This is a genomic window from Vogesella sp. LIG4, assembly GCF_900090205.1.
Lineage (GTDB): Bacteria > Pseudomonadota > Gammaproteobacteria > Burkholderiales > Chromobacteriaceae > Vogesella.
On sequence record NZ_LT607802.1, the window covers coordinates 98,722 to 156,087 of the forward strand.

Annotated in this window: 52 protein-coding genes, 2 tRNA genes and 2 riboswitches (1 of these 56 only partly in view); of the genes, 28 read left to right on the forward strand and 26 right to left on the reverse strand. The window is 64.1% G+C overall.

Features of this window, described 5'->3' with window-relative positions; all coding sequences use genetic code 11:
* Positions 1-3,407, forward strand: a 3,407-nt coding sequence (locus PSELUDRAFT_RS19555) for a DUF5801 repeats-in-toxin domain-containing protein (protein ID WP_162291234.1), incomplete at its 5' end; no start/stop codon positions are given.
* A 93-nt stretch (positions 3,408-3,500) separates the two neighbouring features.
* Here the strand turns inward: PSELUDRAFT_RS19555 and PSELUDRAFT_RS00450 are convergent.
* Positions 3,501-4,487 carry a LacI family DNA-binding transcriptional regulator gene (locus PSELUDRAFT_RS00450; RefSeq protein WP_088964990.1) on the reverse strand — a complete coding sequence of 329 codons (987 nt, stop codon included), beginning with the start codon at positions 4,485-4,487 and terminating at the stop codon, positions 3,501-3,503.
* A gap of 150 nt (positions 4,488-4,637) precedes the next feature.
* On the opposite strand from PSELUDRAFT_RS00450, the gene ptsP reads away from it, so the two are divergent.
* From ptsP to pqqE, 11 genes are all read left to right on the forward strand, one after another.
* Positions 4,638-7,163 carry a phosphoenolpyruvate--protein phosphotransferase gene (ptsP, locus tag PSELUDRAFT_RS00455; RefSeq protein ID WP_088964991.1) on the forward strand — a complete coding sequence of 842 codons (2,526 nt, stop codon included), beginning with the start codon at positions 4,638-4,640 and terminating at the stop codon, positions 7,161-7,163.
* Positions 7,160-8,110: a 1-phosphofructokinase gene (pfkB, locus tag PSELUDRAFT_RS00460; RefSeq protein ID WP_088964992.1), complete on the forward strand. Its 951-nt coding sequence runs from the start codon at positions 7,160-7,162 to the stop codon at positions 8,108-8,110. Before ptsP ends, pfkB begins: the two co-directional genes overlap by 4 nt.
* A gap of 219 nt (positions 8,111-8,329) precedes the next feature.
* The gene (locus tag PSELUDRAFT_RS00465) at positions 8,330-10,048 is read left to right on the forward strand and encodes a PTS fructose transporter subunit EIIBC (protein WP_088964993.1); all 1,719 of its coding nucleotides are present in this window, start codon (positions 8,330-8,332) and stop codon (positions 10,046-10,048) included.
* A gap of 178 nt (positions 10,049-10,226) precedes the next feature.
* Positions 10,227-10,532 (forward strand): STAS domain-containing protein, encoded by a 306-nt coding sequence (locus tag PSELUDRAFT_RS00470; protein ID WP_088964994.1) that lies wholly within the window; start codon positions 10,227-10,229, stop codon positions 10,530-10,532.
* A 144-nt stretch (positions 10,533-10,676) separates the two neighbouring features.
* On the forward strand, positions 10,677-12,332 hold the full coding sequence (locus PSELUDRAFT_RS00475; protein ID WP_162291235.1) for a fused response regulator/phosphatase: 1,656 nt from the start codon (positions 10,677-10,679) through the stop codon (positions 12,330-12,332).
* A gap of 47 nt (positions 12,333-12,379) precedes the next feature.
* Positions 12,380-12,970: a YigZ family protein gene (locus tag PSELUDRAFT_RS00480; RefSeq protein WP_088964996.1), complete on the forward strand. Its 591-nt coding sequence runs from the start codon at positions 12,380-12,382 to the stop codon at positions 12,968-12,970.
* A 663-nt stretch (positions 12,971-13,633) separates the two neighbouring features.
* On the forward strand, positions 13,634-13,714 hold the full coding sequence (pqqA, locus tag PSELUDRAFT_RS20060; RefSeq protein WP_088964997.1) for a pyrroloquinoline quinone precursor peptide PqqA: 81 nt from the start codon (positions 13,634-13,636) through the stop codon (positions 13,712-13,714).
* Positions 13,715-13,724: 10 nt separating this feature from the next.
* Positions 13,725-14,651: a pyrroloquinoline quinone biosynthesis protein PqqB gene (pqqB, locus tag PSELUDRAFT_RS00490; protein ID WP_088964998.1), complete on the forward strand. Its 927-nt coding sequence runs from the start codon at positions 13,725-13,727 to the stop codon at positions 14,649-14,651.
* Positions 14,644-15,396 carry a pyrroloquinoline-quinone synthase PqqC gene (gene pqqC / locus PSELUDRAFT_RS00495; protein WP_088964999.1) on the forward strand — a complete coding sequence of 251 codons (753 nt, stop codon included), beginning with the start codon at positions 14,644-14,646 and terminating at the stop codon, positions 15,394-15,396. The genes pqqB and pqqC overlap by 8 nt, the downstream gene beginning before the upstream one ends.
* Complete coding sequence (gene pqqD / locus PSELUDRAFT_RS00500; protein ID WP_088965000.1) at positions 15,390-15,662, forward strand: pyrroloquinoline quinone biosynthesis peptide chaperone PqqD; 273 nt, start codon at positions 15,390-15,392, stop codon at positions 15,660-15,662. Before pqqC ends, pqqD begins: the two co-directional genes overlap by 7 nt.
* Entirely contained in the window at positions 15,655-16,782 is a 1,128-nt protein-coding gene (gene pqqE, locus PSELUDRAFT_RS00505) for a pyrroloquinoline quinone biosynthesis protein PqqE (RefSeq protein WP_088965001.1), read from the forward strand. The genes pqqD and pqqE overlap by 8 nt, the downstream gene beginning before the upstream one ends.
* A 99-nt stretch (positions 16,783-16,881) precedes the next feature.
* Here pqqE and PSELUDRAFT_RS00510 read toward each other — a convergent pair whose 3' ends face one another.
* From PSELUDRAFT_RS00510 to PSELUDRAFT_RS00560, 11 genes are all read right to left on the reverse strand, one after another.
* Positions 16,882-17,349, reverse strand: coding sequence for a CreA family protein (locus tag PSELUDRAFT_RS00510; protein WP_157724976.1), 468 nt, complete (start codon positions 17,347-17,349; stop codon positions 16,882-16,884).
* Positions 17,350-17,542: 193 nt separating this feature from the next.
* Positions 17,543-17,619: transfer RNA gene (locus PSELUDRAFT_RS00515), tRNA-Pro, on the reverse strand.
* Positions 17,620-17,649: 30 nt separating this feature from the next.
* Positions 17,650-17,997, reverse strand: a complete 348-nt coding sequence (locus tag PSELUDRAFT_RS00520; protein WP_088965003.1) for a MerR family transcriptional regulator — start codon at positions 17,995-17,997, stop codon at positions 17,650-17,652.
* Complete coding sequence (locus PSELUDRAFT_RS00525; RefSeq protein WP_088965004.1) at positions 17,978-18,280, reverse strand: integration host factor subunit alpha; 303 nt, start codon at positions 18,278-18,280, stop codon at positions 17,978-17,980. Before PSELUDRAFT_RS00525 ends, PSELUDRAFT_RS00520 begins: the two co-directional genes overlap by 20 nt.
* Positions 18,281-18,357: 77 nt before the next feature.
* Entirely contained in the window at positions 18,358-20,718 is a 2,361-nt protein-coding gene (pheT, locus tag PSELUDRAFT_RS00530; RefSeq protein WP_088965005.1) for a phenylalanine--tRNA ligase subunit beta, read from the reverse strand.
* A gap of 18 nt (positions 20,719-20,736) precedes the next feature.
* Positions 20,737-21,720 (reverse strand): phenylalanine--tRNA ligase subunit alpha, encoded by a 984-nt coding sequence (gene pheS, locus PSELUDRAFT_RS00535; protein ID WP_088965006.1) that lies wholly within the window; start codon positions 21,718-21,720, stop codon positions 20,737-20,739.
* A 115-nt stretch (positions 21,721-21,835) separates the two neighbouring features.
* A complete protein-coding gene (gene rplT / locus PSELUDRAFT_RS00540) occupies positions 21,836-22,192 on the reverse strand; it encodes a 50S ribosomal protein L20 (RefSeq protein ID WP_017507005.1) in 357 nt (118 codons plus the stop codon).
* A 13-nt stretch (positions 22,193-22,205) separates the two neighbouring features.
* On the reverse strand, positions 22,206-22,403 hold the full coding sequence (rpmI, locus tag PSELUDRAFT_RS00545; protein WP_054287050.1) for a 50S ribosomal protein L35: 198 nt from the start codon (positions 22,401-22,403) through the stop codon (positions 22,206-22,208).
* A 150-nt stretch (positions 22,404-22,553) separates the two neighbouring features.
* Entirely contained in the window at positions 22,554-23,078 is a 525-nt protein-coding gene (infC, locus tag PSELUDRAFT_RS00550; RefSeq protein WP_088965007.1) for a translation initiation factor IF-3, read from the reverse strand.
* A 36-nt stretch (positions 23,079-23,114) separates the two neighbouring features.
* Positions 23,115-25,016 (reverse strand): threonine--tRNA ligase, encoded by a 1,902-nt coding sequence (gene thrS, locus PSELUDRAFT_RS00555; protein WP_088965008.1) that lies wholly within the window; start codon positions 25,014-25,016, stop codon positions 23,115-23,117.
* A gap of 180 nt (positions 25,017-25,196) precedes the next feature.
* A tRNA-Val gene (locus tag PSELUDRAFT_RS00560) sits at positions 25,197-25,273 on the reverse strand.
* Between the two features lie 124 nt (positions 25,274-25,397).
* On the opposite strand from PSELUDRAFT_RS00560, the gene tgt reads away from it, so the two are divergent.
* The 9 genes from tgt to PSELUDRAFT_RS00600 all read left to right on the forward strand — a co-directional run bounded on the left by tgt (position 25,398) and on the right by PSELUDRAFT_RS00600 (position 34,706).
* Positions 25,398-26,513: a tRNA guanosine(34) transglycosylase Tgt gene (gene tgt, locus PSELUDRAFT_RS00565; protein ID WP_088965009.1), complete on the forward strand. Its 1,116-nt coding sequence runs from the start codon at positions 25,398-25,400 to the stop codon at positions 26,511-26,513.
* A gap of 126 nt (positions 26,514-26,639) precedes the next feature.
* A complete protein-coding gene (gene yajC / locus PSELUDRAFT_RS00570; RefSeq protein WP_088965010.1) occupies positions 26,640-26,927 on the forward strand; it encodes a preprotein translocase subunit YajC in 288 nt (95 codons plus the stop codon).
* A 183-nt stretch (positions 26,928-27,110) separates the two neighbouring features.
* Entirely contained in the window at positions 27,111-28,958 is a 1,848-nt protein-coding gene (gene secD / locus PSELUDRAFT_RS00575; RefSeq protein ID WP_088965011.1) for a protein translocase subunit SecD, read from the forward strand.
* A 12-nt stretch (positions 28,959-28,970) separates the two neighbouring features.
* Positions 28,971-29,906 (forward strand): protein translocase subunit SecF, encoded by a 936-nt coding sequence (gene secF / locus PSELUDRAFT_RS00580; RefSeq protein ID WP_088965012.1) that lies wholly within the window; start codon positions 28,971-28,973, stop codon positions 29,904-29,906.
* Positions 29,907-30,032: 126 nt separating this feature from the next.
* Positions 30,033-30,680, forward strand: a complete 648-nt coding sequence (locus PSELUDRAFT_RS00585) for a DedA family protein (RefSeq protein ID WP_231895355.1) — start codon at positions 30,033-30,035, stop codon at positions 30,678-30,680.
* Positions 30,677-32,581, forward strand: coding sequence for a DNA mismatch repair endonuclease MutL (gene mutL / locus PSELUDRAFT_RS00590; RefSeq protein ID WP_088965014.1), 1,905 nt, complete (start codon positions 30,677-30,679; stop codon positions 32,579-32,581). The genes PSELUDRAFT_RS00585 and mutL overlap by 4 nt, the downstream gene beginning before the upstream one ends.
* Positions 32,582-32,640: 59 nt before the next feature.
* Positions 32,641-33,393, forward strand: a complete 753-nt coding sequence (locus PSELUDRAFT_RS00595) for a tRNA (guanosine(46)-N(7))-methyltransferase TrmB (protein ID WP_197693914.1) — start codon at positions 32,641-32,643, stop codon at positions 33,391-33,393.
* A 324-nt stretch (positions 33,394-33,717) separates the two neighbouring features.
* Complete coding sequence (locus PSELUDRAFT_RS19120) at positions 33,718-34,104, forward strand: hypothetical protein (protein WP_157724977.1); 387 nt, start codon at positions 33,718-33,720, stop codon at positions 34,102-34,104.
* A gap of 101 nt (positions 34,105-34,205) precedes the next feature.
* Positions 34,206-34,706, forward strand: coding sequence for a DinB family protein (locus PSELUDRAFT_RS00600; protein WP_197693915.1), 501 nt, complete (start codon positions 34,206-34,208; stop codon positions 34,704-34,706).
* 59 nt (positions 34,707-34,765) lie between these two features.
* Here the strand turns inward: PSELUDRAFT_RS00600 and PSELUDRAFT_RS00605 are convergent, their stop codons facing one another.
* Entirely contained in the window at positions 34,766-35,635 is an 870-nt protein-coding gene (locus tag PSELUDRAFT_RS00605; RefSeq protein WP_088965016.1) for a LysR family transcriptional regulator, read from the reverse strand.
* Between the two features lie 85 nt (positions 35,636-35,720).
* Here PSELUDRAFT_RS00605 and PSELUDRAFT_RS00610 point away from each other — a divergent pair, with 85 nt between their 5' ends.
* Positions 35,721-36,635 carry a DMT family transporter gene (locus PSELUDRAFT_RS00610; protein ID WP_157724978.1) on the forward strand — a complete coding sequence of 305 codons (915 nt, stop codon included), beginning with the start codon at positions 35,721-35,723 and terminating at the stop codon, positions 36,633-36,635.
* 92 nt (positions 36,636-36,727) lie between these two features.
* On the opposite strand, the gene gcvP is transcribed toward PSELUDRAFT_RS00610, so the two are convergent.
* The 4 genes from gcvP to gluQRS form a co-directional block, all read right to left on the reverse strand.
* Entirely contained in the window at positions 36,728-39,583 is a 2,856-nt protein-coding gene (gene gcvP / locus PSELUDRAFT_RS00615; protein ID WP_088965017.1) for an aminomethyl-transferring glycine dehydrogenase, read from the reverse strand.
* Positions 39,584-39,715: 132 nt separating this feature from the next.
* A complete protein-coding gene (gcvH, locus tag PSELUDRAFT_RS00620; protein ID WP_088965018.1) occupies positions 39,716-40,102 on the reverse strand; it encodes a glycine cleavage system protein GcvH in 387 nt (128 codons plus the stop codon).
* Between the two features lie 81 nt (positions 40,103-40,183).
* On the reverse strand, positions 40,184-41,269 hold the full coding sequence (gene gcvT / locus PSELUDRAFT_RS00625) for a glycine cleavage system aminomethyltransferase GcvT (RefSeq protein ID WP_088965019.1): 1,086 nt from the start codon (positions 41,267-41,269) through the stop codon (positions 40,184-40,186).
* Between the two features lie 33 nt (positions 41,270-41,302).
* Positions 41,303-41,397, reverse strand: a riboswitch (glycine riboswitch).
* A gap of 9 nt (positions 41,398-41,406) precedes the next feature.
* A riboswitch (glycine riboswitch) is annotated at positions 41,407-41,505 on the reverse strand.
* A 163-nt stretch (positions 41,506-41,668) separates the two neighbouring features.
* Positions 41,669-42,565: a tRNA glutamyl-Q(34) synthetase GluQRS gene (gluQRS, locus tag PSELUDRAFT_RS00630; protein ID WP_088965020.1), complete on the reverse strand. Its 897-nt coding sequence runs from the start codon at positions 42,563-42,565 to the stop codon at positions 41,669-41,671.
* 69 nt (positions 42,566-42,634) lie between these two features.
* Between gluQRS and fdxA the strand changes: the two genes are divergently transcribed.
* Positions 42,635-42,958 (forward strand): ferredoxin FdxA, encoded by a 324-nt coding sequence (gene fdxA / locus PSELUDRAFT_RS00635; RefSeq protein WP_088965021.1) that lies wholly within the window; start codon positions 42,635-42,637, stop codon positions 42,956-42,958.
* A gap of 42 nt (positions 42,959-43,000) precedes the next feature.
* Here the strand turns inward: fdxA and cheD are convergent, their stop codons facing one another.
* The 9 genes from cheD to PSELUDRAFT_RS00680 all read right to left on the reverse strand — a co-directional run bounded on the left by cheD (position 43,001) and on the right by PSELUDRAFT_RS00680 (position 53,505).
* The gene (gene cheD / locus PSELUDRAFT_RS00640; RefSeq protein WP_088965022.1) at positions 43,001-43,603 is read right to left on the reverse strand and encodes a chemoreceptor glutamine deamidase CheD; all 603 of its coding nucleotides are present in this window, start codon (positions 43,601-43,603) and stop codon (positions 43,001-43,003) included.
* The gene (locus PSELUDRAFT_RS00645) at positions 43,600-44,673 is read right to left on the reverse strand and encodes a chemotaxis response regulator protein-glutamate methylesterase (protein WP_088965023.1); all 1,074 of its coding nucleotides are present in this window, start codon (positions 44,671-44,673) and stop codon (positions 43,600-43,602) included. The genes cheD and PSELUDRAFT_RS00645 overlap by 4 nt, the downstream gene beginning before the upstream one ends.
* A 3-nt stretch (positions 44,674-44,676) precedes the next feature.
* Complete coding sequence (locus PSELUDRAFT_RS00650; RefSeq protein ID WP_231895271.1) at positions 44,677-45,537, reverse strand: CheR family methyltransferase; 861 nt, start codon at positions 45,535-45,537, stop codon at positions 44,677-44,679.
* Entirely contained in the window at positions 45,522-48,710 is a 3,189-nt protein-coding gene (locus PSELUDRAFT_RS19980; RefSeq protein ID WP_088965024.1) for a methyl-accepting chemotaxis protein, read from the reverse strand. The genes PSELUDRAFT_RS00650 and PSELUDRAFT_RS19980 overlap by 16 nt, the downstream gene beginning before the upstream one ends.
* 12 nt (positions 48,711-48,722) lie before the next feature.
* Positions 48,723-49,220: a chemotaxis protein CheW gene (locus PSELUDRAFT_RS00660; RefSeq protein ID WP_088965025.1), complete on the reverse strand. Its 498-nt coding sequence runs from the start codon at positions 49,218-49,220 to the stop codon at positions 48,723-48,725.
* Positions 49,221-49,245: 25 nt separating this feature from the next.
* Positions 49,246-51,396, reverse strand: a complete 2,151-nt coding sequence (locus PSELUDRAFT_RS00665) for a chemotaxis protein CheW (RefSeq protein WP_088965026.1) — start codon at positions 51,394-51,396, stop codon at positions 49,246-49,248.
* A gap of 34 nt (positions 51,397-51,430) precedes the next feature.
* Complete coding sequence (locus tag PSELUDRAFT_RS00670; RefSeq protein WP_088965027.1) at positions 51,431-51,796, reverse strand: response regulator; 366 nt, start codon at positions 51,794-51,796, stop codon at positions 51,431-51,433.
* A gap of 148 nt (positions 51,797-51,944) precedes the next feature.
* A complete protein-coding gene (locus tag PSELUDRAFT_RS00675) occupies positions 51,945-52,250 on the reverse strand; it encodes an STAS domain-containing protein (protein WP_088965028.1) in 306 nt (101 codons plus the stop codon).
* Positions 52,251-52,275: 25 nt separating this feature from the next.
* A complete protein-coding gene (locus PSELUDRAFT_RS00680; RefSeq protein ID WP_162291236.1) occupies positions 52,276-53,505 on the reverse strand; it encodes a PAS domain-containing sensor histidine kinase in 1,230 nt (409 codons plus the stop codon).
* A 91-nt stretch (positions 53,506-53,596) separates the two neighbouring features.
* Here PSELUDRAFT_RS00680 and PSELUDRAFT_RS00685 point away from each other — a divergent pair, with 91 nt between their 5' ends.
* The 5 genes in view from PSELUDRAFT_RS00685 to PSELUDRAFT_RS00705 are tightly spaced (at most 52 nt apart) and all read left to right on the forward strand, a layout consistent with a single transcriptional unit that may run on beyond the window.
* The gene (locus tag PSELUDRAFT_RS00685) at positions 53,597-54,538 is read left to right on the forward strand and encodes a chemotaxis protein (RefSeq protein ID WP_088965030.1); all 942 of its coding nucleotides are present in this window, start codon (positions 53,597-53,599) and stop codon (positions 54,536-54,538) included.
* A gap of 31 nt (positions 54,539-54,569) precedes the next feature.
* A complete protein-coding gene (locus PSELUDRAFT_RS00690) occupies positions 54,570-55,505 on the forward strand; it encodes a chemotaxis protein (RefSeq protein WP_088965031.1) in 936 nt (311 codons plus the stop codon).
* A 39-nt stretch (positions 55,506-55,544) separates the two neighbouring features.
* Positions 55,545-55,934: a chemotaxis response regulator CheY gene (cheY, locus tag PSELUDRAFT_RS00695; protein ID WP_088965032.1), complete on the forward strand. Its 390-nt coding sequence runs from the start codon at positions 55,545-55,547 to the stop codon at positions 55,932-55,934.
* Between the two features lie 44 nt (positions 55,935-55,978).
* Entirely contained in the window at positions 55,979-56,710 is a 732-nt protein-coding gene (gene cheZ / locus PSELUDRAFT_RS00700) for a protein phosphatase CheZ (RefSeq protein WP_088965033.1), read from the forward strand.
* A 52-nt stretch (positions 56,711-56,762) separates the two neighbouring features.
* Positions 56,763-57,366, forward strand: partial view of a chemotaxis protein CheA gene (locus tag PSELUDRAFT_RS00705; protein WP_088965034.1) — the beginning only. The gene runs 1,307 nt beyond the window's last position; only the first 604 of its 1,911 coding nucleotides appear in the window; its start codon is at positions 56,763-56,765; its stop codon lies beyond the right edge, outside the window.

Genomic DNA, 57,366 nt, shown 5'->3' on the forward strand with positions numbered 1-57,366 from the left:
GCGTGGTCGCCGGCCCGAGCGGGCTGGTGGATACCGCTACTGGTCAGAACGTGATCCTGAGTGTCAACGGTAGTGGCGTGGTGGAAGGCCGTGCCACCGGCGGTGCCCTGGTGTTCACCGTGGCGGTTGATGGCAGCGGCAATGTCACCCTCGACCTGCTGCGTGCCGTTACCCACAGTGATACCAGCAACCCGAATGACGTCACCTCGCTGGCCAACAACCTGGTGACCCTCACTGCCACCATCACCGATGCCGATGGCGACCACAGCGCCGCCACCGCCAGCATCGGCTCGTCGCTGCACTTCTACGATGACGGCCCGACGGTAGACCTGACCAACGCTTCGGTCGCCCTCAACGTGGACGAAACCGCGCTGCCTACCGGCAACCCGGATCTCACCCCGTCCTACGGCACCTCGGCAATGGCCAGCTTCGCCGGTCTGTTCACCCCGCACTACGGTGCCGACGGTGCCGGCAGCCTGGTCTACAGCCTGGGCGTGGTCGCCGGCCCGAGCGGGCTGGTGGATACGGCCACCGGTCAGAACGTGATCCTGAGTGTCAACGGTAGTGGCGTGGTGGAAGGCCGTGCCACCGGCGGTGCCCTGGTGTTCACCGTGGCGGTCGATGGCAGCGGCAATGTCACCCTCAGCCTGCTGCGTGCCATCGCCCATAGCGACACCAGCAACCCGAATGACGTCACCTCGCTGACCAATAACCTGGTGACCCTCACCGCCACCATCACCGACAAGGATGGCGACCATAACAGCGCCACCGCCAGCATCGGCTCGTCGCTGCACTTCTACGACGACGGCCCGACGGTAGACCTGACCAACGCTTCGGTCGCCCTCAACGTGGACGAAACCGCGCTGCCTACCGGCAACCCGGATCTCACCCCGTCCTACGGCACCTCGGCAATGGCCAGCTTCGCTGGTCTGTTCACCCCGCACTACGGTGCCGACGGTGCCGGCAGCCTGGTCTACAGCCTGGGCGTGGTCGCCGGCCCGAGCGGGCTGGTGGATACGGCCACCGGTCAGAACGTGATCCTGAGTGTCAACGGCAGTGGCGTGGTGGAAGGTCGTGCCACCGGCGGTGCCCTGGTATTCACCGTGGCGGTCGATGGCAGCGGCAATGTCACCCTCAGCCTGCTGCGTGCCATCGCCCATAGCGACACCAGCAACCCGAATGACGTCACCTCGCTGACCAATAACCTGGTGACCCTTACCGCCACCATTACCGACAAGGATGGCGACCATAACAGCGCCACCGCCAGCATCGGCTCGTCGCTGCACTTCTACGACGATGGCCCGACGGTAGACCTGACCAATGCTTCGGTCGCCCTCAACGTGGACGAAACCGCGCTGCCCACCGGCAACCCGAATAACAGCCATGTCTACGGCGCCACGGATACCGAAAGCTTCTCCGGCCTGTTCACCCCGCACTACGGTGCCGACGGTGCCGGCAGCCTGGTCTACAGCCTGGGCGTGGTCGCCGGCCCGAGCGGGCTGGTGGATACCGCTACCCATCAGAACGTGATCCTGAGCGTCAACGGCAGTGGCGTGGTGGAAGGTCGTACTACCGGCGGTGCCCTGGTGTTCACCGTGGCGGTCGATGGCAGCGGCAATGTCACCCTCAGCCTGCTGCGTGCCGTCACCCATGCCGACACCAGCAACCCGAATGACATCACCTCGCTGGCCAACAACCTGGTGACCCTTACCGCCACCATTACCGACAAGGATGGCGACCACAACACCGCCACCGCCAGCATCGGCGCGGCCTTGCACTTCTACGACGATGGCCCGAGTGTCTTCACGCCGGACCAGATCCTGATCGTCGATCAGTCCAGCACCGTCCACACTGTGACTGCAGACCTGAACTTTGCGGCCAACGCAGGTGCCGATGGTGTCGGCAACGTGGTGTTCAACATCACTGACGGGGCCAAAGCAACCGATGCCCAAGGCAACCTGCTTACCCTCAACGGTCAGCAATTGTTCCTGCACTACGGCACCGATCACTCTCATCTGGTTGCCCAGACGGCAGGTGGAACAACCGGTTTCACCGTTACGCTGAACCCGGGCTCCGACCAGTACACCCTTGAAATCGACGGGCCGATCTCGAATGGTACCGAAGTCACGGCCACCAACCTGACCGGTGTCAGCGCCGGTAACGTCAACTACAAGGGCCTGGTCGATATTGGTGGCACCCCCCAGGACGTGCTGATTTCCAGCACCACGGGTACGGTGAACACTTCCAGTACCGACATCGGTATCGGCAACCAGTGGATCAGCACCGGTGAGAATGTCCGCTTCGACTTCGTGAATAGCCTGGCTGTCAATAACGCCAGCAGTACCGGCTTTAACTACACCACCCATAACCTGGCGTTCGACTACACCCAGCTGATCCACCAGGTACAAGGCAATGGCGGGGTGGCAGACATCAACGTCACCCTGGTCGTCGCCAACAACGACAATGTGTTCGGCAACACCGACCCGAACGAAACCCGGCTGCACCTGGGGCTCAATACCAGCAGCATCCAGGTAACGGTACTGGACGGAACCGGCCACACGGTCACCTCCGGCATCACGGTGCACTTCGGCGCCACCGCCAGTGACCCGACGGTGACCATCGATGGCATCCAGGAAGGCTGGTCGTACCACATCACCTCCAGCACGGCCTTCAGCGCGGTGTTTGTGCAGGGGGCAACCGGTAGTTCCGACTTTGCCCTGGGTACATTCGGTTATGGCACCACCAACCAGGGTTTGCCTATCGACCTGAACTACGGCATTACCGGTACAGATGGTGATGGCGACCCGGTCAACAGTGCAGTAACTGCCACCCTGTACCCGGCCGACTCCAGCGTCGAAGGCACCAGTGCTGCCGACAGCCTGACCGGCACCTCGGGCAACGACCACCTGTTCGGCTACGCCGGCAACGACACGCTGAATGGTGGCGCCGGCAATGACGTACTGTCCGGCGGCGATGGCAACGACACGCTGACCGGCGGCCCCGGCAATGACCTGATGTCCGGTGGCTTTGGTTCCGATACCTTCGTGTGGCACCTTGGCGATCAGGGCACCACGGCTGCACCGGCGGCGGACCGCATCACCGACTTCCACACCGCGGAAGGCGATGTACTCGATCTGCACGACCTGCTGCAAGGAGAAAGCAGTGCCACCACGCTGACCCAGATCCTGAACCACCAGGCACCTACGGCCGGCAACCTGCTCAACTACCTGCACTTCACGCAGGATGGCTCGGGCAATACCGTGGTACAGGTCAGCTCCACCGGTAACGTAGCCACCAGCCACGATCAGACCATCACCCTGCAGGGTGTGGCACTGAATACCCTGGGCGCCAACGATTCGGAAATCATCAAGAACCTGCTGCAGCACAACAACCTGAAGACCGACTAAGGCGGTCGCTGCATGACAAAGAGCCGGCATCTGCCGGCTCTTTTTTTGCCCGTGGCGCGCCGCAAATGCTTGCGGCCAACCTTGCCGTAACGGCTACTGCCGCAGCGGCGCGCTGCTGCCGCGCGGCACCAGCCTGCCCTGCAGCACCACGTGGCGGTGGCTGCGCGCCGGGTCTTCCAGCCGCGCCAGCAGCATGGCCATGGCGCTGCGGCCGATTTCGTCCACCGGCTGCTCAATCACCGTCAGGCCGGGGTCGATCAGCCCGGTCCAGACTTCATTATCAAACCCGGCCAGCGCCAGATCGTGCGGCAGGCTCAGCCCGGCAGCCTTGATGGCGCGCACCGCGCCCAGCAGGAAGATGCCGTTGCTGATCAGCAGCGCGCGCGGGCGGTCCGGCTCCGCCAGCCAGGTGCTTACCGCCGCCTCGGCCGCCTCCACGCTGGGCGGCACGAAGCGCGCCGGCGCCGGCAGGCCGGCACTGCCCAGCGCGTCCACGAAGCCGGCGTGGCGCTCGGCGCCGGTGCTGCTGGTATTGCCGAACAGGCCGCCGATATCACGGTAGCCGGCGGCCAGCAGGTGCTCCACCAGCTGCGCGGCGGCGCGGCGGTTGTCCAGTACCACCGCATCGCCGTCGCCCTGCGCCGGGGTGCGGTCGATCATCACCACCGGAAAGCCCAGCGACTCGGTATCCAGCGCCGCGGCGCTGTGGCGGGTGGGCGCCAGGATCACCCCGGTGACGCGCTCCTCGCGCATCAGCTTCAGGTACATGGCCTCTTTTTCCGGGTTCTCGTCGGTATTGCACAGGATGACGCGCATCCCGTTTCGATAGGCTTCGTCCTCAACCGCGCGGCTAACGGCGGTAAAAAACGGGTTGCGGATATCCGACACGATCAATCCTATAGTGTCGGTGTGCTGCGAACGCAGGCGCCGCGCCGCCAGGTTGGGGCGGTAGTCCAGCTTGGCCATCGCCGCTTCCACCCGCTTGCGCACCTTGTCGCTCACCGGGCCGTTGCACAGCACGCGGGATACCGTGGAAACCGACACACCAGCCAGTTCCGCCACATCCTTGATTTTTGCCATCCGCTTTCTCCGGTATCGATTGCAACGCCCATGAGCGTGGTCCGTTGCGTTATTGGCCAAGATGTTACACCGAAAATGAAATCCTTATTGACACAAAAATTGGTATCGATTTCAATGCACGCAAACAAATCAGACACAGGAGACCTCACCATGTCCAGCACGCTGATCCGCCCCGAACTGGTGCGCCTGGGCGCAGCCCCGGCCAGCAAAGCCCAAGCCATCAGGGAAGCCGGCCAATTGCTGGCTGCCGCCGGCCATATCGACCCGGCCTATGTAGACAGCCTGCTGGCGCGTGAGAACGTTGCCAACACCTACCTGGGGCATGGCGTGGCCATTCCCCACGGCATGATCGAACACCGCCACCTGATCCGCAGCACCGCCATTGCCGTGCTGCAGGTGCCGGGCGGCATCGAATGGAACCCGGGTCAGACCGTGCACCTGGTATTCGCCATTGCCGCCCAGTCCGACGAACACCTGGCACTGCTGCGCCGCCTCACCCGCCTGCTGCAGGATGAAGCCGCGCTGGGCCGCCTGTTCGACACCCCGCACCCGGCCGACCTGCTGGCCGCGCTGGAACAGCAGGCACCAGCCGCCGAACCGGCGGAAGCGATCGCCGACTTCGCCCACGGTTTCGACTGGGTGATGGACTACCCCAACGGCCTGCACGCCCGCCCGGCGCAACAGTGGGTGGAAACCGCCCGCCGCTTTGCGGCCAACGTACGGGTGCGCAAGGGAGAAGAAAGCGGCGACGGCAAGAACCTGATCGCCCTGCTGCAGCTGGGCATCGCCCACGGCGAAACCCTGCACGTGTCCGCCGAGGGCCCGGACGCCGAGGCACTGCTGTCCGCGCTGCAGGCCGTGATGAGCGGCCTCACCGCCGGCGAGCAGGAACAGGCCGACAAGGCCGCCAAACAACAACAGGCGCAGGCCGGCCGCGCGCAGTGGCAGCCGGCCGGCAAGCCGCTGGCGCTGGACGGCATTGCCGCCAGCCCGGGCCTGGCCATCGGCCAGCTGCGCGTGCTCAAGCCGGCGGTGCTGGAGGTGCCGGATCACCCGGTACTGCTGGGCAGCGGCGGTGACCAGCTGGATGCCGCGCTGGCCGCCACCCGGCTGGAACTGCAGGACCTGGCCGCCGCCACCGGCAAGCGCATGGGCGCTACCGAGGCCGGCATCTTCCGCGCCCAGGCCGAGCTGCTGAACGACACCGACCTGATCACCCTCACCTGCCAGCTGATGGTGGAAGGCCACGGCGTGGCCTGGGCCTGGCACCAGGCAGTGAGCCGCCTGGCCGAGCGCCTGGCCGCGCTGGGCAACCCGCTGCTGGCGGCGCGCGCCGCCGACCTGCGCGACGTGGGCCTGCGCGTGCTGGACCAGCTGGCGCCGGAACTGGGCGCACGCCGCAAGCCGCTGGACGAAGGCAGCAACCTGATCATCGCCGCCGCCGACCTCACCCCGTCCGACACCGCCGCGCTGGACCCGCAGCGCATCATCGGCCTGTGCACCGCGCAGGGCGGCCCGTCCTCGCACACCGCCATCATCGCCCGCACCGTGGGCCTGCCGGCGCTGGTGGCGCTGGGCAGCTCGCTGCTGGATCTGCCGGATGGCGCCACCGCCATCATCGACGGCGACAGCGGCCGCCTGTACCTGAACGCCGACGAAGCCGACCTCGCCAGCGCCCGCCAGTGGATGGCCCGCCAGCAGGAAGCCGCGCGCAAGGCCGCCGCCGCTGCCATGGCGCCGGCTGCCACCCAGGACGGCAAGCGCATCGAGGTAGCCGCCAACGCCAACCACCCGGATCAGGCCGCCGCCGCAGTGAAGGCCGGCGCCGAAGGCGTGGGCCTGATGCGCACCGAATTCCTGTTCCTGGAGCGCGACAGTGCGCCCAGCGAAGACGAGCAGTACCAGAGCTACCGCGGCATGCTGGACGCGCTGCAGGGCAAGCCGCTGATCGTGCGCACCCTGGACATCGGCGGCGACAAGCAGGTGCCCTACCTGAACCTGCCGCACGAGGAAAACCCCTTCCTCGGCGTGCGCGGCGTGCGCCTGCTGCTGCGCCGCCCGGACCTGCTGGAGCCGCAGCTGCGCGCCATCTACCGCGCCGCCAGCCACGGCCCGCTGTCCATCATGTTCCCGATGATCACCAGCCTGGAGGAGGTAAAGGCGCTGCGTGCGGTGTGCGAGCGCATCCGCCAGGAGCTGGGCGCACCGGAAGTGGCGCTGGGCATCATGGTGGAAGTGCCGGCGGCAGTGGCCATGGCCGACCAGCTGGCCGAGCACGTCGATTTCTTCTCCATCGGCACCAATGACCTCACCCAGTACGTGCTGGCCATCGACCGCCAGCACCCGGAGCTGGCGCGCGAAGCCGATGCGCTGCACCCGGCGGTGCTGCGCATGATCCGCCAGACGGTGGAAGGTGCCAGCCGCCACAACCGCTGGGTGGGCGTGTGCGGTGGCATCGCCGGCGACCCGCTGGGCGCCGCCATCCTGGCAGGCCTCGGCGTGCAGGAGCTGTCGATGAGCCAGCGCGACATCGCCAATGTGAAAGCCATGCTGCGCCGCTGCTCCAGCGGCCACCTGGCCCGCCTGGCCGCCGACGCACTGCGCTGCGCCGACGTAGGCGCGGTGCGTGCACTGGCCGCGCGCCTGGAATCGCTACCGGAAGAGGTGGAAGCATGAGCCGCCAGGTGCTGACCATCACGCTGAACCCGGCGCTGGATCACACCATCACCCTGCCTGCGCTGGGCGTTGGCCGCGTCAACGTGGCGCTGGATGCAGCGCAGACCCCGGGCGGCAAGGGCGTGAACGTGGCCAGCTGCCTGGCCGACTGGGGCGTGCCGGTGATGGTGAGCGGCCTCTTGGGCCGCGACAACGCCGGCGCCTTTGTCAGCCTGTTCGAGGACAAGGGCATCGCCGACCGCTTCCTGCGCCTGCCGGGCAGCACGCGCACCAATATCAAGCTGGTGGCGCAGGACACGCGGGATACCACCGACGTGAACCTGCCCGGCGTGGCCGTGCCGGACAACGCGCTGCCGCTGCTGGTGGAGCAGCTGCAACACCTGGTGGAAGACGGCCAGATCGTGGTGGTGGCCGGCAGCCTGCCGCCGGCACTGCAACAGGCCGGCTACCTGCCACTGCTGCGCGAACTCAAGGCACTGGGCGCCGAAGTGGTGCTGGACACCAGCGGCGATGCGCTGGAGCAGGTGCTGCTGCAGCGCGACATACTGCCGGCAATGATCAAGCCCAACCGCCACGAGCTGGAAGACTGGGTTGGCCGCGAGCTGCCTACGGTGGCCGAGGTGGCCGCCGAGGCGCGCCGCCTCAACCAGCATGGCATCGCCACCGTGGTGGTATCGCTGGGCAGCGACGGCGCGCTGCTGTCCACCCGCCAGGACGGCTGCTGGCTGGCCAGCCCGCTGCCTGTCACCCCGCTGAGCACCGTGGGTGCCGGCGACGCGCTGGTGGCCGGCATGGTGGCCGCGCGTCACGCCGACCAGAGCTGGCCGCAGGCACTGCGCCTGGGTACCGCCTTTGCCGCCGCCAAGCTGCAGCGGCTGGGGCCGCACCTGCCGCCGCGGGCGGAAGTAAAGGCATTACTGGAGCAAGTACAGCTGCAGGCCTTGTAGCAGGCTTGCGGCCAACCTTACAGATTCATCCGGCCCGTACCGCCCCCTACTACAACAGCTCGGACGGGCCGGACACGTCAGGGCGCCTCGAAAAACCTCGGTAGCGAGACAAGGTGCGAACAGAACTGCAGAAAGCATGTTTTGCAAGCAACGCAGTATCGCGACGAAAGCGGGCGTTTTTCGAGCTGCCCTTCAGCAGCACAACGAGAGGAGACAACGATGTCAACACTGCTGGCCGTACTCACCTGCCCCGAGCGCAGCACCCAGAGCCTGCTGGCCGCCGAAGCGCTGCGCAAGGCCGCCAAACAGCTCGGGCAGGCCATCCGCATCGAAACCCATACCGCGCAAGGCGTGCAGGACCCGCTAAGCGAGTCGGAACTCGCCGCCGCGCAGCAGGTGATCCGCGTCGGCGCCAGCGGCAGCGATGCCCGCTTCTCCGGCAAACGCGAGCACCTGGCCGCGCTGGAAGCGGTGCTGGCCGACCCGTCCGCCGTGCTGAACGCCGCATTGCAGGCAACGCCGGTGGCCGCGGCCGCCAGCCAGCCGCTGTCCATCGTCGCCATCACCTCCTGCCCCACCGGCATCGCCCACACCTTCATGGCCGCAGAAGGCCTGAGCGGCGCCGCCGAGGCGCTGGGCCACCGCATCAAGGTGGAAACCCAGGGCTCGGTGGGCTCGCAGAACGCGCTGACCGCCGCCGACATCGCCGGCGCCGACCTGGTGATCATCGCCGCCGATACCCAGGTGGACACCAGCCGCTTTGCCGGCAAGCGCGTGTTCATGAGCGGTACCAAGGCAGCCATCAACGACGGCAAGGCGCTGATCGGCAATGCCCAGGCCAATGCCAAACTGCAGGCGGCTGCAGCCGGCGGCCAGGGCGCGGCAGCCGGTGCCGCCAGTGCCAGCAAGGAGCGCAGCGGCGCCTACAAGCACCTGATGACCGGCGTGTCCTTCATGCTGCCCTTCGTGGTGACCGGCGGCCTGCTGATTGCACTGGGCTTCGCACTGGGCGGCATCTATGTGTTCGATGACGCGCACAAGGGCACGCTGGGCTGGACACTGTTCAATATCGGCGCCAAGGCTTCGTTCGCGCTGATGGTGCCGGTGCTGGCCGGCTACATCGCCTACTCCATCGCCGACCGCCCCGGCATCGCCCCGGGCATGGCCGGCGGCATGATTGCCGGCGCCATCGGCTCCGGCTTCCTCGGCGGCATCGTCGCCGGTTTCATTGCCGGCTACTCGGTGAAGTACCTCAACGAGAAGATCCAGCTTGGGCGCAACTTCGATGGCCTCAAGCCGGTGCTGATCCTGCCCTTGCTGGGCACCACCATCGTCGGCCTGCTGATGTACTTCGTGCTGGGCCAGCCGGTGGCGGCGGCGCTGGGCGCGGTAACCGAATGGCTGAAGGGCCTGCAGGGCAGCAGCGCGCTGGTGCTGGGCATGATCCTGGGCGGCATGATGGCCTTCGACATGGGCGGCCCGATCAACAAGGCGGCCTACACCTTCGCCACCGGCCTGATCGCCAGCCAGGTGTACGCACCGATGGCCGCGGTGATGGCCGCCGGCATGACCCCGCCGCTGGGCATCGCCCTGGCCGCGCTGCTGTTCAAGAACCGCTTCACTGCCGATGAGCGCGAAGGCGCCAAGGCCGCCGGCGTGCTGGGCATTTCCTTCATTACCGAAGGCGCCATCCCGTTTGCCGCCAAGGACCCGCTGCGGGTGATCCCGTCGCTGGTGGCCGGCTCGGCACTGGCCGGCGCCATCTCCATGGCCTCCGGCTGCCAGCTGCGCGTGCCGCACGGCGGCGTGTTCGTGCTGCCGATTCCGAATGCGGTAAGCAACCTCGGCATGTATATCGTGGCGCTGCTGGCCGGCACCGCGCTCACCGCCGTGCTGCTGGGCGTGCTGAAGAAAAGCCCGGATGCGGCCAACGCCTAAACAGGCACCAGCTTTCTCTCCCTCCTGCCCCTCGCAGGTCCGGTCCGTGCGCCCTCGGTGGCGCCGGGCCGTTTTTTTTATGTGCGCCAGTCCGTGACCTTGCTGAAACGTTTACTTACAATGTGCTGAAAGATTCGCGCTTGCCAGCAGGCGCGCAGCCATTGCAAGGAGCGCCCGCATGCCGCTCAGCTACCAGTTGCATGACACGGAAGCCAGCATCCACATCCGTGGCCATTTCAACTTTTCGCTGCACACCGATTTTCACGCCGCCTGCCGCGCCATTCTGGCCAGCAGCAAGGTGCACTGCCTGGAAATCAACCTGCAGGATGCCGACTACCTGGACAGCTCGGCGCTGGGCATGCTGCTGGTACTGCGCGAGCAGGCGCTGCCGCGCGACATCAGGCTGCTGATCACCAACGCCCGCCCGGCCTTGCGCCAGGTGCTGGCAATTGCCCATTTTGAAAAATTCTTCCATATCGACTAATAAGCTGTTTACGGTCTGCTGCGCTTCGGCGTTGAATGCGATTGCGGGATGCGCATATATGCTGTGCAGCTTCCGCTTCCTCCGCCGCTTCTGCCTTGCCTCGCGCTGGCCCGCGAGATCGTAAACAGGTTCCAAGGTATCCACATGCGTCAGCTGAATGTGCTGGTTGTTGATGACAGCAAGGTAAACCGCCTGGTAATCGCCCGCCTGATCAACAACCTGGGCCACCTGGTGACCGAGGCCAACAACGGCGTGGAGGCGCTGGCCTATTGCGAGCGGCAGCTGCCGGACCTGATCCTGATGGATGTGATCATGCCGGAGATGGACGGCCTCTCCACCACGCGCAAGCTGCGCGCGCGCTACACCAAGCAATGGATTCCCATCATCTTCCTTACCGGCAAGAGCGATCAGGAAGACGTGCTGGCCGGGCTGGAAGCCGGTGGCGACGACTACCTCACCAAGCCGGTGGACACCAAGCTGTTGGCCGCAAAGATCCGCGTGATGGTGCGCATCGCCGAGATGCAGCAGCGCATCACCCAGGATGCCAAGCGGCTGGAAGCCTACTACCACGCCAACCAGATGGAGCAGCAGCTGGCCGAACACGTGCTGGACAACCTGTACGGCGACCGCCAGGAAGGCGCGCTGGAGCAGTGGATCAAGCCGACGGTGCAGTTCAGCGGCGACATCATCACCGTGGCCAAGTCACCGGCCGGCACCCTGCATTTCATGCTGGCCGACAGCACCGGCCACGGCCTGGCGGCGGCCATTGCCTGCCTGCCGGCGGCCACGGTGTTCTACGCCATGACGCAAAAGGGCTTCGGCATCCATGCCATTGCCCGCGAGATCAACAAGAAACTTAAGCAGCAGCTGCCGGTGGGCCGCTTCGTGGCCGCCACGCTGGTGGCGATCTCGCCGCTGGAGCGCACCGTCACGGTGTGGAACGGCGGCATCCCCTACGCCGCCTTCATCAACGAAGCCGGCGAGGTGGAGCGACGCTTCGACTCCACCCACCCGCCGCTGGGCATTCTGCCCAATGCCGACTTCGACCCCAGCGTGGAGGTGTTCCGCTGGAGCCGCCCGGGGCGCATCCTGGTGTGCTCCGACGGCCTCACCGAGGCACTGGACGGCGACGGCCAGCCGCTGGACATGGCTGATATCACCGCACTGCTGGCCCACAAGCTTGCAGACAAGGTCATCGACACGGTAGCGGCCAAAGTGGGCAGCCACCTGGGCCGCAGCGAGAACGTGGACGATATCTCGGTGGTGATCGCCCCGTGCAGCAACAGCCACGCCCCGCAGCCCAACCAGGTACAGCCGGCCAGCTTCACCCAGCTGGCCAACTGGGAAATCCGCCTCACCTTCGGCCCCAGGGAACTGCGCGACGACCTGGGCATGCCCACGCTGCTGGGCTGGCTCAACCAGATCGGCCTCAACGAGCAGCAGTTCAGCGACATGCTGCTGGTGGTCACCGAGCTGTTCACCAACGCACTGGATCACGGCCTGCTGGCGCTGGATTCCAGTGACAAGGACAGCAGCAACGGCTTCACCCACTACCTGACACTGCGCCAGCAACGCCTGGCCGCCCTGCAGGAAGGCCGTATCCAGGTGGCAATGCGCCGCGACGGCGACCTGCTGCGGCTGTCGGTACAGGACAGCGGCCAGGGCTTCGACCTGAACAAGCTCCACAGCCAGCCGGACAACGCCAAGCACGGCCGCGGCATCGCGCTGATCCACCGCCTGTGCCGCCAGGTGAGCTACCACGATGGCGGCACCCGCGCAGAAGTGGCCTATCAACTGTAAACTGGCGCGCCTCACCCCGACCACCCGCCTTGCGGCCAACCCTGCCCATGTCGTTTACCCTGCAGCACGCCGGCCACGCCGAACTGGAAATCAAGAAAAGCCGCTTTCTGGGCTGCGTGGAGCCGATGGCCGACCGCGCCGGTGCGCAGGCACGGGTGGCCGAGCTGAAAGCAGCCCACCCCGGCGCCGCCCACGTGTGCTGGGCGCTGCTGGCCGGTGGCCATAGTGCCGCCAACGACGACGGAGAACCTTCCGGCACTGCCGGCCGGCCGATGCTGGAAGTGCTGCGCCACCAGCAGCTGGATGGCGTACTGGCCACCGTGGTGCGCTACTACGGCGGCGTGAAACTGGGCGCCGGCGGCCTGGTGCGTGCCTACACCGACAGCGTGGCGCGCGCACTGGACGGCGTGCCGCGCCAGCAGCGCCAGACTCTGAGCCAGCTGCATTGCCGCTTCCCCTACCCGCAGGAAGGCACCGTACGCCGCCTGCTCGCCCGCCACGGCGCGCAGCTGGAAGAAGTGACACATCAGGATGCGGTGCACTGCCGCTTCAGCATCGTGGCCGCCGAGGCGGAGGCGCTGCGCCAGGCGCTGAACGACGCCTGCCACGGCCAGCTAGCCTGGCTGGATGAGGCGTAGGCCCCTTCTTGCCAGTCAAGCCGGTAAAGACACGCGGTAAACGTTGGGCTTCGCTACGCTCAACCCAAGCTACACGGCTGGGCGAGGTGTAGCCATGTAGGGCGGAAGCCCGTCAGGGCGTTCCGCCACACACCGCCAACTTGCGGCCAACCTTACACCCGCCCTACCCACCACGTAGGTTACGGTCGAGCGTAGCAAGGCCCAACGTTTAGCGTGTCTGGTTCTGCATCCGCTGCGCGGATGATGTTTGAAGTTGCCGGTTCCGCCCGGCGTACGGGGAGGGGGGCGTGCCGCCGCCCCCTCCACCCCCGCTCGCCGGATGGTTATAGAGCTGGTGGTCCGCGAAACCCCGCCCAACAAGGCATTCGCCAGGCGTCGGCAATTCGCCGTTTGCTAACGTCAAACGGCTCAAGTGCCGCCTTAAAACCTGGCGAACACCATTTTGGCCGGCGCTCCCCGTGGGGCAGTTTGGGCGCCTCACAACGTTGGCTGCATGTGCATAGAGAGTGGACATTGCCCCTGTGACCCATCAGGCCCACCACGCCACACCGCCAACACCAGCACGCATGCCCCGCTGCGACTAAAGTCGCATTTCCCCCCACCCATGGGCTTCTTATAGTGGTCTGGCCAATCCGGCATTCCCTCTATCGTCAGGAGACTCCCATGCGTACCTGGACAACCCCGCAAGTAATCGAAGTGTCCCTCGGCTGCGAAATCAACTGCTATATGTGCGCCGAGCGCTGAGGCCGCCACCATGTTGCGCGTCATTGTGCTGGGAGCAGCGGCGGGCGGTGGTCTGCCGCAGTGGAACTGCGCCTGTGAAGCCTGCCATGCCGCCCGCGAGGGTGGGCTGCTGCCGCAGACGCAATCCTCCATCGCCGTCTCGGCCGATGGCGCGCACTGGGTGCTGATCAACGCTTCGCCCGACATCCGCCAGCAGTTGGCGGCCACGCCGGCGCTGCAGCCGCGGCAGTTTCCCCGTTCCACCCCGCTACAGGCGGTACTGCTCACCAATGCCGACGTGGATCATATCGCCGGCCTGCTGTCGCTGCGCGAAGGGCAGCCGTTCGCGCTGTACGCCACCCGCCGCGTGCAGGGCGTGCTGGCTGCCAACGCGGTATTCAATGTGTTGGATCGCCAACTGGTTCCGCGCCACGCGCTGGCGCTGGATGAGCTGCAGCCGGTACTGACAGCCGACGGCGCCGACAGCGGCGTGCGGGTGGAAGCCTTCACCATTCCCGGCAAGGTGGCACTGTGGCTGGAAGACCCGGCTGCGGCCAACTTTGGCAGCGTGGCGGAAGACACCATAGGTCTGGCGATTTCCACTGCCGACAGCGTGGGGCGGCTGATCTACCTGCCAGGCTGTGCCGCCCTGCCGGACGCCATCAAGGCACGGCTGCGCCCCGGCGACAGCCTGCTGTTCGACGGCACTACCTACACCGACGACGAGATGATCCGCGCCGGCCTCGGCAGCAAGACCGCCGCGCGCATGGGCCACCTGCCGATGAGCGGCGAGGCCGGCAGCATCGCGCTGTGGCGTGACGTGCCGCTGGCCGGCAAGCGCTTCATCCACATCAACAACAGCAACCCCGTCCTGTTGCCGCACAGCCCCGAGCGCGCCGCCATTGCCGCCGCCGGCTGGCAGCTGGCGCACGACGGCATGGAGTTCAGCGTTGAATAAGCCACTCACTGCCCCGCTGTCGCCGGCGGAACTGGAAGACGCGCTGCGGACCATCGGCCACGCGCGCTATCACAACCTGCATCCCTTCCACCACCTGCTGCACGGTGGCAAGCTGAACTTCGGCCAGGTACAGGCCTGGGCGTTGAACCGCTACTGCTACCAGGCGGCGATTCCGCGCAAGGACGCGGCGCTGATCAGCCGCATCCACGACCGCGAACTGCGCCGCGAATGGGTGCAACGCATCCTCGACCACGACGGCTACGGCGACGAGGAAGGCGGCATCGAGCGCTGGCTGGTGCTCACCGACGGCCTGGGCCTGCCGCGCGATTACGTGATCTCGCGCCAGGGCGCGCTGCCGGCCACGGCGTATGCGGTGGAAGCCTACGTGGACTTCGTCGCCCGCCAGCCGCCGGTGGTGGCGGTGGCCTCCTGCCTCACCGAACTGTTCGCCCCGGCCATCCACCGCGAGCGCATCGTCGGGCTGCTAGAAAACTACGACTTCATCGACGACAAGGTGCTGGCCTACTTCCGCCGCCGCCTGACGCAGGCGCCGCGCGATGCCGACTTCGCGCTGGACTACATCAAGCGCCATGCGCTGACCGTCGCCGAGCAGCAGGGCGTGCTGGACGCGCTGACCTTCAAGTGCAATGTGCTGTGGGCACAGCTGGACGCGCTGTACAGCGCCTACGTGGCCCCCGGCATGATCCCGCCCGGCGCCTTCGACCCGGCACAGCCGCCATGCTGAGCCTCACCGACAGCGTGCGGCTGGCGCCCGGCACCCGGCTGCAGCACGACAAGGTACGCCAGCGCTGGGTGCTGCTGGGGCCGGAACGCATGCTGATCATCGACGAGCTGGCGCGGCTGTGCCTGGAGCGCAGCGCCGGCGTCAACATCGGCCAGCTGTGCGACAGCCTGGCCGCGGAATTCGCCGCACCGCTGGCCACCGTGCAGCAGGACGTGCTGGCGCTGTTCACCACCATGAGCGAGAAAGGTTTTCTGCGCCATGACTGATACCACCGCGACTGATTCGACCGCCACAGGCCAGCTGGAACCGCCACTGGCCATCCTGCTGGAACTCACTCACCGCTGCCCGCTGCGCTGCGCCTACTGTTCCAACCCGCTGGCGCTCACCCCGGCCAGCCACGAGCTGGACACCGCCGGCTGGCGCGAGGTGCTGCGCCAGGCCGCCGACATGGGCATGCTGCAGGTGCATTTTTCCGGCGGCGAGCCGATGGCGCGCAGCGACCTCACCGAGCTGGTGGCCTACGCCAGCGAGCTGGGGCTGTACAGCAACCTGATCACCTCCGGCGTGCTGCTGGATGCGCCAAGGTTGGCCGCATTGCAGGCCGCCGGCCTCAATCACGTACAGCTGAGCTTCCAGGGACTGGAGGACGCGCAGGCGGACCGGCTGTCCGGCTTTCGCGGCGGCGTGGCAAAAAAACAGGCGGCGCTGGCCCTGGTGCAGCAGCACGGCCTGGCGCTGACGCTGAACTTCGTCATCACCCGCAGCAACGCCCACGAGCTGGACGCCATGCTGCACTACGCCGACCAGCACGGCATCGCCCGCGTGGAAGTGGCCAACACCCAGTACTACGGCTGGGGGCTGCAGAACCGCGCGGCGCTGATTCCCAGCGAGGCGCAGCTGGACGCGATGACCGCCACCGTGACGCAGTGGCGCGAGCAAACCCGCGGCCGCATGGTGATCGACTACGTGATCCCCGACTACTACGCGCGCCGCCCCAAGGCCTGCATGGGCGGCTGGGCGCAGCGCTTCCTCAACGTGATGCCCGACGGCACCCTGCTGCCCTGCCACGCGGCGCAAACGCTGGCGCACCTGCAGTTTCCGCGCGTGCCAGACAGCACCCTGCACGCCGCCTGGTATGAGTCACCCGCCTTTGCCGCCTACCGCGGCACCAGCTGGATGCCGGAACCCTGCGGCGGCTGCGAGCACAAGGAGCGCGACTTCGGCGGCTGCCGCTGCCAGGCGCTGGCGCTGGCCGGCAGCGCCGACACGCTGGACCCGGTGTGCGAACGCTCACCACAGCACGAACAGGTGGTCACCCTGGCGCGGCGCGAAGCGCAGCTGGGCGAGCAGCCCTACACCCTGCGCAGCTTCTCCTTCAACGCCTGAAACAGCATGCGGCCAAGCTTGCGCCGGCCATAAAACGAAACCGCCCTGCCGCAATAAGCGCCAGGGCGGTTTTTGATCGGCCAGGGTTGGCCGCAAGCCTTACTTGAGCGGAATCTTCATTGCCGCCGGCACCGGCACCGCGGTCACACTGTTCTTCGGGCTGCCATCGATCAGCCGGTCGGAATACACCAGGTACACCAGCGTGTTGCGGCGGGCATCCACCATGCGCACCACGCGCACATGCTTGAACAGGATGGAAGCACGCTCGGTGAACACCTCGTCCTCCTGCCGCAGCGGCCCCTTGAAGGCGATGTCGCCCACCTGGCGGCAGGCCACCGACGCCTCGGCCTTGTCCTCGGCCAGCCCCAGCGCGCCGGACACACCGCCGGTCTTGGCGCGTGACAGGTAGCAGCTCACCCCGCTCACCAGCGGGTCATCGAACACCTCCACCACGATCTTGTGATTGGGTCCGATCAGCTTGAAAGCGGTGGAAACATCGCCCACTTTCTCCGCCTGCGCCAGCAGCGGCAGCGCCGCCAGCGTTACTGCACACAACCAGTGCTTCATATTGGCCTCCGATTCAAGCATTACCCTCAGACGGGAAAGTATGCAGCATGCCGGATATAAATGAGCAGCCCGTGACATTGATTGGCAAAAAGACGGCAAGCAGCCGGCCGTAATCATCCGCCGACAGCAATAAAACGCGCGAATGCAAAAAAGCCATCCGTGTGGATGGCTTTTTTGTCTGAAACGGGTTCTTTGGTCGGGGCGAGAAGATTCGAACTTCCGACCCCCTGCACCCCATGCAGGTGCGCTACCAGGCTGCGCTACGCCCCGACGAAAGAGGGAACAATTATAGGCAATGAATCAATTCTTGCCAAGTGAGATATCCAGCCAATCCACCAGCGACTGCAATTCCGCGCGAACCTGCTGCGCGGTCATCGGTGCCGGCGCATCGCTGCTCAGGCGCTGGCGCGCACCGTGCAGGGTAAAGCCGTCGTCGTACAGCAGCTCGCGAATGCGCCGCACCAGCAACACTTCCGCGTGCTGGTAGTAGCGGCGGTTGCCGCGGCGCGTGACATTGCGCAACTCGGAGAACTCCTGCTCCCAGTAGCGCAACACGTGCTGTTTTACACCGGTCAGCTCGCTGACCTCACCAATGGAAAAGTAGCGCTTGGCCGGGATCGGCGGCAGCTCAGCCTTGTTTGTCGGCATGATAGAGTTCAACCATTCCCTTGAGTTTCTGGCTAGCGTGGAAAGTTACCACGCGACGGGCAGTGATGGGAATCTCTTCGCCGGTTTTCGGGTTGCGGCCCGGGCGCTGCGGTTTATCGCGCAGCTGGAAGTTGCCGAAACCGGACAATTTCACGCTGGTACCGGTTTCCAGCGTGGAGCGGATCTCTTCAAAAAACGATTCCACCATGTCTTTGGCTTCGCGCTTGTTCAGGCCCACTTTATCGAACAAGAGATCGGCCAACTCGGCCTTGGTCAAAGTCATGACTATTCCTCACTACTGCTGTATTGCTTGAACAAGCCGCCCGCAGCGGCGGGCGGCCAACGGTTATTAATGCAGATTCAGGCGCGCAGTTCCGCGCCGCAGGCCTGGGCGGCAGCCAGCATGGCGGCCACGCCCTGCTCCACTTCCTCGTCCACCAGAGTGCGATCCGGCGCCTGCATGATGATGCGCAGCGCCAGGCTCTTCTTGCCTTCTTCCACGCCCTTGCCACGGTACACGTCGAACAGCGCCAGTTCGCGCACGGACTCCGGCGCGGCAGCCTGCATGGCCTGCTGCAGGCTGGCCAGGGTCACCTCTTCGGCCACCACCAGCGCCAGGTCGCGGCGTACCGGCTGGAACTTGCTCACCGGCTGCAGCGCCACGCGGCGGCTCTGCTCCACCACCTCGGCGGCCAGTTCGAACAGCACCGGCGCGGTACTCAGGCCGTAGGCCTGCACCCAGCGCGGATGCAGTTCGCCTACGTGGCCCACCACGGCGCCGTCCAGAACCACCTCGGCGCAACGGCCAGGGTGGAAGGCCGGGTGTTCGCCCTTGCGGTACTCGGCCACGCGCGGCTGCAGCAATGCCTCCACATCGGCCTTGGCATCGTAGAAGTCCACGCGCTCGGCCTTGCTGGCCCACTGCTCGGCCACACGGCTGCCATAGGCGAGGCCGGCCACGCGTTCCGGCTGCTGCAAGCTACCATCGGCCTGTTTCAGGAATACGCGGGCGATCTCGAACACGCGCACACGGTTGTGCTTGCGGTTGAGGTTGCCGGCCAGCACGTCCACCAGGCCACCGATCAGGCTGGAGCGCATCACGCTCATCTGGCTGGCGATGGGGTTCTGCAGACGCACCGGGTTGTTGTTGCCGGCGAAATCACGCTCCCACTTTTCTTCCACGAAGGCGTAGCTGACGATTTCCTGGAAATCGCGGCCAGCCAGCAGGCGGCGCACTTCGCTGCGCGGGCGCAGGGTTTCCGGCTGCGGCAGCATGGCCAGGCGCGAACGCGGCGCGTCGGACGGAATCGTGTCGTAGCCGTATACGCGGGCAATTTCCTCGATCAGGTCTTCTTCGATGGCGATGTCGTAGCGGAAGCTCGGCGCCTCCACCACGAAGCCGTCCTCCACCGCGTCGAAGACAAAGCCCAGGCGGGTGAAGATGGCGGCGATCTGCTCTGCGGCCAACGTTACGCCCAGTACCTTGGCCACGCGTGCGGTACGTACCTTCACGCGGTTGCGCGCCGGCAGCTCGGCCACGGTTTCCACCAGCGGGCCGGCGGCGCCGCCGCAGATTTCCAGCGTCAGCGCGGTGGCGCGTTCGATGGCTTCCTGCTGCAGCATGAAGTCCACGCCGCGCTCGTAGCGGTAGGAGGAGTCGGAGCCGAAGCCCAGCTCACGCGCCTTGCCGGCGATGATGTCCGGGTTGAAGAACGCGCTTTCGAAGAAGATGTCGCTGGTTGCGGTGGTTACGCCGCTTTCCAGCCCGCCCATGATGCCGGCAATGGCCAGCGGCTTGCTGTCATCGGCAATCACCAGCAGTTCCGGCGTCAGTGCCACTTCTTTTTCGTTCAGGCACACCAGCTTTTCGCCATCACGGGCAAAGCGCACGTTGATGCCGCCGTCCAGCTTGGCCAGATCGAAGGCATGCATCGGCTGGCCCTGCTCCAGCAGCACGTAGTTGGTGATGTCCACGATGGCGGAAATCGGACGCAGGCCGGAGCGTTCCAGGCGGCGCTGCATCCATTCCGGGGTAGCGGCGGCGGCGTTGACGCCCTTGATGACGCGGCCGATGTAGCGGCCGCAAGCGTTGGCCGCATCAATGCGGATTGCGCGCTTGTCGTCACACTGCGGTGCCACGGCGTCGATGGCCAGCGGTGCCAGCGGCGCGCCGGTGAGCGCGGCCACTTCGCGGGCGATGCCGCGCAGCGACAGGCAGTCGGCGCGGTTGGGGGTGATCTTCAGGGTGAACAGCGCGTCGTCCAGGCCCAGGTAGTCGCGGATGCTCTGCCCTACCGGCGCGTCGGCCGGCAGCAGCAGCAGGCCGTCAGCCTCGTCCGGCACGCCCAGCTCCTTGCCGGAACACAGCATGCCGCCGGATTCCACGCCACGCATCTTGGTGGGCTTGATCTTGAAGTCGCCCGGCAGGACGGCGCCCGGCAGTGCACACGGGATTTTCACGCCTACGGCCACGTTCGGCGCGCCGCAGACGATCTGGATCAGCTCGCCGGTGCCGGCGTCCACCTTGGTAACGCGCAGGCGGTCGGCGTTCTCGTGCTTCACGCACTCCTTTACTTCGGCAATCACCACGCCGCTGAATGCCGGCGCGGCCTGCTGTACTTCTTCCACTTCCAGGCCCGCCATGGTCAGCAGGTAGGACAGCTCGTCGGTGGACAGCGACGGATTAACGCGGCTTCGCAGCCATTGTTCGGAAAATTGCATTGCTCAGTCTCCGCGCGCTCAGTTGAATTGCTTGAGGAAGTTCAGATCGTTCTCGAAGAACAGGCGCAGGTCGTTGACGCCGTAGCGCAGCATGGCAAAGCGGTCCAGGCCGATGCCGAAGGCAAAGCCGGTGAACTGTTCCGGGTCGATGTTCACGTTGCGCAGCACATTGGGGTGCACCATGCCGCAGCCGCCCACTTCCAGCCAGCCGCGCTCGCCCAGCACGTCGATCTCGGCGGACGGTTCGGTGAACGGGAAGAAGGACGGGCGGAAACGCACCTGCAGGTCGTCACGTTCGAAGAAGCGGCGCAGGAAGTCGGTAACGGTGGCCTTGAGATCGGCAAAGCTCACGTCGCGGTCGATCCACAGGCCTTCCATCTGGTGGAACATCGGCGAGTGGGTGGCGTCGGAATCCACGCGGTACACGCGGCCCGGGGCCACGATCTTGATCGGCGGCTGGTTGTCCAGCATGTAGCGCACCTGGATCGGGCTGGTATGCGTGCGCAGCACGTCGCCGCCTTCCACGTAGAAGGTGTCCTGCATGGCGCGGGCCGGGTGGTTTTCCGGAATGTTCAGCGCCTGGAAGTTGTGGAAATCAGTTTCGATTTCCGGGCCGTCGGCCACGGCAAAGCCCAGGCTGGAGAACAGCTCGGTAATGCGTTCCAGCGTCAGCGTCACCGGGTGCAGGCCGGCCGGCTGGGCGCCACGGCCCGGCAGCGATACGTCCAGCGCCTCTGCGGCCAACTGTTGCTCCAGCTTGGCGTTGTTGATGCCGTCGCGCACTTCGTTATGGCGGTTCTCGAATGCCTGCTTGGCAGCGTTGATGGCGGCGCCGGCGGTCTTGCGCTCTTCCGGCGACAGTTTGCCCAACTGCTTGAGCAGTTCGGTCATGGCGCCACTCTTGCCGAGATAACGGGCCTTGACCTGTTCCAGTTCCACCAGGTCTGTCACGGTGGCGAGCGCCGCCAGACCTTCCTTCAGAATCACGTCAACATTGTTCATGTGTCGCACCAGTAGCGTCCAGAAAACTGACCGGAACCTTGCCCGTTCGAGTCAGCTTTCTGCGGCAAATCGAAAAAAAAGGGAGGCATCAGCCTCCCTTTCAGGTGTCCTGCGATCAAGCAAGGGCGGCTTTGGCTTTCTCAACGATGAGAGCAAATGCCGGCTTGTCGAACACGGCCAGATCGGCCAGGACCTTACGGTCGATTTCGATCAGAGCCTTCTTCAGACCGTTCATGAACTTGCTGTACGGCAGGCCGTTTTCACGAGCAGCTGCGTTGATACGAGCAATCCACAGTTGACGGAACTGACGCTTTTTCTGACGACGGTCGCGGTATGCATATTGACCGGCTTTCATCACCGCCTGTTTGGCGATGCGATAGACGTTCTTGCGACGGCCGCGGTAGCCTTTCGCCAGAGCCAGGATTTTCTTGTGACGAGCACGTGCGGTTACACCGCGTTTTACGCGTGGCATTTATTCAGTCTCCTTATGCGTAGGGCATCATGGCGCGAACAGAGGCCATGTTGGTAGCGTGTACCATGGTGGTACCGCGCAGCTGGCGCTTGTTCTTGGTGGTCTTCTTGGTCAGGATGTGACGCTTGAAGGCCATGGAGCGTTTAACGCCGCCGTTACCCAGCACTTTGAGACGCTTTTTCGCGCTCGACTTGGTTTTCATCTTCGGCATGGAAATCTCCTGCTGAATTTTCGTTAGATTAGACACAGGGTGGCCAAAGGCACTTGAAACCACTGCGTCACGCTTTTGTGCAAGCCTTGCGGCTTACAAAATCAACACGGCAGGCGAGCCTGCCGTGCGGAAGTCGATGATTATACCCGATTATTTCTTTTTCGGGGCAATCATCATGACCATCTGGCGGCCTTCCAGTTTCGGGAACTGTTCGACGGTGCCCACTTCGGCCAGATCGGCCTCCACGCGCTTGAGCAGCGCCAGACCGATATCCTGGTGCGCCATTTCACGACCGCGGAAGCGCAGGGTGATCTTGGCCTTGTCGCCATCAGACAGGAAGCGGATCAGGTTGCGCAGCTTGACGTTGTAGTCGCCATCGTCCGTACCCGGGCGGAATTTGATTTCCTTGACCTGCACTTGCTTCTGCTTGAGCTTGGCTTCGTGCTTTTTCTTGGCCTGCTGGTACTTGAACTTGCCGTAGTCCATCAGTTTGCACACCGGCGGCTGGGCGGTCGGGGAAATCTCCACCAGATCCACCTCGCGCTCCTCGGCCAGTGCCAGTGCTTCACGCACGCTGACGATGCCAAGCTGTTCGCCTTCCTCACCTACCAGGCGGATTTCGCGAGCGGTAATCTCGCCATTGATCCGCGATTCACGTTCCTGAGCTATAGCTATTACTCCTTAAAAAATTCAGATCGGCCGGTACGGTTGTCAGTTCTGCGCCAGCGCAGCAGTCAGCTGCTGCACGAAGGCATCCACCGACATCTGGCCCAGATCCTCGCCTCGGGCACGTACCGCCACCAGCCCGCCTTCCATTTCCTTGTCGCCGATAACGACTTGATATGGAAGCTTTTGCAGGCTGTGCTCGCGGATTTTATAGCCGATCTTTTCGTTCCTCAAGTCAAGATCGACACGGAAGCCCTGCGAGCGCAGTTTGTCGGCCACTTGTTGCGCATATTCGGCCTGGGCGCTGGTGATATTCATCACCACCATCTGTACCGGGGCCAGCCACAACGGGAAGGCGCCGGCATGGTTTTCGATCAGGATGCCGATGAAGCGCTCCAGCGAGCCCAGCACCGCTCGGTGCAGCATCACCGGGCGCTTGCGGCTGTTGTCGTCGGCCACGTACTCGGCGTCCAGGCGCTCCGGCAGCACGTAGTCCAGCTGCAGGGTGCCGCACTGCCAGGAGCGGCCCAGCGCGTCCTTGATGTGGTATTCGATCTTCGGGCCGTAGAAGGCGCCCTCGCCCGGCAGCTCTTCCCATTCAATGCCACAGGCGCGCAGCGCTTCGCGCAGGCCTTCTTCGGCGCGGTCCCAGGTTTCCAGGGTGCCGGCGTATTTCTCCGGACGCAGGCTCAGCTTCACCGATACCTGCTCGAAGCCGAAGCGCTTGTATACCGCCATGGTCAGCTCGTTGAAGGCCTTGGCTTCGGCGATGATCTGGTCATCGGTACAGAAGATGTGCGCATCGTCCTGCACGAAGCCGCGCACGCGCATGATGCCGTGCAGCGCGCCGGACGGCTCGTTGCGGTGACAGGCGCCGAACTCGGCCAGGCGCATCGGCAGCTCGCGGTAGGAGCGCAGGCCGCTGTTGAACACCTGCACGTGGCCCGGGCAGTTCATCGGCTTCACCGCGTAGTCGCGCTTTTCCGACTCGGTGGTGAACATCGCGTCGCGGTAGTTTTCCCAGTGGCCGGATTTCTCCCACATCACGCGGTCCATCACCATCGGGGTGCGGATCTCCTGGTAGCCGGCTGCGGCCAACGTTTTGCGCATGTACTGCTCGATGCTCTGCCACAGCTGCCAGCCTTTCGGGTGCCAGAACACCATGCCCGGCGCCTCGTCCTGCAGGTGGAACAGGTCCAGCTGCTTGCCCAGCTTGCGGTGGTCGCGCTTCTCGGCCTCTTCCAGCATGTGCAGGTACTGCTCCAGGTCTTCCTTCTTGGCCCAGGCGGTGCCGTACACGCGCTGCAGCATCTCGTTATTGCTGTCGCCACGCCAGTAGGCGCCGGCCACCTTCATCAGCTTGAATACCTTGAGCTTGCCGGTGGACGGCACGTGCGGGCCGCGGCACAGGTCGGTGAATTCGCCTTCGCGGTACAGGCTCAATACCTCGCCCTGCGGGATAGAGGCGATGATCTCGGCCTTGTACGCCTCGCCAATGCTCTTGAAGTAGGCAATCGCCTCGTCACGCGGCAGCTCGTAGCGCTCTACCGGGATGTCCTTCTTCGCCAGCTCGCTCATCTTCTTCTCGATGGCCACCAGGTCTTCCGGGGTGAACGGACGCTTGTAGGCGAAATCGTAGTAGAAGCCGTTTTCGATTTCCGGGCCGATGGTGACCTGGGCTTCCGGGAACAGCTCCTTCACCGCGTAGGCCAGCAGGTGGGCGGTGGAGTGGCGAATAATGGACAGGCCGTCGGCATCCTTGTCGGTGATGATGGCCAGGTCGGCGTTGGCGTCGATCAGGTGCGAGGTATCGACCAGCTTGCCATCCACGCGGCCAGCCAGCGCGGCGCGCGCAAGGCCGGTGCCGATGGACGCAGCCACTTCATGCACCGTTACCGGCTTGTCGAAGGAACGGACGGAGCCGTCGGGCAGGCGAATGTCAGGCATAGCAACTCCAGCTCAAAGGTGGACAGTTTTCAAATCGGCAAAAAAAAAGTGCGGCCATTGAGCCGCACTTTTTTGCTGAGGAGTGTTTCGCTTCACGCAAACACCCGTAGGCTCGAACTCATTTCGAGATACGGGTGGTGGTAGTTCGGAAGACCATGATTTACTCCACAGCGAAATATTTGGTAGGCACGATTGGACTCGAACCAACGACCCCCACCATGTCAAGGTGGTGCTCTAACCAGCTGAGCTACGTGCCTGTCGTCAGGGGGCCAATACTAGCGGCAAATCAAGGCAGTGACAAGCCGGCGACAAGCAGAATGCGGTGCGGCTAGTGTATACTGCGCGGCTGAATTCAGGAATCTCGCGATTAATATCAAGCACATGCTGAAGTTTACCGTACACAAGACTTCCGGCGGCGCACGCCGCGGCACGCTGGAATTGAACCACGGCACCGTGGAAACCCCGGTATTCCAGCCGGTGGGCACCTATGGCTCGGTGAAGGCGATGAGCCCCCACGAGCTGACCGACATCGGCGCCCAGATCATTCTGGGCAACACCTTCCACCTGTGGCTGCGCCCGGGGCTGGAGATCATCGAGCAATTCGGCGGCCTGCACGACTTCATCGGCTGGGACAAACCCATCCTTACCGATTCCGGTGGTTTCCAGGTATTCAGCCTGGGCGCCATGAACAAGATCTCCGAAGAAGGCGTCACCTTCCAGAGCCCGGTGAACGGCGACAAGCTGTTCCTGTCGCCGGAAAAGTCGATGGAGATCCAGAAGGTGCTGAACTCGGACATCGTGATGATCTTCGACGAATGCACCCCGGGCCAGGTCGACCACGCCACCGCAGCCAAGTCGATGCGCATGAGCTTGCGCTGGGCCGAGCGCTCGCGCCGCGCCTTCGACGAGCTGAAGAACCCCAACGCGCTGTTCGGCATCGTGCAGGGCAACCTGTACACCGACCTGCGCCAGGAGTCGCTGGACGGGCTGATGAACATCGGCTTCGACGGCATCGCTATCGGCGGGCTGTCGGTGGGCGAACCCAAGCCGGAGATGTACCGCATGCTCACCGAGCTGAAGGACATGCTACCGGCCGGGAAGCCGCACTACCTGATGGGTGTGGGCACGCCGGAAGACCTGGTGCACGGCGTGGCCAACGGCATCGACATGTTCGACTGCGTGATGCCCACCCGCAACGCACGCAATGGCTGGATCTTCACCCAGTGGGGCGACGTCAAGATCAAGAACGCGCGCTACAAGGCCGACAAGAAGCCGCTGGACGAACACTGCGGCTGCTACACCTGCCGCCACTTCAGCCGCGCCTACCTGCATCACCTGCACCGCACCGGCGAGATTCTGGGCGCACGGCTGAACACCATCCACAACCTGTATTACTACCAGGCGTTGATGCAGGAAATGCGCGACGCCATCGAGGCCGACCAGTTCGAAGACTGGAAAGCCGGCTTCCACCAGCGCCGTGCCAGCGGCGTGAACTGATGAACCCGCCGGGGCGGCCGCAGTCAGATGTCCTTGCGGCCAACCCCGCGCGGTTGGAAAACCGGCAGGCCGTGGCTACAATGCCCGGCCTGCATACAAGATCAACACCTTCAAAGGGAGAACCCCATGGCGAACGCCACCCAGTTCATGCAGTTTTTGCCAATGATCGTCATCTTCGCGCTGTTCTGGTTCATGCTGGTGCGCCCGCAGCAGAAGCGCGCCAAGGAACACCAGAAGATGCTGTCCGAAATCGTCAAGGGCGATGAAGTCGTGACCCAGGGCGGTATCATTGGCCGCGTGACCAAGACCGGTGAACAGTACCTGACCATCGAGGTTGCCAATGGTGTAGAAGTGAACGTACAGCGCGGTGCCGTTGGCTCCAAGCTGGAAAAAGGCACCATCAAGTCCCTGTAAGCACAGGGTTGCGATCCAGCTAGCAAAGGCGAGACCAGGCGAAAACTGCGGGACGCGGAATTTACCAACAGTAAATGCGCATGCTCCAGTGGTATCCAACGCCGTCTCGCCTGAGCGCAGCAGAGCGTAAACAGGTTCGAAAACCCCGGGCTGCCACGGTGGCCCTTTTACTGCCTAGCTTCCATGAACCGCTTCCCGATCTGGAAATACCTACTCATTGCGCTGGTGCTGATCGCGTCGTCGATCTACACCCTGCCCAATTTCTTCGGCGAAACGCCGGCAGTGCAGATTTCCAGCAGCCGCCAGTCCATTCCGGTGGACACGGCGCTGATGTCCCGCATTGAAGACGCCCTGAAACAGCAGGGCATTGCACCGCAAGGCATCTTTCTGGACGGCGCCAGCCTGAAGGTCCGCTTCAAGGACCCGGATACCCAGATCAAGGCGCGCGATGCCATCCAGCAACTGCTGGGCGACAACTACATCATCGCGCTGAACCTGCTGCCGGCCTCCCCTTCCTGGCTGACCCGCCTGCATGCCAACCCGATGTTCCTGGGTCTGGACCTGCGCGGTGGCGTGCACTTCCTGCTGGAAGTGGACATGAAGGCCGCCGTGGACAAGACCATGGAGCGCTACGCCGGCGACATCCGCCGCGAACTGCGCAACGCCAAGATCCGCTACGGCAGCATCAAGCGTACCGGCGACACCAACCTGGAAGTGCAGCTGCGTGACGAAACCACGCTGAACAGCGCTGCCGACCAGCTGGCGCGCACCCTGCCGACGCTGTCGTTCAACAAGGACGCCAGCAGCTACCGCCTGGTGCTGACGCTGAAGCCGGAAGAAATCACCCGCGTACAGAGTGATGCGGTGAAACAGAACATCACCACCCTGCACAACCGCGTGAACGAGCTGGGCGTGGCCGAGCCGGTGATCCAGCAGGCAGGCCCCAGCCGCATCGTGGTGCAGCTGCCGGGCGTGCAGGATACCGCCAAGGCCAAGGACATCCTCGGCCGTACCGCCACCTTGCAGGTGCGCATGGTGGAAGACGACAGCAGCAAGATGGCCGAAGCCCTGGCAGGCAATGTGCCTACCGGCTACGACCTGCTGGACGAGCTGACCCCGCGCGGCCCGCAGAAGATCCTGGTGAAGAAGGATGTGGAGCTGACCGGCGACAATATCAATGACGCCCAGGCCGGCTTCGACGAGAACGGCGCCCCGGCGGTGCACATCAATCTGGACTCCACCGGCGCCGCCATCTTCCGCGACGTGACCGCGCAGAGCATCGGCAAGCGCATGGCGATGATCCTGGTGGAAAAAGGCAAGGCCGAAGTGGTGACCGCGCCGGTGATCCGCAGTGAAATCGGCGGTGGCCGCGTGCAGATCTCCGGCAGCATGAACCCGGCGGAAGCCAACGACACCGCGCTGCTGCTGCGTGCCGGCTCGCTGGCCGCACCGATGAACATCATCGAAGAGCGTACCGTCGGCCCGAGCCTGGGTAAGGAAAACATCGAGAAGGGCTTCCACTCCACCATGTGGGGTTTTGCTGCCATCGCGGTATTCATGGTGCTGTACTACGGCATGTTCGGCGTGATCTCGGTGGTGTCGCTTGCGGCCAACCTGTTCATGCTGGTGGCGATCCTGTCCATGCTGCAGGCCACACTGACGCTGCCGGGTATTGCAGCGATCGCGCTGACACTGGGTATGGCCATCGATGCCAACGTGCTGATCAACGAGCGTATCCGTGAAGAACTGCGCAACGGCAGCCCGCCGCAGTCGGCGATCAACGCCGGCTACGGCCACGCCTGGGCGACGATTCTGGACTCCAACGTCACCACCCTGATCGCCGGCCTCGCGCTGCTGATCTTCGGCTCCGGCCCGGTGCGCGGCTTTGCCGTGGTGCACTGCCTGGGCATCCTGACCTCCATGTTCTCCGCCGTGCTGGTATCGCGCGCCGTGGTGAACCTGTGGTATGGCCGCCGTCGCCGCCTGGCTTCGGTATCCATCGGCCAGGTGTGGAAACCGGAAACCAAATAAGGATCCTGCAAGATGGAGTTTTTCCGCATCAAACGGGACATCCCGTTCATGAGCTACGGCAAGGTAACCACCATGATTTCGCTGGTGACCTTCATCCTTGCCGTGATTTTCCTGTTCACCAAGGGGCTTAACCTGTCGGTGGAATTCACCGGCGGTACGGTAATGGAGGTGCAGTACCAGCAGGCGGCCAACCTGCAGGACGTACGCCAGCGCGTGGAAAGCCTGAAGGTGGGCGAAGTGCAGGTGCAGAACCTGGGCACCAGCCGCGACGTGATGATCCGCCTGCCCAACAAGCCGGGCACCAACTCCGGCAAGTTGTCCGAAGGTGTGATGAACCTGCTGAAGCAGGCAGATGCCAGCGTGCAGCTGCGCAAGGTGGACTTCGTCGGCCCAAGCGTGGGCACCGAGCTGATGACCCACGGCCTCACCGCCATTGCCCTGGTGTGCCTGGGCATCGTCATCTACCTGGCGCTGCGCTTTGAATGGCGGCTGGCGGTATCCGCCATCATCGCCAACATGCACGACGTGGTGATCATCCTCGGCTGCTTCGCCTTCTTCCAGTGGGAGTTCAGCCTCACCGTGCTGGCCGGCGTGCTGGCGGTGCTGGGCTACTCGGTGAACGAATCGGTGGTGGTATTCGACCGTATCCGCGAGAACTTCCGCCGCCCGGCAATGCGCGGCAAGAGCACCTCCGAGGTGATCGACAACGCCATCACCGCCACCATGAGCCGTACCTTCATCACCCACGGTTGTACCGAAACCATGGTGCTGTCGATGCTGGTATTCGGCGGCCCGGCGCTGCACGGCTTTGCCATGGCGCTGACCATCGGTATCGTGTTCGGCATCTACTCCTCGGTGCTGGTGGCCAGCCCGATGGCGCTGGCGCTGGGCACCAAGCGCGAGCACATGATCAAGGTTGTGAAACCGAAGGAAGAAGCCGTGGTCTGATCCACGCGTCTGCTCTCCATCAAGGTTGGCCGCATACCCTGCGGCCAACTTTTTTGGGTGCCTGACACAGCAGGGTTGCCCGCAGCCCTGCCCTGTCAGCCACTCTAACCAGGCCCCGCCATGGACATCATCGCCTTTCTGATCGACTTCATCCTGCACATCGACGTGCACCTGGCCGAGTTGATCGCCCGCTACGGCACGCTGATCTACGCCATCCTGTTCCTGATCGTGTTCTGCGAAACCGGGCTGGTGGTCACCCCCTTCCTGCCGGGCGACTCGCTGCTGTTCATGGCCGGCGCCCTGGCGGCGACCGGCGACATGTCGCTGCCGCTGGTACTGGCCACACTGGCTGGCGCCGCCATTCTTGGCGACTCCTGCAACTACCTGATAGGCCGCACCGTCGGCAAGCACCTGTTCGCCAACCCGGATTCGCGCATCTTCCGCCGCAGCTACCTGACGCAGACCGAAGCCTTCTACCAGCGCCACGGCCGCAAAACCATCATCCTGGCGCGCTTCGCCCCCATCGTGCGCACCTTCGCCCCGTTCATCGCCGGCATGGGCCACATGCGCTACCTGCGCTTCCTCGCCTCCAGCGTTACCGGCACCGTGCTGTGGGTGGGCGGCTTCTGCCTGCTGGGCTACGCCTTCGGCAACCTGCCGGTGGTGCGCAACAACCTGTCGCTGCTGATGCTGGCCATCATCGCGGTATCGCTGGCGCCCACTGTCATCGCCGTACTGCGCAACAAGTTCGCCGCCAAGGCCGACCGCGCATGAAGCCCATCCGCAAGCTGCCGGACCACCTGGTCAACCAGATCGCCGCCGGCGAGGTGGTGGAGCGCCCGGCTTCGGCACTGAAGGAAATGCTGGAAAACAGCCTGGATGCCGGTGCCGACAGGATCACCGTGGACCTGGCGCAAGGCGGCATCAAGCTGATCCGCGTCACCGACAACGGCAGTGGCATTGCCGCCGACGAGCTGCCGCTGGCACTGGACCGCCACGCCACCAGCAAGATCGGCAGCCTGGATGATCTTGAGAGCGTGGCCACGCTGGGTTTTCGCGGCGAAGGGCTGGCCAGCGTGGCGTCGGTATCGCGCCTCACCCTCACCAGCCGCCCGCAGGACGCCGATCACGCGCACCAGATCATCGCCATCGACGGCACGCTGCACCCGGTGGAGCCGGCGGCACACCCGGCCGGCACCAGCGTGGAAGTGGTGGACCTGTACTTCAACACCCCGGCGCGGCGCAAATTCCTGAAAAGCGAGAACACCGAGTACGCGCACTGCGCCGCCACCTTCGAGCGCATCGCGCTGGCGCACCCGCAGGTGGAGTTCACCCTGCGCCACAACGGCAAGGTGGTGTGGCGGCTGCCGCAGCAGAGCCTGGCCGATCGCGTCTCGGCACTGCTGGGCAAGGATTTCGTCGAAGCGGCACTGCCGCTGGAAACCGTGGCCGCCGGCCTGACGCTCACCGGCTTCATCGCCAGCCCCACCTACTCCAAGGCCAGCCGCGACGCACAGTATTTCTATGTGAACGGCCGCTTCGTACGCGACAAGACCGCGCAGCACGCGCTGCGCCAGGCCTACCGCGACGTGCTGCACCACGACCGCCACCCGGCCTACGCGCTGTTCTTCACGCTGGACCCGGCCAATGTCGACGTGAACGTACACCCGACCAAGATCGAGGTGCGTTTCCGCGAAAGCCAGGCGGTGCACCAGTTCCTGTTCCACAGCGTGCAGCGCGCCTTGGCCGGCACCACTGCCGGGCAGGCACCGGCCGTGCACCTGGCCGATGGCGAACCCGCCCTTGCGGCCAACCCTGGCAACAGCACACCGACACAGGATGCGCTGTTCCCGCCACGCAGCAGTGGTAGCAACGGCGGCGGCAACGTTGGCCGCAACCCGCTGCCGCAGCCGTTCCGCTACGAACAGCAAAGCATCCCGCTGAACGTGGCGCGCGAGGCAGTAGGCGTGTACGACAAGATGTTCTCCGGCCTGCGCGAAGAAGAGCGCGGCCCGGCTCCCGCGCCGGCCAGCTATGTGCTGCCGCCGGCCAACGGCGCGCCGCAGCGGCTGCCGGATGCCAGTGACGGCATTCCGCCACTGGGCTTTGCGCTGGCGCAGCTGCACGGCGTGTACATCCTCAGCCAGTGCGAGGACGGGCTGATCGTGGTGGACATGCATGCCGCCCACGAGCGCATCGTCTACGAGCGGCTGAAAACCGCGCTGGAAGCCGACACCATCCCGATGCAGCCCTTGCTGCTGCCGGTATCGTTCGCCGCCGACAAGTTCGAAGTGGCCACCGTGCATGAGCATGGTGAGGCCATGCAGCGCCTGGGCATCGAGCTGGCGCCGCTGTCCCCCACCCAGATCGCCGTGCGCGGCGTGCCGGTGTGGCTGCAGGACAGCAGCCCGGTGGAGCTGGCGCGTGCGGTGCTGAAGGATGTGCGCGAGTTCGGCCTTACCGAAGTGCTGACCGAGCGCCGCAACGAGCTGCTGGCCACCATGGCCTGCCACGGCGCGGTGCGCGCCAACCGCCAGCTGACACTGCCGGAAATGAACGCGCTGCTGCGCGACATGGAAGCCACCGAGCGCTCCGGCCAGTGCAACCACGGCCGCCCCACCTGGAGCCGGCTCAGCATGCGCGACCTGGACAACCTGTTCATGCGCGGCAAATGATTCACCCGGGTTGGCCGCATGCGGCCAACCTTGTACTGCGCTTCACGGGGTGTTCTTAAATGCTAACCGTAGGGTGGGCAAAGCGCAGCGTGCCCACCAGCACCACCAAGCAGCCGCCACCATGCGGCCAACCCTTTACCGGATTCACCATGTTCGCCAACTCCCGCCCCGTTACCAGTTCGCAACCCGGCCCGCACAGCCGCCTGGCCGAGGTGGTGGCGCGTCATGCGCAGCATCCGTTCCAGAAACCGTTCGCCGACTACAACCGCGCCGCCTACACCACCCTGCTGGCGGCCTGGGACGGCCGCACGCCGCTGGTGCTGGACACCGGCTGCGGCGTGGGCGCCTCCACGCTGAACCTGGCGGCGCAGCAGCCGGATCATTTCGTGGTCGGCATCGACCAGTCGCTGGACCGCCTGCAACGCGGCAAACCGGCGCCGCTGCCGGACAACGCCCTGCTGCTGCGCGCCGACATGGTGGACATCTGGCGCCTGCTGGCCGCCGACGGCATCCGCCCGGCACAGCAATGGATGCTCTACCCCAACCCGTGGCCCAAGCCGGAACACCTGCAACGCCGCTGGCACGGCCACGCGGTCTTCCCCATCGCGCTGGCACTGGGCGGCCGGCTGGAGCTGCGCAGTAACTGGCAGACCTATGCCGAAGAGCACGCGCTGGCGGTAAGCCAGCTATGCGGCCAACCTTGCCAGGCCGAACGCTGGCAGCCGCAGGACTTTCTCACCCCGTTCGAACGCAAATACCACCACTCCGGCCATGCGCTGTGGCGGGTGGTGATCGACCTGCCCAGCGCCTGACACCCGCCACGTGTAGTGGAGGGAAATGGTCAATGCCAGTAGCCCCCGGATGCGCTGCACTTATCCGAGCTACAGCTGCGCCTTGCGCACGGATGCCTCACAACACACAACACCGAAAACTCACACGGCATATGCCATTTCAATAGAACTGCTATAGCACGGTAGCTTGGGCTGAGCTTGCGAAGCCCAACGTTTACCGCGCATTATCGGAGCGGAATTGCTCGAACGGGAAACTACCCTGCAACCGTGGAAGAACAGTTCACCTCTGCTCCCCGTCCAATAACTATATTTTTTCACGCGCTGAATTTGCACATCAGGTGAACCTTGGAAGAAATACTTGTCGCAATTCTTCAGGCACTCTTTGAATTTATTTTGGAAGTCTTGAGCTATGGCACATTTGATTGGCCATCCAGCAGCAAGGATCGGCCTGAGCCGGAGTCAATTGCAGGCCGCTGCGTACTTTGGTTTATGGGCGGTTGCATACTGGCAGGACTTTCAGTTCTCGCGTTCAATCACACCTTTATCCATTGGCCACCATTACGCATGGCCAATCTTGTCGTAGCGCCGGTGACATCAGCACTCCTCTCACAGACTATTGCTCGCCATCGCGCAAAAAATCACCCGCTCATTGTTCCACGCAACCATTTCTGGCAGTCATTCTGGTTTACGCTCGGCTTGGTCATCATCCGGTTCACTTATGCCGTACGCTAACTTAGACGCCATTACATCCACTCCAATCTACGCCATCGTCGTATAAACTACCCCGCTCGACAGTTGCTGTGCCCCACCCCTCGCCACCAACAGGAAGCCCCATGATGACGGATACCCAAACCCTTACCCGCTACAAGGCCTGGGCCGATGAGTTGTTCCTGTCCGTGGTGTCCACGGTGCCGGACGCAGAGCTGGTCGCGCCGCGCCCCATCGTCTTTGGCAGCCTGATCCGCACCCTCAATCATTCCTTGGCCATGGATTACGTCTGGCAGTGCCATCTGCTCGGCAAGCCGCATGGGCTGACTTCGCGTAATCCCGAGCATTGCCCCGGCATCCATGAGCTGGTCGCAAGCCAGCTTGAACTGGACCAGTGGTATGTGGACTACGCCGCCGCGCTGGACGAGTCCGCGCTGGATCAGGTCGTCGAATTCGAGTTCATCGGCGGTGGGGTTGGCCGCATGAGCCGCCGCGACATCCTGCTGCACGTGGTCAACCACACCACCTATCACCGTGGCCACGCGGCGGGCATTCTTTATTACCTGAACGTTTTCCCGCCCACTACCGACCTGCCGGTATATCTCCAGCAACAGCAGCAGCGCTGATCTGGCGCAGCCCAGCGCCGAGCCGCCGCCCCGGATGCGCACGGCTATCCGGGCTACAACTAACTGATGCCCTCCCGCTGCAAGGTACGCAGCAGCTGTTCATGCATGGCATCCACCGCCGGGGCGCGTGCCGAGGCGGCACTGCGGATCAGCGCTACTTCCAGTTCCGGCAAGGGAGGCAGGCCGTGGCGCGCATCCAGCACTTTCAGATCCGGCGGCAGGCTGCAGCGCGTCAGCACCGCCACCGCCATGCCGCTGTAGGCCGCCGCCAGCTGGCCGGCCACATTGGGGCTGTAGTAAACGATGCGATAGGCGCGCTGCTGCGCATCGATGGCAGCCAGTACCTCGCTGCGTGCGCGGCTGCCCAGCTCGTGCACCGCAATGGGCAGCGGCTCGCGGCGCCAGGCTTCGTGCTCTTCCGCCCCTACCCACAGCAGCGCCTCGCGGAACAACAGCTCGCCGCGCTGTGGCTGGTCGCGGGAAACCAGTGCCAGATCCAGCTCACCACGCTCCACACGCGGAATCAGCACCGTGGACTGCTCGCACACCAGGGTGATCTCCACCCCCGGGTAGCGGCTGGAGAAGGTGCGCAGTACCGGCGCCATGTAGGCCATGGCGTAGTCGTCCGGCACCCCCAGCCGGATGCGGCCGGATACCGCCGGCGCATGCAGCGCCGCTACCGCCTCGGCATGCACGGCAAGCAGGCGCCGTGCATGCGGCAGCAACTCGCTGCCGGCCACGGTCAGCACCAGGTGGCGCGGCCCGCGGGCGAGCAAGGGCCGCCCGGCAGCGTCTTCCAGCTTCTTCAATTGCATGCTGATTGCCGACTGCGAGCGATACAGCTGCCGTGACGCCGCGGTAAGCGAGCCGCTGTCCACCACGGTGACAAAGGCGCGCAGCCAGTCCAGTTGCAGGTCGTTGCCGTTCATCGCCGCTCCATGCATTCGAAAATCGAATCATAGCATCGCCATAAATCCGCTTTTCGCAGCATTACGCCCCGGCCACAATGACTGCATGAAGACCGCTACCCCCACCCTCTCCCCTGCCGCCACGGGCGGCAACAGCGCCAGCGAGCAGCGCGGCACGCTGCTGATGACCGCCGGCGGCGTACTGCTCGGCAGCATCGGCATCTTCGTTACCGAAGCCCACCAGGACGCAGTGACCACGGTGCTGTTCCGCTGCCTGTTCGGCGGCCTGGCGCTGCTGCTATGGGGCGCAGCCAGCGGCAGGCTGGCGGAGTTGCGCCTGTCCGGGCGCGCACTGTTGGCCGCCGTGCTGGCCGGGGTGCTGATGGTGAGCAACTGGGCGTTGTTCTTTGCTGCCATTCCGATGACGTCCATCGGCGTGGCCACGGTGGTGTTTCACCTGCAGCCGTTCTGGGTGCTGCTGCTGGGCGCCTGGCTGCTGCGCGAGCATCTGTCGTCCACCCGCGCGCTGGCCTGCGGAGTGGCGCTGCTGGGGCTGGCGCTGGCCACCGGGCTGTTCGACCAGCCGGCCGCGCAGGTGCTGAGCAGCAGCTACCTTACCGGCCTGCTGCTGTGCCTGTTCGGCTCGCTGTGCTATGCCGGCGTGCCGCTGATCGCCAAGCTGGCGCCGGGTGTCAGCGCCTTCGCGCTGGCGTGGTGGCAGTGCGCGGTGGGTGTGCTGCTGAGCTGCTGGTGGCCGCTGTGGCATGGTTGGCCGCAAGCCGGCGCGGCCTGGGGCTGGCTGGTCGGCCTGGGCAGCCTGCACACCGGCCTTGCCTACGTGCTGCTGTATGCCGGCATGAGCCGGCTGCCCACCAGCCGCATCGCGGTGCTGCAGTTCATCTACCCGGCCACCGCCATCGTCATTGACTGGCTGGCCTACGGCCACGCACTCGGCCCGCTGCAGTTCGGTGGCCTGATCCTGCTGGGCGGTGCGCTGTGGACGGTGCGGCGCAGCGCCTGAGGGCACCTTGGCCAGGCTGTAAACAAACAAAAAGCCCCGCTTGCGCGGGGCTTTGCCATGCCGACGTTGGCCGCATGCGGCCAACCTTGGGCTTACTGGTAGCTGTCGATGGACGGGCAGCTGCAGATCAGGTTGCGGTCGCCGTATACGTCGTCGATACGGTTCACGCTCGGCCAGAACTTGTTTTCCAGCACGTACGGCAGCGGGAAGAAGGCTTCTTCGCGGCTGTACGGGCGGGTCCACTCACCGGCGATGTCTGCCTTGCTGTGCGGCGCGTTCACCAGCGGGTTGTTGTCCGCCGGCCATACGCCGTTCTGCACCTTGTCGATTTCCTGGCGGATGGCCAGCATCGCAGAGATGAAGTGGTCCAGCTCGGCCTTGGATTCGGATTCGGTCGGCTCGATCATCAGCGTGCCCGCTACCGGGAAGCTCATGGTCGGCGCGTGGAAGCCGTAGTCCATCAGGCGCTTGGCCACGTCCACCTCGGTCACGCCGGAGGCGGCCTTCAGCGGGCGCAGGTCGATGATGCACTCGTGTGCCACGCGGCCGTTGCGGCCGGTGTACAGCACCGGGTAGTGCCCCGACAGGTGCTTCATCAGGTAGTTGGCGTTCAGCAGCGCCATTTCGGTGGCGTGCTTCATGCCTTCCGCGCCCATCATGCGGATGTACATGTAGGAGATCGGCAAGATGGAAGCGGAGCCGAACGGCGCAGCGGATACCGCGCTCTGGCCGGCCACGGCGCCCGGTACGGCGGACACCACGTGGTTGGCCATGAACGGTGCCAGGTGCGACTTCATGCCGATCGGGCCCATGCCCGGGCCGCCGCCGCCGTGCGGGATGCAGAAGGTCTTGTGCAGGTTCATGTGCAGCACGTCGGCGCCGATGTCGGCCGGGCGGGTCAGGCCCACCTGGGCGTTCATGTTGGCGCCGTCCATGTACACCTGGCCACCGGCCGCGTGCACGATCTCGCAGATTTCCTTGATGCCTTCCTCGAACACACCGTGGGTGGACGGGTAGGTGATCATCAGCGCGCCGAGGTTGGCCGCATGCTGCTCGGCCTTGGCACGCATGTCGGCCATGTCCACGTTACCGTTGTCGTCGGTCTTCACCACCACGACCTGCATGCCCAGCATCTGCGCGGTGGCCGGGTTGGTACCGTGCGCGGATTGCGGGATCAGGCAGATGGTGCGGTGCGCTTCGCCACGGCTGGCGTGGAAGCGGCGGATCGCCAGCAGGCCGGCGTATTCGCCCTGCGCGCCGGAGTTCGGCTGGATGGAGATGGCGTCGAAACCGGTGATGGCCATCAGCTGCTGCTGCAGGCCTTCGATCATTTCCAGGTAGCCAGCAGTCTGCTCGCGCGGTGCGAACGGGTGCATGTTGGCGAATTCCGGCCAGGTGATCGGAATCATCTCGCTGGTGGCGTTCAGCTTCATGGTGCAGCTGCCGAGGCTGATCATGGAGTGGTTCATCGCCAGGTCGCGGTTTTCCAGCTTCTTGAGATAGCGCAGCATCTCGTGTTCGCTGTGGTGGGTGTTGAACACCGGGTGCGACAGGATGGCGGACTCACGCTTCAACGCGGCCGGGATGGCATCGGCGGCAGCGGCGTCCAGCGCCGCGATGTCGGCCGGCTTGCCGGTGAAGATTTCCACCAGCTGTGCCAGGTCGGCGGTGGTAGCGGCTTCATGGAAGGCCACGCCCAGCACGCCGTTGCCGGCGTCACGCAGGTTGATGCCGGCGGCCAGCGCAGCGGCGTAGACCTTGGCCGCATTGGCGCCCAGGTCAACCTGTACCGTGTCGTAGAAGCGATCGAACACCAGCTTGCCGCCGGCTGCCTTCACCGCGTGGGCGAAGATGGCTGCCATGCGGTGGATGCGAGCGGCGATGCGCTTCACGCCCTCGGCGCCGTGGTACACGGCATACATGCCGGCGATGTTGGCCAGCAGCACCTGCGAGGTACAGATGTTGGAGTTGGCTTTCTCGCGACGGATGTGCTGTTCGCGGGTCTGCAGCGCCATGCGCAGCGCGGTCTTGCCCTTGGCATCCACCGATACGCCGATGATGCGGCCCGGTGCCGAGCGCTTCATGTCGTCCTTGAACGCGAAGAAGGCAGCGTGCGGGCCGCCGAAGCCCATCGGCACGCCGAAGCGCTGGGTGTTGCCCACGGCCACGTCGGCGCCCATTTCGGCCGGCGACTTCAGTGCCACCAGTGCCATCACGTCAGCGGCAACTACTGCCAGCGCGCCCTTGGCCTTGGCAGCGGCAATGTACGGGGTCAGGTCCAGCAGCTCGCCGGATTCGCCCGGGTACTGGAACAGCACGCCGAAGTACTCGCCGTTGCCGGCTTCTTCCGGGTGGCCCTGCACCAGCTCGAAGCCGAAGTATTCGGCGCGGGTCCGCATCACGTCCAGGGTCTGCGGCAGCACGCGGCTGTCCACGAAGAACTGGTTGGACTTGGACTTGGACACGCGGCGCGCCATGGCCATGGCTTCGGCAGCAGCGGTGGCTTCGTCCAGCAGCGAGGCGTTGGCCACTTCCAGGCCGGTCAGGTCGATGATCATCTGCTGGAAGTTCAGCAGCGCTTCCAGGCGGCCCTGGGCGATTTCAGCCTGGTACGGGGTGTAGGCGGTGTACCAGCCCGGGTTTTCCAGCACATTGCGCAGGATCACGCCCGGGGTCAGCACCGGGTAGTAACCCAGGCCGATGAAGGAGTTGTTCACCACGTTCTTGCTGGCCACGGCCTTGAGGTCGGCCAGGGCGTCGGCTTCGCGCTGCGCCGGCGGCAGATCCAGCGCGCGGTTGAAGCGGATGTTGGCCGGCACGGTCTGCGCTACCAGGTCTTCCAGCGAGGAAGCGCCCACGTAGGACAGCATCTCGGCCTTCTCGGCCTCGCACGGGCCGATGTGGCGTTCGATGAATTCTTGATGATTGAAGAGTTGCGAGAGCGACATGTCTTCGATTCCGTCTTAGCTAGCCACACGATGCGCAGCGTCGGTGGGGTTGGCCGCAAGGCCCGCCCGCAGGGCGCATCGGGAGGCAAAAATACAAAAGCCCCGCCATCTTGCGACGGCAGGGCCCTTCGATCAGGCGCCGATTTCGGCTGCGTAGGCAGCGGCATCCATCAGGCGATCCAGATCAGCGGCGTTGGCCGGCTTGATCTTGAAGAACCAGGCTGCGCCGTACGGATCGCTGTTGGCCAGATCCGGAGCCGCTTCCAGATCGCTATTCACTTCCAGCACTTCGCCGGCGATCGGGGCGTAGATATCGGAGGCGGCTTTTACCGACTCCACCACACCTGCCTGTTCGCCTTCGCCCAGCTGGCTGCCAACGGCCGGCAGTTCCACGAACACGATATCGCCCAGCAGCTCCTGGGCATGTTCGGTGATGCCGATGCTAACGGTGCCGTCAGCTTCCAGGCGCAGCCATTCGTGGCTGGATACGTATTTCAGTTCGGCGGGAATGTTGCTCATGTGATTCTCCTGATGCAGATAGTTTGGATCTAGATTGGGTAGTACCGGGGCGACGCTCTCGCCTCGTCGTTATACACCAGCTTATTCAAAAACTTTCTTACCGTTGCGTACGAACGGCATTTTCACCACGCGAACCTCGGTAAGCGTGCCGCGCAGATCCACCAGGGCGGTGGCGCCGGTAGCGGCCGGCACGCGGGCAATGGCGATGGAATGCTTCAGGGTCGGCGAGAAAGTGCCGCTGGTGATGATGCCTTCGGCGCCATCCACCACTACTTTCAGGCCTTCGCGCAGTACGCCGCGGCCTTCCAGCACCAGGCCCACCTGCTTCATGGCCACACCGGCAGCCTTCTGGGCTTCCAGTGCCTTGCGGCCGGTGAAATCGCGCTCTTCCGGGTTCCAGGCGATGGTCCAGCCCATGCCGGCTTCCAGCGGCGACACGGTTTCGTCCATGTCGTGGCCGTACAGGTTCATGCCGGCTTCCAGACGCAGGGTATCGCGTGCACCCAGGCCGATCGGCGCTACGCCGGCAGCTTGCAGCTGGTTGAAGAAGGTGATGGCTTCGGCAGCGGGAATCATGATTTCCAGGCCGTCTTCACCGGTGTAACCGGTGCGGGCCACGAACCATTCGCCGAACGGCAGGCCCTGGAATACTTTCAGGCCCTGGATGGCTTCTGCCCAGTCCGGCTTAACGGCACAGACTTTGGCAATGGCCTGCGGACCTTGCACGGCCAGCATGGCCAGGTCGCGGCGCACTTTCAGTGCCACGTCGAAACCGGCGGACTGCTTGTCCATCCATGCCAGGTCTTTTTCGGTGGTGCCGGCGTTGATCACCATGCGGTAACCGTTGGCCGCAAGGTAAACGATCAGATCGTCCACCACGCCGCCTTGCTCGTTGAGCATGCCGGAGTAGAGTGCCTTGCCTTCGAAGCCCAGTTTGGACACGTCGTTGGCGATCAGCTTTTGCAGCCAGGCTTTGGCGTCGCTGCCGGTGATGTCCACCACGGTCATGTGGGACACATCGAACATGCCGGCGTCGTTACGCACGATTTCATGTTCTTTCAGCTGCGAGCCGTAATGAATGGGCATTTCCCAGCCGGCAAAGTCAACCATCTTTGCATTGGCGGCAATATGCGCATCAAACAGTGGGGTACGTTTCGGGGCCGTCATGGGCAAATCCTCGGAGTGAGTTATTCCTCTATCTCACACCCCTCTGTCCATGCACCTGAGATTTTCCGGCATTGCGCCGTTAGCCCCTTCGGTGGGCGCGATATGCGCCGCTCTCCAGATTCAGCCGATCTTGCGACCGGATTCTTGCAGTCCTTTTGCCTGAGCGATTGCGGGTGCACTTGCGCCTTCGGCGGCAACCGGCCTATCGGCTAGCTGCGCTCTCCTGCGTGAATGGCCGGATTATCGTCGCGCCCTGCCGGCTTGGCAAGTCGGGTTTTGTCCATTTTTCAGATACTTGCGACAAGTCCTGGACAAAAAAGCATGATATTTCGCTTTACGGCCAAGCAGTTAGCCACAAACCAGCCGCCAGGGGCTGTTGGCGCCAGCGTTGCAAGATGCTCAAACAATTGTCACCGGCCCGGCCGGTACCTGTGTCAGCTGCCAGTGGCTGTGGGCCCACTGCCACAGTTCCGCCACCGTCCCCGCCGCGCTTGGCGCCGCATGCCCCAGCCGTTGCAGGGCCTGGCGCAGCTCCTGTGCGGCCAACGTTGGCGAGATGGCCGGCGCCAGCGTCTGTTTGGAAAGCTTCTCGCCGGCGGCATTCACCATCAGCGGCAGGTGGCAGTGGCTGACCGCCGGCCCGCCCAGGCATTGCCGCAGCCACAGCTGGCGCGGCGTGGACACCAGCAGGTCGGCGCCGCGCACGATGTCGTTGATGCCCTGCGCGATATCGTCCACCACCACCGCCAGCTGATAGGCCCAGAAGCCATCGGCACGCAGCAGCACGAAGTCGCCGATATCGCGCTGCAGCTGCTGCGCGTAATAGCCCTGCAGGCGATCATCGAAACCCAGCTCTTCATCCGGTACCTGCAGCCGCCAGGCACGCGGGCTGCGCCCCGGCGCCAGCCCGTGGCGGCAGGTGCCCGGGTAGACCATGCCGTCCAGCCCGCGCAGGCCGTGCTCGCTGATTTCCTTGCGGGTACAGCCGCAGCCATAGGCATCGCCCTGGGCAACGAGCTGGTCCAGCGCCGCGCGGTACAGCTGATGGCGCTGGCTCTGGTACACCACCTCGCCATCCCACTCGAAGCCGAAGACTTCCAGCGTGCGCAGGATGTTGGCTGCAGCACCAGGCATTTCGCGCGGAGGGTCGAGATCTTCCATGCGCAGCAGCCACTGGCCGCCGCGGCGACGGGCTTCCAGGTAGCTGCCCACGGCCGTGGTCAGCGAGCCGGCGTGCAACAGGCCGGTGGGGCTGGGGGCAAAACGGCCACGGTAAGCGGGATCAGGGGCAGACATTCGGCGCGGAGCAAACAATAATCACAGCTGGCTACCGATAACGGTGTGCACAGCCGTGGAGGGCGAAAAATGACGCACGTTGTAACCGAAGCCTGCATCAAATGCAAATACACCGACTGCGTGGAGGTGTGCCCGGTGGACTGCTTCCACGAAGGCTCCAACTTCCTGGCCATCGACCCGGACGAGTGCATCGATTGCACGCTATGCGTGCCGGAATGCCCGATCGATGCCATCACCACCGAGGAGGATCTGCCGCCGGCGCAGCACCACATGCTGGCGCTGAATGCCGAGTTGTCCAGGGTCTGGCCGGTGATCGTGCAGCAGAAGGAGCCGCTGCCGGATCACGAGCACTGGGCCAAGGAGACAGGCAAGCTGCCGCTGCTGGAGCGCTAGATATCGCAAGTTGGCCGCAGCCTGCGGCCAACCCTGCCCGGCTCAGATGAACAGATCCACGTCGCCGCCGGTCTTGCGTTCGCTGTCGCTGTCGATGCGGCGGCGGTAGCTTTCTTCTTCCTGCACCAGGGTATGCTGCGGGCGGAGTTTCTTGATCAGCACCTTGCCGCTGTCGGTGAAGAAATACACCTTGCGTGCGATGTCGGCGCCCAGGTCCTCCGCCACGATGGGGATGTTTTCCTGCGCCAGGAAGGCTCGCACGAAGCCGGCATTGCGCTGGCCGATATTCGCCTTGCTGATGCCGTCCAGCACGTTGCCGCCGCCGAACACCTTGGCTTCCAGGCTGCGGCGGCTGGCACCGAGCTTGAGCATGTCGTTGATCAGCAGCTCCATGGCGTGGGTGCCGAAACGCGCCGGCATCAGGCTGTCGCGGTTGCCGTTGCCGTGGTCCGGCAGCATGAAGTGATTCATGCCGGCAATGCCGGTTTCGCGGTCGCGCAGGCAGGCGGACACGCAGGAGCCCAGCACCGTTACCAGCAGCAGGCCGTCGTCGGTGGCCTGGAACTCGCCCGGCAGCAGCTTGGCGGCGTGGCGGTTGAAATGTTTGTCGAGGTAGCGGTGTTCCGCATGACCGGCCAGCATCATGCCTCCCGCTTCTGTTGGCCGCACAGATAGGCCAGCACGCGCTCGGCCATGCGCGGCAGCGGCACCACTTCGTGCACCGCGCCGATCTCGTAGGCGGCGCGCGGCATGCCGTACACCACGCTGCTGGCCTGATCCTGCCCCAGATTGTAGCTGCCGGCCTCGCGCATGCGCAGCATGCCGGCAGCGCCATCCTTGCCCATGCCGGTGAGGATCACCCCTACCGCGCGCTTGCCCAGCAAGGCCGCCGCCGAGTCGAACAGCACATCCACCGACGGGCGATGGCGATTCACCGCCTCGCCCTGATCCAGGTGGGTGAACAGCTGGCCACCGCGGCTCACCACGCTCAGGTGCGAGTGGCCCGGCGCGATGTAGATATTGCCGGCCTGCAGCGGCTGGCCGTCGCTGGCTTCGCATACCGCCATGGCACAGCACTGGTCCAGGCGGTTGGCGAACGACAGCGTGAAATGCTCCGGCATGTGCTGCACCACCAGCACCGGCGGGGTATTGGCCGGCAGGCCGCTGAGGAATTCGCGCAGCGCCTCGGTGCCGCCGGTGGAGGCGCCCGCCACGATCACGGCATCCTTGCGCAGAATGTTCTGGCTGCCCGCCAGCGGCACAGGCTGTGGCTGCGCCTGGACGAAACGGCTGGGTAGTTGCACGCGCGCGGCGGCGGCGGTGCGTATCTTGTCGCAAATCAGCTCGGCATACTCCTGCATGCCACGGCCGATATCGACCTGCGGCTTTTCAATACAATCCACCGCGCCCAGCTCCAGCGCGCGCAGGGCGATGTCGGAGCCGGCGGCGGTCAGCGAGGAAATCATCAATACCGGAGTTGGCCGCAAGCTCATCAGCCGGCGCAGGAACTCCAGGCCATCCATGCGCGGCATTTCCACGTCCAGGGTGATCACGTCCGGGTTGCTTTCGCGGATGCGCTCGCGCGCGGCCACCGGGTCCGGCGCCACCGCTACCACTTCCATGTCCGGCTCGGCATTGATGATCTTGCCCAGCAGCTCGCGTATCAGCGCCGAGTCGTCCACCACCACCACGCGTATCTTGCGTCCCGCTGCCATGCGTTATCCACCCGCCAGGCGGTAAGCAGTCTTGCCGCATGGCACAAAGGTCTGACTGATGTGCTGGATGTTCTCGGAGTGGCCCAAGAACAGCAGCCCGTGCGGCTTCAGGTAGCGGGCGAAGTGTTCGATGATGCCGGCCTGCGTCGGCTTGTCGAAGTAGATCAGCACATTGCGGCAGAAGATCACGTCGAACAGCCCCAGCTGCGGCCAACTATCGTCCACCAGGTTGATGCGGCAGAAGCGGATCTGCTGCGCATAGCTGGCCTTCACCTTGACCTTGCCGGCATTGCCGCCCACGCCGCGCACGAAAAACTGCCGCAGCAGCTCCGGCGCCAGCGAGGCGACCCGGTCGGCGCCGTAGACGCCGGCCGCCGCCTTGGCCAGTACATTGGTATCGATGTCGGATGCCACGATATCGTAGCTGCCACCGGCCAGACTTTGCGCCAGCGTAAACAATATCGAATAAGGCTCCTCGCCGGTGGAGGCAGCCGAACTCCACACCCGGTAGCCGCCCTCGTCGCCGGCATGCTGCCGCGCATGCTGGCGCAGGATGTCGAAATGGTGGCCCTCGCGGAAGAAGGCGGTCAGGTTGGTGGTGAGCGCATTGATGAAGTGCTCCCACTCCCGCTCGCCCTGCGGGGAATGCAGCAGCGCCAGGTAGTCGGCAAACGAGCGGAAGCCCTGGTGGCGCACCCGCTTGGCGAGCCGGGCATACGCCATATGGTTCTTGGCGTCGCTCAGCGCGATGCCGGTGCGGTCGTACAGCAGCGATCTGACCGCGTGGAAATCCGCCTCGGAAAAGTGCAGATCACGCGGAAAGATCGCGCCGTCGTCGCTGGCCGGCTTCAGAACTCCTCCCACTCGCCTTCATCACTGGGTACGGGATGCAGGGGCGAATGCACCGCCGGCGCATGGTTGCGCACCACGGCCGGAGCCTGGGCGCCCGCCGGTTTGGGCAGCACGATAGCCTGCCGCGCCACCGGCGCCGCGGCGCTGGCGACATGGTTGGTCGCCGGTCGTGCGGCACGGGCGCTGCTGTCCAGGTGGAAGATGGATACCGCATCCAGCAATACGCCGGCCTGCTCTTCCAGCGATTCGGCAGCGGCGGCGGCTTCTTCCACCAGCGCGGCGTTCTTCTGGGTGTTCTCGTCCATCTGGCTCACCGCCAGGTTCACCTGCTCGATGCCGGAACTCTGCTCGATGGAAGCGGAAGAAATCTCGCTCATGATGTCGGCCACGCGGCGGATGGAGGTCACGATCTCCTCCATGGTCCGGCCGGCTTCGTCCACCAGGCGCGAGCCGGATTCCACCTTGTCCACCGAGTCGCCGATCAGGCCCTTGATCTCCTTGGCGGCGGCGGCGGAACGCTGCGCCAGGTTGCGCACTTCGCTGGCCACCACCGCAAAGCCGCGGCCCTGCTCGCCGGCGCGCGCGGCTTCCACCGCGGCGTTCAGCGCCAGGATGTTGGTCTGGAAGGCGATGCCGTCGATCACGCTGATGATGTCCACGATCTTGGTGGCGCTCTGGTTGATCTCGTTCATGGTGGATACCACCTGTCCTACCACCACCCCGCCGCGCGAGGCGATGTCGGAAGCGCCCACCGCCAGGCTGTTGGCCCGACGCGAGTTATCGGCGTTCTGCTTCACGGTGCTGGTGATCTCTTCCATGCTGGAAGCGGTTTCCTCCAGGCTGGCCGCCTGCTGTTCGGTACGGCTGGACAGGTTGCTGTTGCCGGCGGAAATCTCGCGTGCCGCGGTGTTGATCGCCGAGGCGGCGTCCTGGATATTGCCGACGATCTCGCGCAGGCGCTGCACGGTCTGGTTGGTATCGGTCTTCAGCTGGCCGAACATGCCCTGGTAGTCGGCGGCGATGGTGCGGGTCAAGTCGCCCTTGGCCAGCGCACCCAGCACGGTGGCCACGTCGCTCAGGCCCTGGTTGGAGACTTCCATCAGCTGGTTGATCTGCTCGGACAGGCTGGCGAAGAAGCCGCTCTTGCCGTGCATCGGGATGCGCTGCAGGAAGTCGCCACGCACCGCGGCGCCGACGATATCGGACACTTCCTGCTCCACACGCACTTCGTCGGTGCGGTCCGCCCACTCCACCACCGAGCCCAGGCGCTCGCCGCCATCGCTGAATACCGGGTTGGCGGTCAGGCGGAAGGTGCGGCCCCCCACCACGATCTGCGCAGTGTAGGTCTGCTTGAGCGAGGCCAGCAGCTCGCGCTGGTGCGCCGGGTTGCGATGGAAGCCATCCATATTGGTGCCCAGCAGATGGTGGGAATCGAAGTTCGGCAGTGCCTTCTTGATGTCGGCTTCGGCATTGCGCAGCATCTCCTGCACGCTGCGGTTCATGTAGATGATGGTGCGTTCGTTGTCGGCAATCATCACGTTGGACGACACATTGTCCAGCGCCTTGCGGATGCGGGTGTTCTCCGCCAGCATCTTCTGCTCGTCTTCACGCCGCTGCTGCTCCTCGCGCTCCGCCTGCAGCCGGTCGGTAATGTCCGCCCACTCCACCACCGAGCCCAGGCGCTCGCCGGCATCGCTGACCACCGGGTTGGCGATCAGGCGGAACGAGCGCTTTCCGACCACGATGTTGGCGGTGTAGGTCTGCTGCAGGCTGGCTAGCAGCTCACGCTGGTGCGCCGGATTACGGTGGAAGCCATCCATGCTGGTACCCAGCAGCGTGCGCGAATCGAAGTTCGACAGCACCTGACGGATATCAGCCTCGGCATTGCGCAGCATGTCCTGCACGCTGCGGTTCATGTAGATGATGGTGCGATCGGCATCGGCGATCATCACGTTGGTGGTGACATTGTCCAGCGCCTTGCGGATGCGGGTGTTTTCCGCCATCTGGCGCAGCTCCTCCTGACGCTTGTCCTGCTCCTGCGCCTGCAGCTTCAGCTGTTCGGTAATGTCCTGCCACTCCACCACCATGCCGAGGGTCTTGCCCTTGCCGTTGTCGATGGGGTTCACCAGCAGTACAAACGTGCGGCCGCCCACTTCGATCTGCGCACGATGGGTGCCGCGCAGATTGGCCAGCAGCTTGCGCTGGTAGTCCGGGTGCTTGTGGAAACCGTCAATGTTGCTGCCCACCACGCCGCGGGCGCTGAAGTTGGGCAGCTCCTTGCGGATGTCGGCTTCGGCATTGGCCAGCATGCCCTGCACCGCGCTGTTGGCGTACACCACCACACCGTTGGCATCGGCAATCATGATGTTGGTGGCGGCCACGTCCAGCGCGTTGCGCACCAGGATGTTGTCCACCGCCTTGTCCGCCGCCTGCTTCATGAAGAAGGCCAGGCTGCTGTTGTCGCCGGCAGCCAGTTGCAGATTGGTTTCCAGCGAGCCGGAGCTGAGTTCCTTCATCACCTGCGCCGCCACCGACGGCTCGCACCCCAGGGTGCGGAACAGGCTGCGGCCGATCAGCCAGGCAGCCAGCACGCCCGCCAGTAGCGATGCGGCCAACAGCATCATGGTCATCTGCAGGGTGTTGTCGGCAGCCTGGCGCATGCCGGCGGCACGCGTTTCGGCCTGGCCTTCTTCATAGCCCACCAGTTTCTCGATGCTGCTCTGGTAGGCCAGCTGGCTGGGACGCAGGCGCGAGAGCAGGAAGGACTTGGCTTCCTCCGCCTGGCCGGCCTTGAACAGCTGGCTGAAGTGCTGCAGGTCGGCGCGATAGCTCTGGTCGGATTGCCGCATCGCAGCCTCCAGCGACTGGGCGTCGGTGGTGGCCGGATATTGCTTCAGCTTGGCGAACTCGGTCTCGATGGCGACCATCGCATCCTCGGCCGCCTTGACCTGCTGAGCCGCCAGCGTGACGTCCGGGGTCAGCAGCGCGGTGCGTACGGTGCGCGCGGTTTCATTGACGTGGTCGGAAATATGGTTGGCCGCAGCCGCGCGTGGCAGGTGGTCCTGCGACACCGCCACGATCTCCGTCGAGATCATGTTCAGCCGGGCGATGCCCAGCAGCGAAGTTGCCGCGATCAGCAGCAGCAAGATGCCAAAGCCCAACACCAGCAGGTTCTTTACTTTCATGTTGTCCGCCCCTTACACGTTGGCCGCAAGCGCGGTGTCCATCAGCGCCATTTCCTGACTGCTCATCAACTTCTCGATATCCACCATGATGATCATGCGTTCACCGATGGCACCCAGCCCCTGGATGTAGGCGGTGTCCATCACCGCGCCGAATTCCGGCGCCGGCTTGATGTCCTCGCCGGACAGCTCGATCACGTCGGATACACCGTCCACCACCATGCCCACCGTGCGCCCCAGCACGTTGAGGATGATCACCACGGTGAAATCGTTGTAAACGATGTTGCCCACCCCGAACTTGATGCGCATGTCGATGATGGGCACGATGTGGCCGCGCAGGTTGATCACCCCCTTGATGAACTCCGGCGACTTCGCCAGCCGGGTCACTGCGTCGTAGCCGCGAATCTCCTGCACCTTCAGGATGTCGATGCCGTACTCTTCCTGCCCCAGGGTGAACACCAGGAACTCCCGGCGCTGGGCATCGGCTTCCGCTACCGTTCTCAAATCCGCCATGATGTGTGCCGCCTCGCGTTCCGTTTCAAGGTAAAACCGCCAGCGCCTCGCTAGGCGCCGGTTTGTGCATATCGATACGGACAATCGCGCCGACATCCAGAATCAGCGCCACGCGACCGTCCCCCAGGATGGTGGCGCCGGACAGGCCCTCCACCTTCCGGTAGTTTGCTTCTATGTTCTTCACCACGAACTGCTGCTGCCCCAGCAGCTCGTCCACCTGCAGCGCATATTTCTGCCCGCCGGCTTCCACCACGATCAGGATCGCCTGCTCCGGTGCCTGGTACTGCGGCACGATGTTGAAGGCGTCGGCGATATTGACGATGGGCAGATACTCGCCGCGAATGCTGACAATGCGGCCGCGGCCGACAATCAGCTTCACATCCTCCGGCCGCGGCTGCAGCGACTCCAGGATGTAGTTCAGCGGCAGCACATAGGTTTCTTCGCCCACCATCACCGACATGCCGTCCATGATGGCCAGCGTCAGTGGCAGGCGGATGGTCATGGTGGTGCCAATGTCGGCCATGCTGCTGATGTCGATGCGCCCGCCCATGGCCACGATGTTCTTGCGCACCACATCCATGCCCACACCGCGGCCGGATACGTCGGTCACCTCGCTGGCGGTGGAAAAACCCGGCTCGAAGATCAGCGCCCACACCTCGGCATCGCTCATGCCGTCCTGCACCGCCAGGCCGCGCTCGCGCGCCTTGGCCAGAATCTTGTCGCGGTGCAGACCGGCGCCGTCGTCGGTGACCTCGATGACGATGCTGCCGCCTTCGTGGAAGGCGCGCAGTGTCAGCAGGCCGCCGGCCTGCTTGCCCTTGGCCAGCCGTTCCTGCGGCGACTCGATGCCGTGGTCCAGGCTGTTGCGCACCAGGTGGGTCAGCGGGTCGGACAGCTTTTCGATGAAGCCCTTGTCCAGCTCGGTGCTCTCGCCCACCATTTTCAGCTCCACCTGCTTGTCGAGCTTGGCGGCCAGATCGCGCACCACGCGCGGAAAGCGCTGGAACACGAAAGAGATCGGCATCATGCGGATGGACATCACCGCCTCCTGCAGTTCGCGTGAATTGCGCTGCAACAGGGAGATGCTGTTGAGCAGTTTTTCGTGCGCCACGGTATCCAGCCCACCGCCGTACTGCACCAGCATGGACTGGGTGATCACCAGCTCGCCCACCAGGTTGAGCAGCAGATCCACTTTTTCGGTGCTGACACGAATGGAGTTCTCGCCGCTCTGGGCTGTGCCGCTGGCTCGCGCTTCCACCCGGGTGCCGGCCTGCGGTGCGGGCGGCGCTTCCACCGTTGCCACCGGCGCCGGCGGTACAGGGTTGGCCGCAACAGCCGGCAAGGGCTGGAACAGACCGAAACCGTCCTCTTCGTAGGCAATGTGCGGATCGGCCACCGCCACCGTGGCGGGCAGCGGCGCAAACAGGCCAAAGCCGTCTTCCTCGTGCAGCACGTCGGCGGCGAGCGCTGCATCGTCCGCCACGCCGAACAGACCGAAGCCGTCGTCCTCGATGGTGACATCCGCCAGCACGCGGAACGACGCCGGCTCCAGCACGAAGGCCAGCATTTCGGCCACTTCGTCACGGCCTACCCGGGTGGTCAGCAGCGCGATTGCCGGCAAACCGATCTCGGCCGCCGACTGGTTGATGATTTCCAGCTCGCCCAGGTTGCCCAGCCGCTGCCAGATGTCCGCCTCGGGCAACGCCAGCGGCGGATGCAGCTCGATGTGCAGCCTGGCGCTGACCGCCGCCGCCACCTCGATGGCAGCCACAGCCGGCGCCGCCTGCTGCGACACCGCCAGCTGCACCAGCACCTGTTTGAGGGCATCCACCCGCGCCGACGGCACCGCATCGGCGCCGCGGTGATGCGCCAGCATGTCCTTGAGCAGGTCGCCGGACTGCAGCGCGGCATCGACGATCTGCCGGCTCAGCGGCAACTCAAGCTTGCGCACCTTGTCCAGCAGGTTTTCCAGCACGTGGGTCAGGTCCGCCAGGTCGGAGAACCCGAAAGTGGCCGCCCCACCCTTGATGGAATGGGCGGCGCGGAAAATGGCGTTCAGGTCTTCGCTGTCGGGGCTGGCAATGTCGATTGCCAGCAGCAGCGATTCCATATTGGCCAGGTGTTCGGCGGTTTCATCAAAAAACACCTGGTGAAACTGGGACATATCGAAAGACATTGCACCCCCTCTTTGGGATGGATCAGCGCAAGCTTCAGCCCACTAGGCGACGGACAACATCAATCAGTTTTTGCGGATCGAACGGCTTGACCAGCCAGCCGGTAGCGCCGGCGGCACGACCCTGTGCCTTCATCTGGTCACTGGATTCGGTAGTCAGCATCAGGATGGGCGTGGCGGCATAGCTGGGCAGCTGCCGCAGCGCACGGATCAGCGACAGCCCGTCCATGCCCGGCATGTTCTGGTCGGTGAGCACCAGGTCAACCTGGGTGGCTTGCGCCTTGGTCAGGCCGGCATTGCCGTCGACCGCCTCCACCACCTCGTACCCGGCGCTTTTCAGGGTAAAGGTCACCATCTGCCTGATAGAGGCCGAGTCATCCACTGTGAGTATTTTTTTGGCCATAGCCCAGCAATCCAGTCTTTCCGAAGGAAGATCACACCCCACCCTGCCTGTCTCTCTGTGCTGCAGGCATGGGGGCGACAACAACTAAACGGCGCAGCCAGGCCCCGCTATCGCGGTGCAGCCAGCAACGCGATGCGAAGCCCGGCTGTCAGCGAATGGTGAACAGCTTGGTGAAGCAGGCGATTTCCAGCACCTGACGCACGGTATCGCGACAGTTCACCAGCGCCAGATCCTTGCCCGCGGCGCCTGCGCGCTCCTTCAGCAGCAGCAGCATGCCAAGAGCGGAGCTGTCCAGATAAGGCACTTGCTCGAAATCGACCTCAATGCTGGTGATGGCGCTGCTTTCCAGCAGCTCCTGGCTGGCGGCACGAAAATCCTTGTGCACATTGAAGTCAAACTGCCCGACCAGGACAATTGACCCTTTCTTACCTTCAATCTTGACAATCGGTTTCATACTGTAAGCTGCTCCTTCATTTGCCTCAGGCTGCCGGCAGCCGGAGTTCGAAGATTGTCATATCGCCATCGCGCAGATATTTGATCGACCCATTCATATCCTCGACCACTCTCTTGACAATGGCAAGTCCAAGTCCGGTGCCATTTGCTCTTGTGGTAAAGAACGGATCGAAAATCTGTTGCTGCACGCTGTCCGGAATCGGCTCCCCCTGGTTGCCTACCCGCAACAGCAAATAACCGCCCTGCAGTGCGGTGCCGATATGCACCCGGCCTTGCGGCGGGCTGAACTGGCAGGCATTTTCAACCAAATTGACCAATGCGCCAACCAAGTCCGAGCGAATGGCATGCACGAACGCCGATCCGCCCAACTCCGGCAGCCACTGCAGCTGCTTCTTTTCCAGCAACGGTTGCACGATGGTTTCCACTTCCTGCAGCAGCGCATTCACTTCCAGCCGCGCCTGCTCGCCGGCCACCACGCCGGAGCGCACGAAGCTCAGCATGTCCTGCACCAGTGATTCCAGCGCCTGCAACCGCTCCACCACCTTGCTGGCAAAGCGTGTCCGCGCCGCTTCCGGCAGATTGTCCTGACGCAGGTTGGCCGCATACAACAGTGCCGTTGCCAGCGGCGTGCGTATCTGGTGCGCCAGGCTGGCCGCCATGCTGCCCATGGAGGCCAGCTTGGCCTGCTGCGCCAGTTGCTCGTGCAATTCCCGCAGATGGGTTACGTCCACCAGCAGCATGAAGCTGCCCTGATCCTGCAGAGCAACTTCGGCTGCCGAAACAAAACTTATCGAACCATCCGGGTGATGCCGCAGGTACTCGCCATCCTGGCTGTCACGCTGCAACCATTCGGCCATCTGCCAGTTTCGCCCGGTCGGCAGATCCGGCAACAGCTTGCCTGCCGCATGGTTGATCTGGGTAACGACGCCGGCATCATCCAGTTCCACCACCCCTACCGGCATGGCAGCCAGCAGCGCGGTCAGCTTGGCTGCCAGCCGCTCGTTGGCTGCGGACTTCAGCACCAGCTCGTCATTGGCCTGCTGCAGCTGACTGTTGAGCTCCGCCACCTGCCCTTCCAGCAATTTGTAGGCGCGAATCAGCTCATCGGTAACGCTGTTGAAGTGCTCGAAAACCTCGCGCAGCTGCTCACTATTGTCCTGCATTGATAAAATCCCCGCCCCGTTGTCGCGCTTGATTTGTAAAAATTGGTTAATCAGTATGATAATGCCCGCTGACGAGCTGCATGGTGGCCACACTGCGCCTGCTTTGGCCTTTTTGCCTGAAAACTTGTATTAATAGTATTGTCAGCGATTCCGTTACGCGACGGTCAACCCTCCGGAGGTTTCCGTGTCAGAACTGCTTAAAAAAATTGATGCCCGTACCAAACTGGCAGGAACCAACAAGCTGGAGATCCTGCTGTTCTCGCTCGGTATTGACCAGCGTACCGGCCGAAAAGAGACCTTTGGCATCAACGTGTTCAAAGTCAGGGAAGTCATGCGTACGCCGGAGATCACTTCGGCGCCGGAAATGCCGTCCTCTGTTGAAGGCATGGTCAGCCTGCGCGGCAGCCTGGTACCGGTAATCGACCTGGCCAAATACGCCGGAGTGATCAGCGACAAGCGTCCGGAAATCATGATCGTCACCGAATACAACGGTCACACCCAGGGCTTCCTGGTGGAGGCGGTAGACACCATCCTGCGCCTGGACTGGGCTGCCATGCGCGTACCGCCGGAAATGATCACCAACCGCATGGGCGGCCTGGTGACCGCCGTCACCGAGCTGGACAACGGCACGCTGGTGATGATGATGGACGTGGAAAAGGTACTGGCGGAAACCGCCATGTACAGCGACGAGCACCAGTTCATCAATATCGAACCGCTGCGCGAAGAGCGCATGGTCTACTTCGCCGACGACTCGGCCGTAGCCCGCAAGCAGATTGAACGCACTTTCCAGGCCATGCAGGTGAAATACGCCTACGCCATCAACGGCATGCGCGCCTGGGAAGACCTGCAGCGCATGGCAGGCCAGGCGGAACTGGCCGGGCGCAAGCTCAATGATGTGGTACACCTGATCCTGACCGACGTGGAAATGCCGGAGATGGACGGCTATATGCTGACCAAAATGGTGAAAACCGATCCGCGCTTTGCCGGCATTCCTGTGCTGATGCATTCCTCCTTGTCCGGTCAATCCAACCAGAAGCTGGGCGAATCTGTTGGCGTGGATGCCTATGTATCCAAGTTCGAGCCGCAGAAGCTGTCGATGAAAATCCGCGAAATGCTGAAAATCTGACCCGACGTCACAGGAAAAATAAGGAATCGCTATGGCGACATCTGAAGCTTCACTGCTGGCCAGTGTTGACGCAAGAACCAAGCTGGCAGGCTCCAACAAGATGGAAATTCTTCTGTTCTCCCTGGGTACCCGGGAAACCTTCGGCATCAACGTATTCAAGGTCCGCGAAGTGTCGCAGACCCCGTTCATTACCCGCACCCCCAATATGCCGTTCGGCGTGGAAGGCGTGCTGTCACTGCGCGGCAACATCATCCCGGTAATTTCGCTGGCCAAGTTCATCGGCTGCGAAGCCGGCAATGTCAGCTACAACACCATGATCGTCACCGAGTTCAACAAGAGCACCCAGGCCTTCCTGGTCGACTCGGTGGATCGCATCATCCGCGTGGACTGGGACAAGGTGCGCGCGCCGGAAAACGTGATGAGCACCTCGCAGCAGACGCTGATCACCGCGGTAACCGAGCTGGAAGACGGCAAGCTGGTCTCCATTCTGGACGTGGAGCAGATCCTGGCCAGCGTGGTGGGCGAATCCCATGTGCCGGAGCTGCCGCAGGCGCCGCTGGAACTGGATCAGTACGTATTCTTTGCCGATGACTCGGTAGTGGCGCGCAAGGAAATCTGCGGCGTGCTCGACAAGATGGCCATCAAGTACCACCAGGCCAACAACGGCAAGGAAGCCTGGGACAAGCTGCAGGTACTGGCCAACCGTAACTGGTCGGACGAAGAATCGCTGCACGACACCCTCAAGTTGATCCTGGTTGATGCCGAAATGCCTGAAATGGATGGCTACGTGCTGACCAAGCTGATCAAATCCGATCACCGCTTCAGCGGCATCCCGGTCATCATGCATTCCTCGCTGTCGTCCAACGCCAACCGTGCGATGGGTGCCAGCGTCGGGGTGGACGCCTACGTCGCCAAATTCGACCCGGCCGTGCTGGCAGACACTTTAATTCCGTTCCTGCAACGATAAAATGCCGGGTTAACCGATACCCAGGTCAGGACAACGCTAATGACAGACAAGAATATTCGTTTCCTCGTGGTAGACGACTTCTCCACAATGAGACGTATTGTGCGCAACCTGCTCAAGGAACTGGGCTTCACCAACGTCGATGAAGCCGAGGACGGTCAGGTTGCCCTGCACAAGCTGAAAACCCAGCACTTCGACTTCGTGGTGTCGGACTGGAACATGCCGAACATGACCGGCATCGAACTGCTGCGCGCCGTGCGCGCCGATGCCCAGCTGAAGCCGCTGCCCTTCCTGATGATTACCGCCGAGGCCAAGCGCGAGAACATCATCGAGGCCGCCACCGCCGGCGCCAGCGGTTACATCGTCAAGCCGTTCACCGCTGCCACGCTGGAAGAGAAGATGAACAAGATCTTCCAGAACATGAGCAAATAACATTACAGCAAGCACCATAAGTGCAAAGCGCAGGAGGAGTTAACGTGCCTGACCACCTTCTTGAAAGCGGCGACTCTGCAGAGCTGGAAGCCCTGTTCGACAGCATCGCCCTGCAGCAGCCCGTCGGTGGCGATGCCCCGGCTGCGGCCAACTTCGAACTCTCTCCGGAAACCGTCATGGGCATGTATGCCCAGATCGGGCAGATGACCCGCAAACTGCACGACACGCTGCGTGAACTGGGTTACGACAAGTCGCTGGAAAAAGTGGCTGACGCCATTCCGGATGCCAAGGATCGCCTGGGCTACATCGCCACCCTGACCGCCAATGCCGCCGAGCGCGTGCTGAACGCCACCGACATTGCCAAGCCTATCCAGGACGAACTGCAGGGCCAGGCGGAGCATCTGGGTCAGCGCTGGGAAAAACTGTTCGCCAACCAGCTGTCCACCACCGAATTCAAGCAACTGGCGCAGGATACCCGTGGTTACCTTGCCAGCGTGCCCAAACAGACCGAAGCCACCAGCAACCAGTTGCTGGAAATCGTGATGGCTCAGGACTTCCAGGATCTGACCGGCCAGGTGATCAAGAAGGTCATGGACATGGTCAAGACCCTGGAAACCGAGTTGCTGTCGGTACTGATCGAATACCTGCCGGCCGAACGCAAGGTGGAACTGAACACCGACCTGCTGCAAGGCCCGGTGGTGAACCCCGATGGCCGTGCCGACGTAGTCACCAGCCAGCAGCAAGTGGACGACCTGCTGGAAAGCCTGGGCTTCTGACCGAATATTGCCGCTGACCCGCCAAGGGGCAGACAAAACTAAGGAAGTAGAAATGAGCGACTTCGCTGGTATGGAAGAACTGCTGCAGGATTTCCTGATGGAATCGACCGAGCTGTTGTCCGATGTCGACAACAAGCTGGTGGAACTGGAAAAGCGCCCGAACGACCGCGCCCTGCTCAATGATATCTTTCGCGGCTTCCATACCATCAAGGGTGGTGCCGGCTTCCTGAATGTCGCCCCGATGGTGACCGTGTGCCATCGCACCGAAAACCTGTTCGACAAACTGCGCAATTCCGAGCTGCAGATCACCCCGCGCCTGATGGACGTGATCCTGGATGCCACCGGTGCGGTGCGCGACATGTTCACCACCCTGGGCCAGGGCCTGACCCCGGGCAATCCGGATCCGGCACTGCTGGTAGCGCTGGATGCGGCGCTGGCCGGCAACCTGGAAGCGCCGGCAGCGCCCGCTCCGGCGCCTGCCGCTGCCCCGGCAGCTGCCGCGCAACCGTCCGGCGAACCGGACTGGAACGCCCTGCACGCCGCAGTAAGCGGCAACGCTGCTGCCGCCCCGGCTGCAGCACCGCAGGCTGCGGCACCCGCTCCGGCACCGGCCCCCGTGGCAGCCGCACCGGCCGCCAGCACCGAGGTTGAAGTGA

Bases quoted from the DNA above. Each gene is read 5' to 3' on its own strand.
- PSELUDRAFT_RS00450 (WP_088964990.1), bottom strand. From the start codon at position 4,487: ATGGCAAAAATCAAGGATGTGGCGGAACTGGCTGGTGTGTCGGTTTCC.
- ptsP (WP_088964991.1), top strand. From the start codon at position 4,638: ATGTCCAGCACGCTGATCCGCCCCGAACTGGTGCGCCTGGGCGCAGCC.
- pfkB (WP_088964992.1), top strand. From the start codon at position 7,160: ATGAGCCGCCAGGTGCTGACCATCACGCTGAACCCGGCGCTGGATCAC.
- PSELUDRAFT_RS00465 (WP_088964993.1), top strand. From the start codon at position 8,330: ATGTCAACACTGCTGGCCGTACTCACCTGCCCCGAGCGCAGCACCCAG.
- PSELUDRAFT_RS00470 (WP_088964994.1), top strand. From the start codon at position 10,227: ATGCCGCTCAGCTACCAGTTGCATGACACGGAAGCCAGCATCCACATC.
- PSELUDRAFT_RS00475 (WP_162291235.1), top strand. From the start codon at position 10,677: ATGCGTCAGCTGAATGTGCTGGTTGTTGATGACAGCAAGGTAAACCGC.
- PSELUDRAFT_RS00480 (WP_088964996.1), top strand. From the start codon at position 12,380: ATGTCGTTTACCCTGCAGCACGCCGGCCACGCCGAACTGGAAATCAAG.
- pqqA (WP_088964997.1), top strand. From the start codon at position 13,634: ATGCGTACCTGGACAACCCCGCAAGTAATCGAAGTGTCCCTCGGCTGC.
- pqqB (WP_088964998.1), top strand. From the start codon at position 13,725: ATGTTGCGCGTCATTGTGCTGGGAGCAGCGGCGGGCGGTGGTCTGCCG.
- pqqD (WP_088965000.1), top strand. From the start codon at position 15,390: ATGCTGAGCCTCACCGACAGCGTGCGGCTGGCGCCCGGCACCCGGCTG.
- pqqE (WP_088965001.1), top strand. From the start codon at position 15,655: ATGACTGATACCACCGCGACTGATTCGACCGCCACAGGCCAGCTGGAA.
- PSELUDRAFT_RS00510 (WP_157724976.1), bottom strand. From the start codon at position 17,349: ATGAAGCACTGGTTGTGTGCAGTAACGCTGGCGGCGCTGCCGCTGCTG.
- PSELUDRAFT_RS00520 (WP_088965003.1), bottom strand. From the start codon at position 17,997: ATGCCGACAAACAAGGCTGAGCTGCCGCCGATCCCGGCCAAGCGCTAC.
- PSELUDRAFT_RS00525 (WP_088965004.1), bottom strand. From the start codon at position 18,280: ATGACTTTGACCAAGGCCGAGTTGGCCGATCTCTTGTTCGATAAAGTG.
- pheT (WP_088965005.1), bottom strand. From the start codon at position 20,718: ATGCAATTTTCCGAACAATGGCTGCGAAGCCGCGTTAATCCGTCGCTG.
- pheS (WP_088965006.1), bottom strand. From the start codon at position 21,720: ATGAACAATGTTGACGTGATTCTGAAGGAAGGTCTGGCGGCGCTCGCC.
- rplT (WP_017507005.1), bottom strand. From the start codon at position 22,192: ATGCCACGCGTAAAACGCGGTGTAACCGCACGTGCTCGTCACAAGAAA.
- rpmI (WP_054287050.1), bottom strand. From the start codon at position 22,403: ATGCCGAAGATGAAAACCAAGTCGAGCGCGAAAAAGCGTCTCAAAGTG.
- thrS (WP_088965008.1), bottom strand. From the start codon at position 25,016: ATGCCTGACATTCGCCTGCCCGACGGCTCCGTCCGTTCCTTCGACAAG.
- tgt (WP_088965009.1), top strand. From the start codon at position 25,398: ATGCTGAAGTTTACCGTACACAAGACTTCCGGCGGCGCACGCCGCGGC.
- yajC (WP_088965010.1), top strand. From the start codon at position 26,640: ATGGCGAACGCCACCCAGTTCATGCAGTTTTTGCCAATGATCGTCATC.
- secD (WP_088965011.1), top strand. From the start codon at position 27,111: ATGAACCGCTTCCCGATCTGGAAATACCTACTCATTGCGCTGGTGCTG.
- secF (WP_088965012.1), top strand. From the start codon at position 28,971: ATGGAGTTTTTCCGCATCAAACGGGACATCCCGTTCATGAGCTACGGC.
- mutL (WP_088965014.1), top strand. From the start codon at position 30,677: ATGAAGCCCATCCGCAAGCTGCCGGACCACCTGGTCAACCAGATCGCC.
- PSELUDRAFT_RS00595 (WP_197693914.1), top strand. From the start codon at position 32,641: ATGCTAACCGTAGGGTGGGCAAAGCGCAGCGTGCCCACCAGCACCACC.
- PSELUDRAFT_RS00600 (WP_197693915.1), top strand. From the start codon at position 34,206: ATGATGACGGATACCCAAACCCTTACCCGCTACAAGGCCTGGGCCGAT.
- PSELUDRAFT_RS00605 (WP_088965016.1), bottom strand. From the start codon at position 35,635: ATGAACGGCAACGACCTGCAACTGGACTGGCTGCGCGCCTTTGTCACC.
- PSELUDRAFT_RS00610 (WP_157724978.1), top strand. From the start codon at position 35,721: ATGAAGACCGCTACCCCCACCCTCTCCCCTGCCGCCACGGGCGGCAAC.
- gcvP (WP_088965017.1), bottom strand. From the start codon at position 39,583: ATGTCGCTCTCGCAACTCTTCAATCATCAAGAATTCATCGAACGCCAC.
- gcvH (WP_088965018.1), bottom strand. From the start codon at position 40,102: ATGAGCAACATTCCCGCCGAACTGAAATACGTATCCAGCCACGAATGG.
- gcvT (WP_088965019.1), bottom strand. From the start codon at position 41,269: ATGACGGCCCCGAAACGTACCCCACTGTTTGATGCGCATATTGCCGCC.
- gluQRS (WP_088965020.1), bottom strand. From the start codon at position 42,565: ATGTCTGCCCCTGATCCCGCTTACCGTGGCCGTTTTGCCCCCAGCCCC.
- fdxA (WP_088965021.1), top strand. From the start codon at position 42,635: ATGACGCACGTTGTAACCGAAGCCTGCATCAAATGCAAATACACCGAC.
- cheD (WP_088965022.1), bottom strand. From the start codon at position 43,603: ATGATGCTGGCCGGTCATGCGGAACACCGCTACCTCGACAAACATTTC.
- PSELUDRAFT_RS00645 (WP_088965023.1), bottom strand. From the start codon at position 44,673: ATGGCAGCGGGACGCAAGATACGCGTGGTGGTGGTGGACGACTCGGCG.
- PSELUDRAFT_RS19980 (WP_088965024.1), bottom strand. From the start codon at position 48,710: ATGAAAGTAAAGAACCTGCTGGTGTTGGGCTTTGGCATCTTGCTGCTG.
- PSELUDRAFT_RS00660 (WP_088965025.1), bottom strand. From the start codon at position 49,220: ATGGCGGATTTGAGAACGGTAGCGGAAGCCGATGCCCAGCGCCGGGAG.
- PSELUDRAFT_RS00665 (WP_088965026.1), bottom strand. From the start codon at position 51,396: ATGTCTTTCGATATGTCCCAGTTTCACCAGGTGTTTTTTGATGAAACC.
- PSELUDRAFT_RS00670 (WP_088965027.1), bottom strand. From the start codon at position 51,796: ATGGCCAAAAAAATACTCACAGTGGATGACTCGGCCTCTATCAGGCAG.
- PSELUDRAFT_RS00675 (WP_088965028.1), bottom strand. From the start codon at position 52,250: ATGAAACCGATTGTCAAGATTGAAGGTAAGAAAGGGTCAATTGTCCTG.
- PSELUDRAFT_RS00690 (WP_088965031.1), top strand. From the start codon at position 54,570: ATGGCGACATCTGAAGCTTCACTGCTGGCCAGTGTTGACGCAAGAACC.
- cheY (WP_088965032.1), top strand. From the start codon at position 55,545: ATGACAGACAAGAATATTCGTTTCCTCGTGGTAGACGACTTCTCCACA.